Consider the following 57,671-nt stretch of genomic DNA (forward strand, 5'->3'; position numbering starts at 1 on the left):
AGTATATATACTTGATTTAAATTAAGACAAGCTCAAATCTATTTTGCAGAAGCCGTAAGGGTTAGAAGCTACTGTGCATCTCTTTGTTCTTGTTCTCCACAAATTATTGCCTAATATATCAACCTCTCTTATATCATGATTTAAATATACTACCTCTTTTATTGAAGCCATATCTAATACATTAGATGAAGTTGTAAACATATAAATTGATGAGCCTGTCCATATATCTGTAAGATTTTCTAATTGATACTTTTGATCAACTTCATGATCGTCAGCAACTCTGAATGCAGTTCCTACAACAGTAATTCCGCTTGTTACTGCATTAAAAATATCCGGTCTGAATGCTTTATATTTTCCGTTGGCATCATTTTCTATCATTGATATATAATTAGAAAATAATCTGAATAAGCCTTGAAGTTTTATATATACATCTATTGGTATAACTATATAAAGTTTCTGTCCATTATCCTGAAGCTCCATTTTATCATTAAATAAATTTCCGCCTACAGCATAATTCAAATATTTTGCTAAATCTATAAATGAAGAAAAGAAATTATCAATATCAGCCTCTGTCCAAGTGCTTATTGGTTTAGCAGTTAAATCCACGGTGTTTGTGCTTCCGTAAAGTTCCGCATCTGTAACTTTTGCCGCTAAATTTCTTTCTCTTAAAAGTCCAAGTCTTGAAACAAGTTTTTGTGCAATATAATTTAAAATTTCTTCTCCTGCTTTTTTCTCATCTCTTGCATAAAGCTCATTGATTTCTTCTATTCTGTTAATATCTATTCCAATATAATATTCTTCAGGCTCCATTTTAAAAACTCTTGCCTCATGTTTAGGATACTCATTGAAAATATTTAAATCTCCTAATGAAGTACCGCCGTACATATTTTTTAAATTGAAAGCCGTATTATCTAAATCGCCTCCAATGGCTCCTTGAGAAACACCGACAAAAATTTCAGGTATATATTTACTAACAAAATTAGTCTGCCCCATATATCTAGGCATTTCTTTATTGATTATTGGAAAAAGTTTATTTTGTATATTTTGTAAATTAGGCATACTCATATTTGAATCCTTTTATAAATAAAATTTTGATTATACACGCCGCAGGCACATCCCACATACAGCAAGAAACAAAAAGACTTATTTTCATATAAAAATAATAATTAGCTATGAATATAAAATACTCAATATAATAAATTCTAATTTTATATTTGCACTTTTTGGTTCTTTTTGCGGCGGGAAAAAGAACAATAAAAAATTAATAAAATATAGTTATTTATATACAGGAGAGTAAAAACTATATTTAATAAATTATAAGAAATTAATATTACAAACTTTTTAAAAGTATCTCTGCATAGTTGCTTCCGCCTCTTATAACTACTCCTACTCCATGTCCGTCTAATGATTTTTTGAATCCTTTATCTGATGCCGTTACAATATCGCCAGCTATAACACTTTCAGCTACAACTGCATTTACTATTCCTTCATAGCATACTGATATTGTATTTGGCTTTAATCCAAATTCTTTATAAGAGAATGCATCTTCCAAAGCAACTCCTATAAATACTGAACCTTCACTATAAAGTGAAAAAACTCCTTTCCCATTATCATCTTTTATTGATACAGGAAATCCTCTTTTTGGTAAATTAGCTTCATCGCTATGAATACCAGCTTTTATTATAGAACCTTGTGCCACTATAGACTCCTATTATTGTTATACTCGCCTACGCTATTAAAAGCCAGCAAATAAATTTGCTGGCTGCTTCGGCTCGTTTATTATTGTTATGCCACCTGTAATGGTGACTATTTGGTCGGCTCACCATTTTTAATTAATGTGAACACTTGCTATATACAATGTTCGCCAACCTTTTTTAATAATAACTCTCTGATTACTTTTTATTACATCAAATGTGTAAAGCAATGTATAATGTATGTCACACTTTAATATTTATAATTATCATTTAAAAAGTTTTGCTATCTCGCTGTATTTGTTTTCTTCGCTTAATGCTGATAAGTTTATCTTCTCTCCGCATCCTACTCCGATAGGCACTAAATCATTTCTTACTATTGACATTATTTCTTCTTTGCTTAATCCTGCTTTAAAAAGTTTTCTTGCCTTTATAAATGTAGAGCTTTCTGATTTTGAAGAACATCTCACAGCATTTTGACTTTCTGCATACTCATTGCACCAATCTCCGTAAGTTATAGCTGATAGATTTAATTCTTTATTGCTGTTATCTGAATTATTTAAATTTTGTTTATATGCATTACTTGATTTATCTTTTGAATTATCTTCTTTTAATTTCTTCACTATCATATCAATAATAATATTTTGAATCTCTTCATCATTTTTAAACAAATAAACAAATTCATTTCTAGCCTCTTTTTGAATTTCTTTTTCTTCGCTAATTAATTTTTCTAATATTGTTTTTAATTTTTGCATATACTCTCCATTAATATTTTCTTCATTACTGATAATTGCACTAGCACAAAGCAAATCAACATTACGGCTTGCAGGATATTCTACAGCAGCAACAGCTTTGATTTCACAATTCTCCCAATAAATAAAATCATTATCTTCATAAGATTTTTTTCCAACCATCTCAATAGAAGGATAAAAAGATTTTTTCTCTGTTATGCTGTCATCAAACCATTCTATAACAGCATAAAGCCCTATTGCCTCATTGTATTTTTCTAAACTTATAACTTTTCCAATAGCCTCTCTTTCCTCATCTTCTTTATGCCCCTTATAGACAAATATTTCTATGCTCTTTTTTTCAAATGATTTTATCAGCTCATCAATATTTTTCTCTGTGATTTTATTAGTTTTAGTTTCAGCAAAAGTATTTTTTGAAAGCGGTATATATTGCTTGAAACTATCTCCTAAAATTTTATATTTTTTCTTTAGCATACTAGCTCCTATATAAATATTTTATCAACTTTTTTGACGCATAAAAAAGTTGCAAAAAACGCAAGTTATATAAAATATATATAAATCTACTCAGCGTATCAGATTTTTGCACGGTAATACTTGTCAATAACAAAACTAAAAATATGTGCTGTTTAGTACCTAACATTATTTAATTTAATGTTCTAATCAAGAAGAGATTATTTATTATCTCTATATCTATAGCAAAAAATATAAGTGATTATAAGTTATTACAAAATAAAAAAGGCTCAGTAAATTAATACCAAGCCTTTTATTAATATTTCTATTATTTACTAAAAATTATAACTTTTCTATTTCTTCTAAACTTAATCCTGTAGATTCACTTATGAATGTATTATCAAGTCCTGATTTTTTTAATTTTTCAGCTATCAATATTGCTTTGTTTCTTTCACCTTGTTCTATACCTTTTTTTATACCTGCTTCTTCTGCCTTACTTAATTCTATATTCATCATTTCTTGGTGAAAATATTCATCTATTTCTTTTTTTCTATAAGTGTCTATTAATGGATCATTATGAATAAATGATTCTGATTTCTCTTTCACTTCTTCAAATATAGTATTTTCTTTTAATAATACAGACATATCCTCTCCTTTAAAAAATTTTAACCAAGATGAAAATTCTTTTTGCAAATCACTATAATTATTTGATTGAAATTTTGGAAGCTCTATAAAATGAATCTGACAATCTTCTGTAAGAATTTTATTATATTTAATTTCTTTCAAAACATAGCAAGTATGAATATAATCAATGTCTTTAACTAATTTGAAATTTAAAATATTAATACTTATAACAGGTGTTAATTTATTATATCTATCATTTTTATTTAATCTTACACTATAACTGCTAGCCCAATAATACAAAACTCTTTTTATAAAAGATTCATTTCCTTGTAATTGTATTTCTATAATTACAGCTTCACCATTCTCTGTTATACACTTTATATCCATTATGGATTCTTTTGAATTTATATACTTACTTAAATTAAAAGGATTTAATATTTCAACTTTAGAAAAAGTTTTCATATTCATATTTTTCATAACTGAATTAATAAAATTTAAAACTATTTTCTCACTTCCAATATCTGAAAATAGATAACGAATATAACAGTCATTAATTCTATTTATATTATCTATGGTGATAATTTTATTCTTTATATTTTCAATTATATCATCTTTATTCATGTTTTTATTATACTTACATTCAATCAAATTGTCAAAATTTTTTATTTATGATTTTTATTCTGATTTATTAATTATAGAATGCGTAATCCTGAAATAATCGCATTGTCCTGACAGCCTTAAACTTTTAAAATTCAAATCAAAATATCTTTTAATAAAACTATTATTTATATAATTGATTATACCTGATACTATATCGCTTGCCATAAGAAGTGCATTGTCTTGAGTAAGTTCCGCTAATGATTTAGTAGCTCCTTTGTTTAGACCAAGTGCTTTAATATCTACACCTTTATTTTTGAATAAGGCTGAAAGCATGCTGTCTCTAAAATTATACCATTCATTAGCATCAATACTTTCTATTTTTTCTATTTTGCCGTACTTGGAAATAAAAATTCCGCCGCCGTTATTTATAAAATTTCTTATCTCACGTTCTGCCTCCTTACGCTTCGAATCATTAAGCTCGGTGTTTGCTATAAAATTAAAACTATGCTCACCTATATTTTTTAAATTGCGGTTGAAACTATTATCCATAGATTCTAAAATCTGCCAAAGTGAATATGCACTGTATAAAAAAGGCTTTCCTATAATGTCGCCTTCAATGCTTCCATAACTAGCATAACCTGCTAAAGCTAAATCAAAATCTATATCTATAATACTTGCTTCATCATAATTGAATGAGCCATTAAAAATTTCTTTATGTCTTTTTATGATGCTTATACTTTTTATTTCATCGCTGTCATGTTCATCAAAATTGAATCTGTATATTGAAGAAGGATCATAATATTTAAATCCTTTTAAACCGTCAAGTCTTCCTTTAAATCCATAAGCCCTAGCAGGCAAGACTTCTAATTTAGGAGTAAAAAAACAAAAGCCGTAAACTAAGGCATTATAAGTAACATTAACTATTAAGTTTTTAAGTCCGCCCGCTCTTTCAAATTGGCTCATAAAAAAATCGTATGCATTATTTACTTTTTCATTATCTTCACATTCTTTTTGCTTCTCTACAAAATAATTAAAAGAATTAAAAACGCCTCTATAAAATTGTAATATAGGCTCAAGATAAATAGAGTTCTCCATTCTTTTACAAGTTAATGCCCATTTATGTGGAAATGAAAAATCATCGCTTTCATCTCCCCTATTCGATATAACATTTGGAATGCCTGAATTATAATTGTTAGTTGATATTCTGTTTAATTCATCATTTAATTTTTCTATCTCTCTATTTTTATCTTTCAATTTATTATCATATTCTTCAATAATTTTTTCTATTTGTGACTGTTTATTTTCTATATTTTCCATAATCATAAACCTTTTTAATTTATATTAATTAATTGATTAAAATAAATCCTACACTATTAACAAAAAATATTAGAGATTATAAGTTTATATATAAGCAAAATAATATATTTTTTATAAAAAAGCATAAATAAAAACTGATTATTATATTTTCATAAATGCTTTACTATTAATGATTTTTTTGTTATTATTATAATATAAAGAAAATAAAAACAATGATAAACTATGCTAAGAAAATTTACTATTTCAAACTATAGGTCATTCTATAATGAAATGACTTTGGATTTAACTGCCTCAAGTGAGAGCATTTATACTAAAAAAATAAATGATAAAGAATATATATCTAAATTATGTATTTTGTATGGCTATAATGGATGCGGTAAGAGTAATTTGCTTAATGCCTTAAAATATATTTTCTATTCTAATAATGGATATATTGTATCTAGTGATGACAGTATAAAAAGACTTTTAGATCCTAATATGATTTACGGTAAAAATGAAAATACCAGATTCTTTTTGGAATTCTATTCTTATGATGAATATGTAATTTATACTTATGAATTAATATTAGACAATAATAATCAATCTATATATTTAGAGAAACTATGCAAAGATAATACTGTAATATTTGAAAGAAATAAAAATATTGTAACAAATGGAATATTTGATTATGATATTGATGTACCTGATACAAATACTTTTTTAAGCTTCTTTAATAATAGTACTGAAAGCAATGCAGATAAGTACAGAGAAGAAATTAATTATTATATATCATTATTTAAAAATTTATGTTTTTTATTTCCTTTCACAAATGAAGCCGACTTTTCATCTTATGCTATAGTTGACGCATTTGAATATTTCAGTAAATATAATCTTTGGGATATGTATAAAAGACTTCTTTCTATGATTGATATTGATGATTTAAATATTGTAGATGGTATTGGAGTAAATGAATTTTCTTTTATATTGGATAATAAGAGATTAGTTTCAAGGCATGATTCTTATAGCAATGATTTTGATGAAATTGAATCTGAAGGAAGTAAAGTTTATGCTATTAATCTTATTTATATATTAACTTCTATTATAAACGGAACCTTATCAATAGTAGATGAATTTAACGGCATACAATCTGAACTTTTAGAGTTTACAGTAAAACTATTTAGAAACAATGCCTTTAATGATATAGAAAGAGAAACATCTCAATTAATACTATCAACTCATGATGTAACACTTATGAGTATTGATGATGCCAATCTTTATAATTATTTTATAATAAATAAAAAAGATAATATAAGCCAAATATACAGAGCAGATCAATTTAAAAATATAAATATGTACAACTTAGAAAAAGAGTACAGAAAAAATCATTTGGGATTAAAAAAATAGAAATTAGAATTTATAAATATATAAAGAGCCTCTATTATCATATAAAGCTTCAGAAGAATTTATTTTGAAAGCAGTATTACAATCTTCTATAGATTTGTCGAAATATTTTTTATCTCCGGAATTTTTATATTTATTGAAGTAAATAGCACTTCTATTGTTTAAAGCATAGATATTATTGAAATCCATTTTTATAAGTTCATCATAATCATTCAATGCTCTTTCAAATAGATTTTCATCACCGCTTATTTTATATTTTACAGAATATAAAGTAGCTCTATTGTTAAGCAGTTCAGTATCTAAATGATTAGCAGATAAAGCATCATTAAATATTATTAAAGCAGTTTCATAATCATCTTCTAACTTTTTAAACTCATACTTGATAGAATATAATATAGCTTTATTATTTGATACATTTTCATTATGATTGTATAAAGATAATGCATATTCAAAATATTTATCAGCTTTTTTGAAATGATCTTCTTTATTATCTCTGCTGTATATTTTAGTATGAAGTATCCCCGCACCATTCAAAGCTAAATAATTTCTGTCATCTAATTGGAACATTTTCTCCAATATTTCCAATGCCTGATCGTCCCGGGAATTTTTTATTTCTTTTACAAGTTCCTTATACATAGCCTCTATTTCAGCTTTTATACTTTCAGCTTTTATACTTTCAGCTGAAGATGTATTCAAAACGTTATTTATAGGTTTAGGTTTTTCTGCGGGGACCTTTTCAGCCACAGGCTCAGCAACAATAGTTTTTCCATTATTAGCTGATGAAAAATTATTATTTGTAAAATTGAGTATTAAAGTTAATATAAACATTAATATAGATATAAACAATAAAGCATAAGTTGTATTTCTTATATTAGTTTTCATTGTATAATCTATAGAAAATTTCAAAGAGTTAAAATGCGGAGTAACACCTAATCTTACTTGTTCTTTAACTAGGTTAGTAAATTCATTAGCTATGGCATAGTTATTTAATTCATCTTTAAAATAAAGAGTCATCATATCCATATACTTACTTTCCATTCTTAAAGAAAGTGAATTTGTAAAATTCTCCAATTCTTTTTTAATACGATTACTTGTACCAACACTATAAATGTTATAAGTAACTGAAAAAATTAAGAGTATTATAGGAAATAATATCAATATAATGAAATTAAATTTTCTTAAATTTTTTTCCTTCATTCCCTTTTTAAAGCCCTTATTTTATAAAAATTAATATGATAATTCTAACATATTTAACTAAATAATCAAATTTTATAACGCGTCTGAGAGGAATCGAACCCCCAACCGACGGAACCGAAATCCGCTGCTCTATCCAATTGAGCCACAGACGCTGATATTATATATTATTTTCTATTCTCGGCAATTATGTAAAAGAGTTTACAATTAGATTTAAATCTTTATAAAACTGTAAATTTTATATATTTGCCTTTATTTCAAAGTAAAATAATTGTTTTTATTATTAACATTTTCATAATTAATATTTATTGTTATAAATATAGTAAATGTATACAATAAAATCAAGTTAATTTACAAAATATTTTTTATAATTTAGGAGCAAATCTAAATCCTAACTGCAAACCTATATCAAAGCTATTCACACCAATATATTTATCATTTGCAGGATTTTTATTTGCCAATCCAAAATCTCCGCCTAAATATGCCCCTATATTAAAAGCCATTTTATTATTAAAGAAGAATGAATAATCAAATGTAACTTTAAGATAAGGTATAACATTTCTATCATAATTTTCTATATCATCTCTATTTAATTTCACTTCTCCAGAGTTAATAGTTCCATCACCAATTATTGGTATAGAATAATCTATTTTTGATGTAGAGTATGCTGATACAGGTATTTTTACTCCGGTACCTACACCTATAGCAAACGAACCTATATTTATTTTAGGAAGCAAACCTATTTGGAAACTATGAGTATGTAATCCTGTTGTCATCTTACCTTCAAAGCCATTATATACTTTTCCTGTATAATAAACTCTATAACTGTCATAACTATATCCAAGTTCGCCTAAAATACTTATTCCTATTTTTCCAAGCCCTATCATATAGCCAAGCTGTGCTGTTACTCCTGAATCAAAACCTACTGCACTTTTAGGAGTCAATGATTCATAAAGTCCCTCAGGAACACCAAAAGATAATCCTAAAGGAACATTAACTATAGCTTCAAAACCACTTGCTGCAAATACACTAATATTAGTTACAGCTAATGCACAAATAACTATAAATATTCTTTTTATTTTTTTCATATATTCTCCTTTAATAAATTTTATTCTATATTTATATAACAATATAGAACAGATATTGTCATATAAAAAAGAATCTACCAATATTTATTGATAGATTCTTTCACTTTTAAATTTATTTAAGTTTATAGTTTAGGAGCAAATCTTAAACCTAACTGTAATCCTATATCAAAACTATCAACACCTGTATATTCATTGTCTATAGTACTTTTTTCAGCAAGTCCAAAATCGTATCCCAAATATGCACCTACATTAAGAGCCATTTTATTTCCAAAGAAGAATGAATAATCAAAAGTAACCTTCATATATGGTATAACATTTCTATCCATTTTTTCTATATCTTTTCTTTTAAATTCTATTTTTTCAGAAGAAGAACTTCCCTCAACTCCTGCTACTGAACCTTCTAGTTTATAAGTAGTATATCCTGACACTGGTATTTTTACTCCGGCACCTACACCTATAGCAAATTGACCTATATTTATTTTAGGAAGCAACCCTATTTGAAAACTATGAGTATATAAACTTGTTGTAGTTTTTACTTTAGCAAAGTTTACTAATTCTTCACTATAATAATATCTATAACTATCATAACTATATCCGAGTTCGCCTAAAATACTTATGCCTATTTTACCAATACCTATCATATAGCCAAGCTGTGCTGTTACTCCAGAATCAAATCCTGGTGAACTTTTAGGCTCAATAGCTTCATAAGTTCTAGTAGGTATTCCAACAGATAAACCTAAAGGCACATTAACAATAGCTTCAAAACCGCTTGCTGCAAATACACTAATATTAGTTATTAATAATGCTGCAGCTATCAATAATAATCTTTTCATTTTTCTCATACCAATGCCCTCCATATTATATACTAATATAATATGGTATACTAATATAAGGAAATATCAAGATAGTATCTAGTATATGTAATTGGAATAAAAAGAAGAAGGGCGAAAGACGGGACTTGAACCCGCGACATCCAGATCCACAATCTGGCGCTCTAACCAACTGAGCTACATTCGCCGTTTTTAATAATAAAAAAGAGCTTAATTAAGCCCTTATACGCGCCAGACAGGAATCGAACCTGTAACCTACTGCTTAGAAGGCAGTTGCTCTATCCAATTGAGCTACTAGCGCATTCGGGATGACGAGACTCGAACTCATAGCCCCCTGCTCCCAAAGCAGGTGCGCTAACCAATTGCGCTACATCCCGGAAAGTTTTATGTTATTATATAATAATATAATTTTTTGTCAATAATTTTATTTAATTTATTTTAATTAATTTAATAGATTTTGAATAGATTTTGAATATATTTTTTATATACTACTTATTATATAGTATTTTAGGAGTTGTTTATGAGAGATAGAGATTATTTAGAATTATTGTCAAAAAAATACCCTACAATAGATGATGCTTCTGTAGAAATAATCAATTTAAAAGCCATTTCCAAACTTCCAAAAGGTACTGAATACTTCTTAAGCGATATACATGGAGAATCTGATGGTTTTGAATATTTACTTGGCACTTCTTCTGGGGTTATTAGAGAAAAAATAGAATTGCTGTTTAAAAACACTTTGCCTGAACATGAAAGAGTTGAACTTCAAATATTAATAGTAGATACAAAAAACTTAATAAATAAAAAAAAATCAAATGAAAATGATTTTGCTGATTGGTGCCGTATCAGCATATACAGACTTATAAGAATATGCAAACTCGTTACAAGCAAATATACAAGGTCAAAAATTAGAAAGAAAATGCCTGCCAATTTTGCATATATATTAGATGAGCTTCTTCAAACTGATTCTGAAGAAAATAAAGAGAATTACTATTTTTCTATAATAAACTCAATTATAGAAATATCTGCCGCAGATAAATTTATAATAGCATTATGTCAGCTAATACGTCAATGCAGTGTTGATAGGCTTCATATAGTAGGAGATATTTACGACAGAGGCCCTCACCCTGATAAAGTTATGGAAAGCATAATGACTTTTAATGAGGTTGATATTGCTTGGGGTAATCATGATATACATTGGCTTGGTGCTGCTAAAGGAAGTTTAATATGCGTGGCTAATGCTGTGCGTTTGGCTATAAGGTATAATAATTTTGACTTACTTGAATATAGCTACGGAATAAATTTAAGGTCATTATCTTCATTTGCTAATGATGTTTATAAAGATGATCCTTGTGAAGTATTCAAACCTAATACATTAGACAAAAACATTTATGATGAAGTTGATAAAGATTTGGCTGCTAAAATGCATAAGGCTATATCAATAATACAATTCAAATTAGAATGCCAGCTTATAAAAAGACACCCTAATTATAGCATGGACGATAGAATATTACTTGATAAAATAAATTATGATAATGGAACAATCACTATAAATGGAAAAACTTATGAGCTTAAAGATAAAAATTTCCCTACAATAGATAAAAACAATCCTTTTGAATTAAGTGATGGAGAAAATACATTAATACAAACTTTGGCATTTTCATTCGTAAATAGTCCAACACTTCAAAAGCATGTAAATTATATATATGCCAAAGGAGGAATATATAAAATATTTAACGGCAATCTTCTATATCATGGATGCATACCTACAAAAGATGACGGAACCTTCGATGATGTTTATATAGACGGTCAATATTTATCAGGAAAAAAATATTTAAATCAAGTAGAAGATAAAGTAAGAAAAGCGTTCTATTGTGAAGCAGGAAGCGAAGAACAATTAAATGCTCTTGACTATTGCTGGTATTTATGGTGCGGCCCTAAATCTCCGCTATTTGGTAAAAATAAGATGACTACTTTTGAAAGGTACTTTATAGAGGATAAAGAAACTCATAAAGAAAATTATAATCCATACTACTATCATATAGACAATAAAGAATACTGTCAGAATATATTAAAAGAATTTGATTTAGATATTGATAAATCTCATATTGTTAATGGACATGTTCCAGTAAAAACTCATAAAGGAGAAAGTCCTATAAAAGGAGGAGGAATACTTTTAGTTATAGACGGAGGTCTTTCAAAGGCTTATCATAAAAGCACTGGAATTGGAGGATATACTTTAATATCAAATTCAAATATGATGCTTATAGCAGAACATAGACCATTTGCTGAAGTTGTAGAATCCGGTTTTAGACTAAGTCCTAAATCTATAATAGTAGAACGTTTCATAACTAGAATTACTGTAGGAGAAACTGATATAGGAAAAGATATTTCAAAACGTATAAATGATTTGCTTGAACTTTTAGATGCATACAGAAGCGGTATTGTAAAAGAAAAAATAAAATAAGTTTTGTTTTGATATCTGGGGCTTTGCCCCATACCCCAGTTCTTTTGTTGGCACAAAGAACCAAAAAGCCTGCATTTATGGTCTAAATTATGTTATATCCTATATTTAATATAAAGTTCTAGCAATTGCGTTTTTGCAACTTTTTTGCTGCACACGCTCTGAGGACTTCATCAAAGAACCAAAAAGTGCAAGTGTAAAATCAGCATTAAATCATACTAATTTTATTTTATACGTAATATGAATTATTGATTTAAGCTAAAATATAGCCATTCGCGAAGTGTATCCGAGTTTATCGAGAATATGGTTATTTTGGTTACAAAAAGAACTAAGGTGCGTGGCTAGTCACAACAAATAATAAAAATAAAAAACAATTTTTGACACAAATATAATTGTTTATGTATATAAAAAAATAAGCAGCTCTATTTTCAAAAAAATAAAGCTGCTTTTTTAAAAAGATATTATTTAAGGAGACTTAAAATATATAACACAAGATATTTAAATTCCATTTTGATATGCTTTGCCATTTCTGGTATATCTGAAGTATCTGTCATACCGCCTTGTGTATTAACTTCCATCAAATATACTTCATTATCCTCACCTATTATGGCATCTATTCTTGAAAGTCCTGCACAGCCTAAAACTGTATATGCTTTCTTACAAGTTTCTATTACTTTATTTTCTACCTCTTTTGAAAGTTTAGCAGGCATTTCCATTTCAGTTTTTCCCGGTGTATACTTAGCATCATAATCATATATTTCATTTTTAGGATTAATTCCCAATATAGGAAATACATAAATGCCGTTTTCTTCTTTTACTAAACCAACTGTAATTTCTTTACCCTTTATATAAGGCTCTAAGAAATAATTTTTTATATCTTCTAATTTGCTGTATACATTGTCAAATTCATTTTTATTTTTTATTAATGATACTCCAACACTTGAACCGCTTGATATAGGCTTTAATATAACTGGGAAATTAAAAGATGTATTTGAATCTTTTACACCGCTTTCGCTAATTTCTTTAATGTCTTCAAGAAGTATAAAGTCACAAGTAGATACATTTGAAGATTTCCAAATTCTTTTTGTATAAACTTTATTCATACAAACTGCACTAACCAATATATTTTCGCCTGTATATTTAATATTAAGGCTTTCTAAAAGTCCTTGAATAGTTCCGTCTTCTCCTGAAGTACCATGTAATATATTATAACAATATTCAACTTTTTCTTCTTTCAAAGTTTTTACTAATTCATAAGAATCCTGAACATCAATTAAAATACAATTATCTTTAAGTTCATCAAAACTGCTTAATGCTTTGAAAACATTCTGTCCGCTTCTTAATGAAACTTCTCTTTCTTCATTTTGTCCGCCATATAAAACCGCAATCTTTTTATTTTTAAATCTGTTTAATATTTGTTGCTTTAATTCTTCATTTATTATCATTTTGTTTTATCCATTAATTGTACTTGCATTTATCATAAATACTCTTAATAATTATTTATCGTATTATTTTTTTATTTGATAATTCAAATTTATTATAAAATTTACACACTATATGTCTTATATTGGGCGGTAAATAAACTGTAAATTTAAAAAAAATCTTGGGTGGGCAGCTAAAATAACAGTAAAAAATTATAAAGAAAAAATGATTAAAAATTGTAGTATGATATTAAAAAGATATAGGGTGGGATAATGCAATTAAGTTAAAAAAATTATTCACATACCCCGCCCTTTATACTATATTATTTTACTTTGAATTTAAAATTTAAATTAACTTTATTACTTAATTAGAAAAAGCACACCCGCCCAAGTTTTTATTAAGTATAAAAATATATTCAGCACCCTAAAAACTTAGCTTATAAAATTATCTATCTCTTTTAAAATATTTTTCTTTAAAGCTTCTCTTTTTTTCTTAATCGATTTTAATATATCCGAAGCTAATTTTGCATCTTTTAAAGATTTTCTTATCTGCCAAAATCCGCTGTCCCATAAAGATATTTTAAATTTTTCTATATTGACCTTATCTATATTAGAATAAAAAAACTTATAAAGTTCTTTAGTAACTTCAATTAATTCTAAAGCCTCTTTTGAAAGATATTTTTTATTTTCTTCTAAATATAAAAATGCAAATCTTTTTTCATTATCATATTTAAATAAACTGCATCCTGAATATACTTCTTTATAATCAAAAGGATAAAAATGATTTATTATTCTGTAATAATTATCTTTATATAAAATATTATCCATAGCCGAACTTTGATTGGAAGTAGAAAAAGAAGACCAAACAACACAATCAAGTATAAAAGTTTTATCCAATTCTTTTTTAGGCATATAAAATTGGTCGCTTCCATTAAGCCAATCAACCTTTGTGCATCTTCTTACAGCATGTATAATCATAGCCTTTTCAAAATTATCTCTAGTTATAGATAAAGAACCAGCTGATGCTTGAGGAGCGGAAAATATAGCAGTTAGATTTTGTTTCTGTAAATCGCTTCCGCAGCTCATAAGTGAACCTATAAAACCTTCGCATACTTTATCCCTTATATCTTTTCCAGATGTTCTCACTTTAATTGCTGATGATAAAGGCACAAATGTTTGAGAAGTTTTTACTCTCTTTATCCATTTATTAAGAAGCTTATTACTATCAACTACATTATAATCTTTTTTGTATAAGAAATTAGCCTCATCATCTAATACATCTAATATTATATTTTGTGTTTTTATATTTGATTTTTTATCTATTTTCCAAACAATAAAACTAACTGGGAAAGGAGTTGTTTTTGAAGTATTATCAAAATTGGAAGATGAAAATATAAATCCTTTTTTAAATTTATAATTGCAAATCTTATCCCTAAACTTTTCATTGTTATTGTATTTAATATAATTAGTTTTAGAAAATATTGCCAAATAAACATTTTTATTTTCAAACTCTTTATGTATTCTAAACATAAACTGGGCATATAATTCTCTTGAAGCATCTCCCAATTTTTCACTATGCATTATATCTCTTATCTTGCTTATGCTTACACTCTTTTTGCTTTTTGAGTTTGCTCCTGCAACTTGACTTGTAGCATAAGGCGGATTTATAAAAACTAACCACTTTATATTTTTATTATTTAAATCTTCTATAAGCTGTGATGGTAATTTTGTATAGCATAAAGAATTATTTTCTATATCATCATTTAAATAGTCATACTGAAATAAACATGCATTTTTAAAATGTTCTTTGCAATATTCTATATCTTCATCATCTATTGTGGACATATATATATACTTGTGAATTTCTTCATCAAAATAATATTCCAAATTTCCTTTACCGCATGACATATCCCATATTCTATATTTTCCGCTTTCTAAATCTTTTTTGGAAATAACATTATATATATACGATAAAGACTTTTTTGAAAAACTAAGAGGTGTATAGAATTCACCTAAATATCTTTGCTTTGAGTTATGTTCATTCATATTTATTTTTATTTTTTATTAATAGTTTTTCTATATTTTATAATTAATATATTTTTATTGCAAAATTATTTTTGTACTAAAAAAGATAAATATAGTTGCTTTTTTATAATTTTATTTATATCATAAGTGAATGGATAAAAAAGATATAGATTACAACAATTTAAATAGATGGCGCCTTATATTAGGAAATTTCGCTGAAAATAATATACAATTAAATAATGAATATTCTGAAATAGATGAAGCTCTAGGATTCTTATATGATAGAGAATACAGCGAAGAATCAGGATACGCTAATTTCGACAAAGAAGATAAAACCAGAGGCGGAAGAGGAAAAAGTACATTAACTGTTCCTACTTGGGTTGCAAAAGTAAAAAAATTATTCCCTAAAAAAACTGTAGAGATAATGCAGAATCAGGCATTAGAAAAATACAATCTAACAGAAATGATTACGAATGAGGATATTTTAAAAGAGATGGAGCCTAATATGGATCTATTAAAAAATATTCTCACATTCAAAGATATGATGGACGGTAACGTTAAAAAGTTAGCCTATGATATTGTAAGAAAAGTTGTTAATGATTTAAAAAAGAAATTAGAAAGCGATGTTAAAAAAGTATTTTATGGGAAAAAACTTCCTAACTCTACCACACAAAATAAAATATTTAAAAATCTTGATATTAAAAAAACTATTAGAAACAATTTAAAAAATTACAATGTAGAAGACAGAACTATATTTGTAGATAAATTATATTTCAATCAGAACATAAAGAAATATAATCCTTGGCATATAATAATACTTATAGATGAAAGCGGATCTATGTTTGATTCTATAATATACTCATCAGTAATGGCATCTATATTTTCAAATCTTCCATATTTGTCTATTAAGCTTATAATATTCGATACAGCAATAGTTGATTTATCAGATTATGTCAAAGACCCTATTGATATTTTATTTAAAGTACAATTGGGAGGCGGTACTGATATATATAAAGCTTTAGAATATGCTAAAAAAATCACAACTGTTCCTGATAAAACTATTGTGCTTCTTATAAGCGATTTGTATGACGGTAATGATTATAAATATATGTATGGTTCAGCAAATGATATAATAGAATCAAGATCCAAACTTTTTATATTACCGGCACTGGATTATAATGCTGATGCCAGTTATGATAAAACAGCAGCAGCTAAATTTGCTAAAATGGGTGCTAAGGTAGCAGCAATAACACCTGATGAACTTTCAAAGTGGATAAGCTCTGTAATATCATAATATTCATTTAATAAAAATATGTATTATATGTAAAACAGTAAACATAATTTAATTTGTATTATAAATCAAACAACTAAATTCATATTTATAATATTATTTTTTTATGTTATAATAAACTATGCAAATAATGCTGAGGATATTATATGGAATCTATAAACTATTTTTTTAAAAAATATATTGAAAAATGCCAAAAAAGATTAAAAGATATTTCAGAATCTATAAAAGATTTAAAAAGTAAACAATTTCTTGACAATGCCAATAAATATTTAGAAAATACTAAAATTGAAAATTTTAAAGATTTGAATGATTTTTATGAATTCAATAAATATATAGAAAATTTAAATAAAGAATTAGAAAATATCATCAGCAGTATATCAGATGCTTCAATAATTAAAGAAAAAGAAATAAGAAAATTGAAAAAATTTGATTATAGAAAATTAATCAATAATATCTCAAAACATTCTATAAAGTATTATCAAATATTAGAAAAAATATTAGATATGTCAAATGAAGAATTTGAAAAATATAAAATAGAATTATATAAAGATAGAGGAGATTTAAAATTAGATTTATATCTTTATGAAGATGCTGCCAAAGATTATAAAAAAGCTATAGAATTAAATCCTAAGTTTGAAGAAGCTAAAATAAATTTAGAAATAGTTAATAAAAAAATAAGTGAAAGTAATTCAATAAAATCATTTGATGAATATTATGATGAAGGTGTTAATGCCTATAATGAAAAGAAATATGAAGATGCTATAGAAATATTTAGTAAAGCTATAGAAATAAATTCAACTCATGTTAAATCATATTTATATAGAGGTGTATGCGAATTAGTATCAGGAAAAGTAGAAGAAGCGGTAAAGGATTTTAATAGAGGCATAGAATTAGATCCTAATCAGGCAAAATTTTATTTTTACAGAGGACATGCTAAATTAGTATCTAATCAAATAGAGGATTCAATAAAAGATTTTGATAAAGCTATAGAATTAGATCCTAATTATATAAAACCATATCTATATAGAGGACATGCTAAATTAGTACTAAATAGAAATGAAGAAGCCATTCAGGATTTTGATAAGGCCATAGAATTAGATCCTAATTATGCTCAAGCATATTATCATAGAGGACTTTCAAAAATGGCATTAAAAAATAGCAATGGTGAAGAAGTAATTGAAGATTTTGATAAAATTATAGAATTACATCCTAATGATCCTTATATATATTTTGTAAGAGGAAATATTAATAAAAGTTTAAATCGTATAGAAGAAGCTCAAAAAGATTTTGATAAATATAGAGAAATAGAACAGAAAAAAAGAATAATATTTTAATGATTATAAATCTATTATAAAAAATTTTGACAATTTGAAATAGTCTTGTATAATAATAAAAAAATATTATAGGATTATTTTATGACAAGTTTATCTATAAAAAAAACAAATATTAATGCTATAGTGCTTGTACTTCTTTCATTAATAAGTTTAGTTTCCCCTATAGCAGTTCATTACTTCGGATTAAAAGGAACAGAATTCCTCCCAATATTTTTTGCCTTATCCTTGGGAGCATATATATTAAATCCTATATTTTTAATAACACTTGCTGTAGTTTCACCTATCATAAATTATTTTCTTACAAATATGCCTATGCCTCCTACATTATATTTCTTAATATTTGAAGGTGTGGTATTTGCTTCTATAATAAGTTTATTAAAAAATAAAAATATACCATTCGTACTTCTTACTTTATTTGCATTTGTTTTAGCAAGGCTTTCATCTGTTATATTAATATTCTTCTTTGATGTAAGTATAAATACTTGGTTTTCCGGATTTATAGGAAGTTATAAAGGAATTATAGTAAACTTTATATTTTCTATGTCTATGTATTTTATATTCAGAGAAAAACAATACTAATGCCGTATAAAGTTTTTTTTGAAGATAATATTAAAATTACAGCTCTTGGCGATTTGGATAAAGAACTTGGAGATGAAATAAGAGCTTTAAAGAAAAAAGAAATTGATAATCCTATTAATATTCTTAATAATATATCAAACTTTATAAAAACAAATGATAAAAAATTTGATATACTGCTTTATATACCTTCAAATAAAAATAACGGCCTTATGGATTACTTCGCCGACTTTATATCAAATGAATTTAATATACCAAATTATAATTATATAAAAATTGTAAAAGATATAAAAGAGCAAAAATTATTAGAAAGCCTAAAAGAGAGAAAAGAAAATATAAATAATGCTTTTGAATTGATAGAGCATGAAAAATTAAAAAATAAAAATATACTTTTGATAGATGATGTTTATGCTTCCGGAGAAACTATCAAAGAAGTTATTAAACTATTCAAAAAACTTAATTTTAATTATTATTTGGAATGTTTAGTTTTTTGTTATAGGAATCATATTTTTAAATAAGAATATTGAATTATCAAAATAAAAATAATATAATAAAGTTAAATTGCATAAGGATTTTTTTATTATGATTGAATCTCAAATTAAAGAATTGACTAGAAAAATAGAAATGGAATCAAAAAAATTGGACAGAAAAATAAAAGATATAGAGAAAATAAAATCAAGCATAACAAAAGATTTGAAAAAAAATGTAAAAGAATTAAAAAGCAAACAATTAAAAAAATTACAGGAAGAAAAGAAAAATATTACAGATAAAGTAAAACAAATGAAAAGTAATTTAATAGATGCTAAAAAAGAAAGCACAACAAGTAAGGTAGACAAACAAATAGAAAATACTAAAAAAACAGATGAAAAATCAAAAGAGATTGTAAAAAAACCAGTAGATAAAACAGCAAAAAAAATTATGAATATGATGGCATTATACAATAAAAATGCTAATAGAGAACTTATTGATATTTTAGAAACCGTAAAAGAATCAGATTTAAAAAAAGAAACTGGTGCTCATTTCAAATCAATATACGGAATATTAAAACATATACTTCAATGCGATATATATTTCTTTGGAGCATACAGAAAATATTCAAACAAAAAAAATATACCTAATGAAGAAATATTAACTTATCTTAATAATGATTTCAGTTTAAAAATAGATATAGATAAAGATTTAAAAACTTTTATAGATATAAGAGAAAAATTAGATGATGTAATAATAGCTATTGTTAATTCAATAGATGATTTCAGTATATCAGGCAAAATAACAATACCAAACAGAGAAATAAAAAAATCGAGATATCATTTGATAATGCATGAACTAAATCATGATACACATCATAGAGGAGAAATCTCTGTACTCCTTGATCAAATGGGATATAAAAACGATTATTCTAATTTGCTTACAATAATTTAATATATACTAAGAATTTTTAAGTTTGTAATTTGTTTTAATGCAAAAAAAGTGGCAGTACATAGGGAATATGCACTGCCGTTGGGGTAAAAATTTAATTTGATTTATTATTATGAGATTTTTTCAAAATTGCTTTTAGGTTCTCCGCATATAGGACATACCCAATCACTAGGTAAATCTTCAAATGGTACAGTTCCTTTATATTCAAATCCGCAAGTCTTACATTTATATACTGCTTTAACTTCTTCTTTCTTTTCTTCTTGTTTTTCGTAAGCATTAGCTGTTGAAGCTTTAGGAGGAGTTTTTCCTTTAATTACATTATGATAGTAAGCATAAGTCATAGAATTAGCATCATTGTCTAATATTTCTGCATCTAAAAGCTCACCAATAAATATAGTATGTGTATGAACTTCTAAACTATCAACTACTTTACAGATTAAATATGCATTAGCTGCTTTTATTACAGGCAAACCTTCTTTCATTTCATAATCAACATTTTCAAATTTATTATTATCTCTTGAACTTCTAAAACCAAAACCGCCTATTAAAGTAGGATCGCTTTTCTCTGAAAGAATAGAAAGAGCGAATTTACCATGTTTCTTTATACATTCATTTGTATAATTACTTTTATTAACACTAATCATGATGGTAGTAGGTGTTGAAGTTATTTGAGTAGAAGTGTTAATAGTACAGCCTACTGGTTTATCACCATCAAGAGTTGTTAAAATATACATTCCATAAGAAAGTTTAGTTAAAGCAAAAGTGTTCATATTGCAGTCCTTATTAATAATAATTACTAATTATATACCAGTTCTATAAAAAATCAATACTAAATAGTAAGATAAAAGTAAAAAATAATAAAAAAGCCCTGTTAAAAAACAGGACTTTAAATATTCATTAAAAATTATAGGCATCTGCAAAACTTATTTTACAGACACCAAAATAATTATTAACCTTTTAATCTTTCATCAATGTAGAAGTAGGATCTTTCATATAATCTCTAGTAAGCTGAGCTACTTTAGGAGAAAGTATCAAAAGACCTACCAAGTTTGGTATAGCCATAAGACCATTCAAAGTATCAGCTATAGCCCATATTAAATCTAATTGGCTGATAGCACCTACTATACCAATAACTAAGAATATTATTCTATAAGAATATGAAGCTATTTTATTTCTTTTAGTTAGATAACCTAAAGCTACAACTCCATAATGTGACCAACCTACAAAAGTAGAGAAAGCAAATAATATCAAAGATATTGTAAGAACTATAGAACCAAAATGTCCTAAATTAGAACCGAATGATGCAGATATAAGTTCAGCACCATTTAATTTAGTACCTTGATTTGCTTCTAAGAATATTATAGCCATAAGACCAGTTAATGTACATATAAAGAAAGTATCTATTAATACTTCAAATATTCCCCATAAACCTTGTTCTATAGGGTTTTTTGAGTTACTAGCACCATGAGCCATAGGAGCAGTACCTAAACCAGCTTCATTAGAAAATACTCCGCGGGCAAAACCGAATTTCATACCCATCATTATAGTATATCCCATAAAACCAGCACCAACTTGTTTCAAAGAAAATGCTTCTTCAAATATGCGTTGGAAAGCATGAGGTATTTTATCCATATTCATTACTAATATTATTATTCCAGCAAGTATGTAAATAACACACATTACAGGAACTAACTTCTCTGTAACTGTAGCAATTCTTTTAATACCTCCTATAATAATAACAGCAGTCAAAGCTACAACAACTATACCTGTAACTAAATGAGGTACTCCGAAGTTTTGATAAACAACTGCAGCCATAGCATTAGTTTGTGTCATATTACCAGCACCAAAACAAGCTAAAGCAGCAAAAGCAGCAAATATACTGCCAAGCCAAGGCAAATTAGCTCCTTTTGAAATATAGTACATAGGGCCGCCGTGATGATGTCCTTGATCATCTTTTACCCTATAATGTACTGCTAGAAGAACCTCCGAATATTTAGTAACCATACCAAAGAATGCAGCAAACCACATCCAAAATAACGCCCCAGGTCCGCCTGCAACTATAGCTGTAGTAACTCCTGCAATATTACCAGTTCCAACTGTACTAGCTAATGCTGTACTAACAGCTTGGAAAGGTGTTATATTATCATCAGCATCCTGTTTTTTTGCTAATGCTCCAAAAGTGTGTTTAGTCCACAAAGGAATCTTTGTTATTTGCAAAAAACCTGTTCTAATGCTTAGGAATATACCTGTTCCTACCAATAGGGTTAACATAACCGGTCCCCATACAAAACTGTTAATGACGCCATTGATTTTTGCTATCATCTCTACCATAATACGCTCCTTTTTTTGTTTATTTTATATTAGATTTTGGTATAACTCCTTAAAAATTGAATTTTCATTTATAGTAATTACAAATCTTAATATACTTAAATTATTTACTCTTTATAAACTCTTGTAACTCTCTCCCCTATGTTTACCAATATTTCATGACTTATTCCATTAATTCTCTTTGCCAAAGTATTAGCATTTATCCTTTCATCATTGCCAAATATCAAAACTTCATCTTCAACATTCACATTACCATTGCCTATATCTACAACGATTGTGTCCATACAAACTCTGCCTCTTATAGGATAATAATTGCCGTTAATTTTTACTTCCCAATTATTTGATAAACCTCTAGGTACTCCGTCAGCATAACCTATTGGAATTACAGCTACTCTAGTATCACTATTTGACTTCCAAGTCATACCATAAGAAATACTTTCGCCTTTCTTTATATTTCTTAATAAAGCAACTCTTGACTTCAAATTCAAAATAGGTCTTATACCTAGATCATAATCATCATAAATATAGCCGTATAATATTATCCCTGCCCTAACCATATCGAAATATGTATTTCTATAAGATACCAAAGCAGCTGAATTGGCAGTATGGGCATTATTTATTTCTATGCCGTTAGATTTCAATTCATTTAATACTTCATTAAAAATTCTTATTTGATTATTAGTAAAGTCTTTAGAATATTCATCTTGCATATCAGCAGCAGCATAATGAGTATTTATACCCTCTATGCTAAGAGTATCATAAGATAAAACTTTTTTAGCTAAAGGAACAACTTCTTCCGGTCTTGCTCCCATTCTGTTTAAACCGGTATCAACCTTTATATATAGTTTTAACTTTCCTCCATATTTCTTCAAATATCTATCATAATACTCCAAACAATCAGCATTACTTATAATAGGAATCAAATTATATTTACAAACCAAATCTGACTCATCTTTGAAATGCTGAAATAACACTATTATTGGTAATGAAACTCCGCTCTCTCTTATTCTTATGCCTTCCTCAACTGTAGCAACTCCTAAAACATCTGCACCGAATCTTTCTGAAGCTTTAGAAATTTCTATTATGCCATGTCCATAAGCATTAGCTTTTACTATATTGAGTAATTTTACATTATCAGTTATAGAGCGTATTATTTTTATATTATTATGCAAAAGAGATAAATCAACTTCTGCTATAGTATAATTTGACATACATTACTCCAAATAGATTTATTTTGTAGTATAACCATTTTTTTATAGTTTGTCAATAAAATAATACTATTAATAGATAATTATTGTGAAAAAAATATCTATTAAGACATAAAAAAAGTGAGATATTATATATAATATAACATCTCACTTAATAGTATATAATATATAATATTATCTTACATAGTAAACATCTCTGGATTCTTGAAGTCTTCTTTTAGCATTTCCAAAACATCTTCATCTTTTTGGAAATCTTCATTATCCTTTTTGAATTCTTCTTCAAGACTCTTAAGTTCCATATCCATTCTCTTATCAACTGAATAAGAATCAGTATCTGAAAGAATATCATCTTTCTTAGTTTCATCTACATTATCAACATTAGTAATGAATCTGCTCATAAGTTCATTAAACTTAGAGAATATTTCGTTCAATTTACTTGTAGCATTATAGAATTCTTTATTTCCTTCAACTGTTTTTACAGATAATTCATTTAAGAAACTCATAGCATGCATTACTTCCTTAGCACCGGCACTGTTTGCTTCTATGATATCAGAAACCTCTCTAGTTATTTGGTCAAGCAAAGTAATTTGGCTATCTACAACATCACCGCTGTTCATCTGTTCTTTTACACTATCTTTAACACCGGTTGTAATGTTATTTAAGTGTCTAATTGTTTCAAGAATATCTCTACCTCCAACCTCTAATTCACTATTTGCAGTATTAATTTCTGAAACAACTCTTGCGGTATTTTCTGACATATCAAGTATATTATCAAGAGACTTACCACTGTTACTAGCAAGTTCCACTGTTTCTTCAATTCTCTTAGTAATAGCTTTAATAATATTAGTAATAGATTTAGTGTTATCAGCTGTGTGTTCAGCCAAAGATCTAATCTCGTCAGCAACTACAGAGAAACCTCTACCTTGTTCACCAGCGTGAGCAGCCTCAATAGCAGCGTTCATAGCTAAAAGGTTTGTTTGTTCAGCAATACCTTGAATAACATTAACAATCTCTTTAATTTGGTCAGAACTTTCCTCAATACCTCTAACCGCCTCAATAACTTCATCTACTGTATCACCACCATCATGAGCGTCTACAAGAAGTTTTTTAGAGAAACTGTCTGCTTTATTAACACTTTTTGCTACTGATGTAATATTGGATATCATCTCCTCAATAGAAGCTGAAGTTTGTTCTACTGCTGATGACTGACGCTCCATATTATCATTAATTTTATAAATAGTTTGCAGCAATTCTTCTACTGCAATAGATGCAGATGAAAATGCATGTCTTTGCTGATCTGTAGAACTTGTAACATTTTGTATAGAAGTAATAATATTATTAACACTAGCTACACTTTCTGTTATGCTTGAACTTTGGTCATTGATTCTATTTGTATTTTCATCTATAACTTTTTCTATTACTTTTATCTCATCAAATACTTTATAACTTTCTAATTTTAATTCACCTATAAGATTATCCAATCTTGATAAGAATAAATTGAAATTATATATTAAAAGACCTATTTCATCATTATTTTTAGAAGGAATTCTTTTTCTTAAATCCCCATTCTTTCCTATTAAAGATTCTGCTGATATATTTGCCTTTTTTATAGAAGATAATAAGAATTTCAAGATTGACAAATATATAAGGAATAAAATTACAAATACAGCTATATGAAGGAATATATATTGGAATATACCTTTATCTATATCAGAATCTTTTATAATAGAATTAATATCTTTATAATATAATCCAACAAGTTTAAGCTCTGGTATATAATAAGCAATAGCTAAAGATTCATTACCTGCTATATCTATAGTAGGAAGTATTCTAAATTGAGTATTAGATTTTTCAAACTCGTCCATATATATAGCTAAATTTTTTGAAGAAGATAAAACCTCTGCTGAATTTTCTGCTATATATCTGCTGTCTGAACAAAGTATTATATCTCTTGTTTCTCTCCTATATGCTACATAAGACCATTTTGAAAGTAAATCATTATCTTTAATTAATTTATTTAAAGTTGATATATTAGCCTCAGCAATAATATATCCTAAATTGTTTCCAAATAGTTTTAATGTAGAATAAGCTGAAACAAATATATTATTTCTATCATAAATATTTACATTTAAAACTATATCACTATTTTCTATATCACTTTCTGAGAAACTATGCATATATAAAGCATCTGATGTTCTAGTAGTAAATCTTTCTGTACCAGAATCTTTAGTCAAAGTTAGAGAATAAGGTAAATCTGTATCAAGATATTTTTGTTCAAGATTCAAAGATAGAGTATCATAAGAATTTTTTAAAGTACTATTAAAATAAGGAAGTCTATTAACAAATTCTGTTTGTATTATATCTTTATTTATAGTAGCTCTATTAGAATACATACTATATACAAAATCCTTATAAGATATCATATCTTCTCTTATATCATTATTAAATTGACCTATATTATTAGCTATATCTAATATTTCATTCAATGCTATATTGCTCATATTATTCAAATAAGTTTCTTCTTCTATAGAAATATGGTTTAATAAGAAAACCAATACCAATACAGAAAAGAACATATATACAATGAAAGCAAGTTTTACTATTAATGGTATATAGAATGTAACAATATTATCTTCCAATTCAAAATTACGTGAGAAAAGTTTAAATAATGTCATAAATGTGCATACTAAAAAAGCTGAATTAATAGTGGCAGCAAATACAATCATCATTATCATATATGAGAACACTTTATTAACTATAGCATAAATAGCAATCTCAATAATACTTCCTGATAATGACATAAGGAAGAAAATAAGTATTACTTTAATAGACAATTTTACTTCTATATTAGATTTCCATCTTTTTAAATATTTAAAGAAGAAAATAAAGGAAATTACAGCAAATATTATTTTCACACCATAAATATGTGGAACTTCTTTTAATATAAAAAATAGACCAGCATTCCAAAGACATATATCTATCAATATATAGATTGGAATAACTATAATTTTAAGTCTATTAATAACATGTTGTTTGATTTTATCTGCAACCATAATATCCTCTAACTCTAATATATCTCAACAAATTTAAGATATAATACTGTTTTATAATTTGCACTATTATATATTATCGTTTATTTTTTATCAAAATTTATTCAGCAAAAAAGATGCATATATTGTAAATTTTTATACTCTGCCAACCTCATTTATTACTCTGCCAACTAATGTATCATGAGTAGAGATAGTTTTAGAGTTTAATTCATAGGCACGCTGAACTTCTATCATTCTTACCATCTCATTTACAGGGTTAACATTGCTCATTTCTAAAAATCTTGATAATACTTTAGGTCTGTCAACACCTTTTTGAGCTATGAAAGCCGGGCCGCTGATATCTGTATCAACCCAGAAAGATTCGCCTTCTTTCTTTAAATATCTTTCATTGTCAAATCTTACTATTTTTAATGTATCAAGAATTTCTTCATCTTCCCATTCATTATCATTGAACTGTACAAATGTATTGCCGTCTTGATATCTTCTATTAATACTTACTCTGCCTTCTTCATCTATATTGAAGTTATTAGTTTTGATTTGTATATAACCATTTTCGCCCATTACTTTATAACCATGTTTAGTTACAAGGTAATGATCTTTATCTATTAAAAAACTACCATTTCTAGTGTATCTTTCACCATGAGGAGTTTCTATTGCAAAAAATCCTTTATCTGCCAAAGCTATATCAAGCTGATTGCCAGTTTCTCTTAAAGAACCTTGTTCCCATTCTGTGAAAACTTCATTAACTTCAACACCTGTTCCCATTCTTCCTACATAAGGTCTTACATCTGTAGAACCAAGAGGGAATATTACTACTCCGTCATCTTCTGTTCTTGCTGCCATCATTTCTGGGAAAGCCTTGAAACTTACTGTATCTCTTTTAAATCCAGGTTTATCAACATTAGCCAAATTGTTAGCTACAACATCTAATCTAGCTTGTTCAGCCATCATTCCGCTTGCACCTGTATAAACGCCTCTTACCATTATATAATCCCCCTAAATTTATTATAAAATATCGTCTTTTTCTCTTTTTGTATTTATATTAATAGTTTTTAATTTATTTTCCAAATCTTCATATCCGCGTTCAATATGATATATTCTATGAACATTTGTAACACCTTCAGCTATAGCACCGGCAGCAACCAAAGCAGCACCAGCACGTAAATCACTAGCCTGTACATCAGCACCAGAAAGTTTTTTTCCTCCATTTACTACTATATCAGAAGTATTTAATTCTATATCAGCACCCATACGTACAAGTTCCGGTACATGACTGAATCTATCTGGATATATACCTTCTATAAGCTCACTTTTACCATTGATTGTACAAGCCAATGTAGTATAAATAGCCTGTAAATCTGTAGGAAAACCAGGATAAGGAAGTGTTTCTACTTTAAATGGTTTCAACTCTTTATCTCTAGCATCTATTTCTATAGTATTTTCTGTAGTTTTTATATCACAGCCTATATCTGAAAGCAAATCTAATACATAAGTTAAATGTTTAGGTTCAGCATTCTCTAATCTCAACTTACCTCTGCCTGCTGCAGCTATAGCCAAGAAAGTACCTGTTTCTATTCTATCTGGTATAACAGTAAATTCTGCTCCATGAAGACTTTCAACACCTTCTATAGTTAAAGTATTAGTATCGCCGCCTGTAATTTTTGCTCCCATAACATTAAGCAAATCTACTAAATTAGTACATTCCGGCTCCATAGCAGCATTTCTTATAATAGTAGTTCCTTTTGCCAAAGTTGCTGCCATCATAACATTATCTGTACCAAGTACTGTAGGGCCAAATTTTCCTGATAAATCCATATCAGCACCTACAAGATGATCTTCAACTACAGCATCTATATATCCTGCTGTTATATCTATTTTAGCACCTAATGCTTCCATTCCTTTTAAATGCAAATCTATAGGTCTTGGGCCGAAAGCACAACCGCCCGGATAAGACACTCTGCAATGTTTGCGTTTAGCTAAAAGCGGCCCTAATACTATGATAGAACCTCTCATCTTTTTAACCAATTTATATGGTGCTTCTTCGCTTCTTCCATTATGAGATATAATTATAGTAGTATTATTTTTAAAATCTACTTTCTTTCCTAAAGGCTCCAATATATCTATAAGAACCTTTACATCTACCAAATCAGGCACATTATGAAGTATAACAGGCTCATCTGTTAAAATAGACGCAACAAGCAATGGCAATGATGCATTTTTAGAACCAGATACTTTTAATACGCCTCCAATATTGTTTGAACCTTCTATCACATATTTATACATAAATATAAACCGCCTTTGGCAATACACTTGCAAAAAAATCTACTTCCAATATTTTCGGTATAATACAAATTTGCTTGATAAATTTTATCCATATATTATGTAAATTAAATACTTTTTTTAATACATAAATACGGAACTATATATTGTTTATAATTTAATTTCATATTATATAATTACAATTTAGCTAATCGATAAATATTTATACTATATTTTTTATAAATTATCACTGATTTTTCATTGACAATACTATTTATTTTTACTATATTATATTTACATAACATTTATATAATAATCTTAATTATATAAATATACATAAGGATACATATATGAGAATAAATCTTAACTTTGAATTAGAAAGTAATATCATTATTAAAGAATACAGACTTGCAATCATAAGTTTCATTAAACATGCATTAGAAAATAAATATCCTAATACATATAATGCTCTATATAAAGACAATACAAAAATGAAGGCTTTTACTTTCGGGGTATTCCTTCCAAATGCTAAAATAAATGACAGCAGCATAGAAATTTCTAAAACAGATAATAATCAAACATACATTAATATAACTTTCTCTATATTCGACAATGAGCTTTTTATAGAACTTTATAATTCATTCAACAGCATGATAAATAAAAAATACACATATAATAACAATTCTATGATTATGACATTAAGAAAAATAACTATGCTGAATGAAAAAGCTATAAACAAAAATAAAGTACTAATAAAATTTTTAAGCCCTCTAATACTGCGTAATCATAACAGAGAAACGAACAAGGACATTTATTTAACTTTCAAAGATGAAAATTTTAACTACATATTAAATCAGTCAGTAGAAAGGATTTCCAAAGAGTTTAATTTTAAAAGCTCTGAAATAAAATTAATAACTGTAAAGACAACAGATGAAGACGGAAATACAATAAAAGAAGAATCAAAAACAACAGTAGTACCATTCAAAGAAAATTTAATAAATGCCTCTTTTGGAAAATTCTGTTTGGAAGGGGACACTACCCTATTAAACAATCTATACAAAACTGGAATAGGAAGCAGACGAAGCGAGGGTTTCGGATTATTTGAAGTTTTATGATATTTTTATTTAAGGATTTTTTATGCCAAGAACAAAAAAAGATACTAAACAAGAATTAACTTTAGAAGATAAAGAAAACAATAAACTTGAAAGCGAATATTTTGAAATTAATCTTGATACTTTCCTTTTCAATGCTGGAGTTATTGGATTCATTGAAGTTCTGGAAGAAGCAAAAGAAAACCATAAAGCTAAAAAAGGAGATAGTTTAGAAGACAAAAAAGATTTTTATCTTGATGGTCAAACTCTATTTGTAAAAAAAGAATTTTTACTCAATGCAGATTTATCCCAAATGTATATTGATAGAATAGTTAAAAAATTTGGAGATAAAACTAATATATCAGAAAGCATTAAAAAAATTGATATTATCTTAAATGACAAAGAAAATAAAGATTATAAAGATGATATAAAAAATATAATAGATTATTTTTCTGCCGCAAGTATAAAAACAGGATTAGAAACTTTAACAACTAAAGGCATTTCAGTAAATATACAAGATAATATAGAAAAAATAAAAGAAATTATAAAAGCAAAAAATTTTGATATAGAACAGATAAAACCTCATTTAAAAGAAATAAAATCAGATTTTGAAAATAATAAAGAAGTAAGAGATACCCTCTTAATGAAAAATATAATGTATACTAAAATAAATCAGTTCTGGGAAAATAAAGCATTCTTACTTCCTGCCAATTCAAAAAAAGATATAAAAGAAATGTTTTATCAATCATTTGAAAAGCCATTAAAAGAACTTATCAATAATAAAAAGAAATATAATTATAATTGTGTAGTTTGTAATGAAAGCATAAATAAAGATATTGATACTACTTTTTTATTTGAAGTGGGCGTTGATACAAATAGAAAAAAATCCGCTTTTTGGAATTATAATCCTGACAGTTTTATATGTGCTTTATGCAATTATATATATGCATGTACTCCTTTGGGATTTATAGATATATCAAATAGTATGATATTCGTTAATCAAAATGACAGTATAGATGCATTAATAAAAATGAATGGCAGAATAGATTTTTCAAATAACGATGAAGAAAATAAAACTTATACTGCATACAATGAAATAATAAGAAGGCTATTAGCTGAAAAAACTAAAGAATTAAAATCTATTCAAGTAATTATAAGAGATAAAAATCATTATTTATTTAACACTATAGGAAAAGACTCGCTTCAAATTATTGAGTCAATGAAAAAAGAACTTAATTATATAGCAAAAATAAAATCAATAAAAATAACTGATGATTATTGGATTGATATTTATAAGGATTGTTTGGAAAATATTTTAAACTTTATAAATCAATGGAATTTAATATTTACATTATTAAAAATTGAAAATAATAATTTTTTAATAAGAACAATATTTAATATATTAAAAATACAAATAGCAAAAGACACTATGTTTTTGGATACTAAAATTTTGAAGGAGGATAATAATATGCAAAAACAATTTGATTTAGCATATATAGCCTATAAAAACGGCAATGAAATGAGATGCAAATTAATAGGTGCTAAAGAAAATGCTCATTTAACAAATGAACAGAATAAAGAAGCTGATAACAAATTAAGAGGCTTAGTTTATCAATTAATAAATTATGTTCATACTTCAAACAGAGATTTATTTTTGAGTAATATTACAAGGCTTTATGCGGGAATGAATTTAAGCATACCAAACATATTTCTAAATATTTTTAAAAGCGATGAAGAGTTTAAAACTATTGGTAATGCTTATATACTAGGACTTAAAGGCTCATCAAATGATAATAAAGATGATAAAGATAAAAATGATGAATCAAAAGAAAATGACATGTAATAAATAATAATTATTTTAATTAAAGGAGAATAACAACATGGAAAATAAAGGATTAACTTTAAGTATAATATTTGAAGCAGAAAGTGCAAACTATGGAGAGAGTTTCGGAAATATAAGCTCTTTAAAAAAGCTAAGCAGAGGAGATGGAAACAGCTACAGTTATATATCAAGACAAGCATTAAGATATAATATTATAAATCAATTAGGCTGGGATAATACAAAAGTTTCTAATGCTGATAAAGTTGTACAATTTGAAAAAGATGCTTCTATTAAAGATTATCCGGAGATAGATTTTTTCGGATACATGAAAACAGGAAAAAACAGCGTGAATGGTTCTTCAAATACTAGGAATGCAGTTGTAAGATTAAGTAATGCTATTGCTTTAGAAAGTTATAATTCTGATTTAGATTTTCTTACAAATATGGCACTTGCTAAAAGAGGCGGTATGGATAATGCTATTGCTCAAAGTGAAATACATAAATCATACTATGCATACACTGTAACTATAGATTTAGATAAAGTAGGAATAGATGAAATCATAAAAGATAAAGAAAATAATAAAGATAAATATGAAATTGATAATAAAGAAAAAGCAAAAAGAGTTAAAGAACTTTTAAAAGTATTAAAAACTTTATATAGAGATATAAGAGGAAGGAGAGAAAATTTAAGTCCTATATTCATAATAGGCGGAGTTTATAATATAAAAAATCCTTTCTTTGAAAACAGATTAAAAGTTAATAAAAATAATTTGGAAATAAAAACTATAACAGATGTTCTTGACTTGGATACAGAAATAAAAAATAACACTATATGCGGATTAGTAGATTCAATGTTTTCAAATACTGAAGAAATAAAAGAAAAATTAAAAGCACAAAGTGTATCTTATGTTATAGATGAATTATCTAAAAAGGTTGATGAATATTATGCATGATAAAAATATAACAAAAGCTATTAAACTAGAATGTTATCAAAACATGCCAAATTATAAAAGGCCTTCTAGCATACAATTTCAGGAAAGCTTTAAACTTCCTCCCTACTCTACTGTTATAGGAATGATTCATAAAGTCTGCAATTTTTTAGACGGATACAGAGAAATGAAGATAAGTATTCAAGGAGAAACAAAAAGTTCATTAACTGATTTGTATACTAGATATTTCTTCGGAATTAAATACGATCCTTCAAGGCATCAATTAAAAGTGAAAAATGATGACGGAGGTTTTGACGGCATTACTAAAGGACTGGGATATGCTGAAGTAATAGTTGATGTTAATTTAATTATTCATATTGTTCCTGAAGATGAAAGTTTATTTGAAGTTATTGAGAATGGTTTAAAAAGACCTTCTGTATATCCTGCTTTAGGACGTCATGAAGATATATTAAGAATAGACAAAGTAAGTATAGTTGAAACAGAAGAAACTGATGAAATAGAAATGCTTTATGATGCTTATATGCCTTACAGTATGCTTGATAATATAAGAAACAAAGAAGAATTAATAGGCACCGTTTATAATTTGAATAAAGTTTTTGATATTAATAAAAAAACTAATATACGCTATTGGAAAGAAAAAGTTAAAGCAAAATATATCAATAAAGGAAGTGTATTAACTTTTAAAAAAGATGTGATCAAAGAAAAAAATAGTAAGTTAGGATTATTTTTAGCATAATGGAAAAAGAAAATTTTTTAGCGAAAAGCAATAAATATAATGATTCATACCATACAGAAAGTATTGAAAAACATACTGAAAATCTTATAAAATTATTTGAAGATTTTAAAAGTATGTATGAAAAATATTTTAATGAAAAAGAATTAGAGCTTATAAAAATAGCATGCGAAACTCATGACTTGGGAAAGATGAATTATAAATTTCAAAAGAAAATTTATAAAAGTATAAATCAAAATTTTGAAATTAATAATTATTTAGAGAAATTATATAAAGAGTTAAACATTGAAGAAATTCCGCATGGTATTTTAAGCTGTGCTTTTTTGAATATTAATGAATTAGAAGAAAAATTTTCAGAAGATGAAATAAAAGCATTATCAAGTGCTATTTATAATCATCATACAAGAAAAGCTTTAAATAATAATGGTTTAGAAATAAGTTCTACTGATATAAAAACAATCGTTGATAATGATATTGCATTTTATAAAAAAATTTATAATGATAAACTTAAATGCAGATATTTAGGCGTATCAATGAATGTTATAAAAGAAAATTATAATCCTTCTTATGATATTTGGAAAAATTATATCATTATAAAAGGAATGCTCAACAAATTGGATTATGCGGCTAGTGCTTATGATGATAAAATAGAAATACAAAGTGATGACGCTTCAAAAAAAGTTTTAGGAAAGTTTAAGCCCAATGAATGCCAAGAGTATATGCTTCAAAATCAAAATAATAATATAGTTGTGATTGCTTCTACTGGTATAGGTAAAACTGAAGGGGCTTTACTTTGGGCTGGAAACTCAAAAACCTTTTATACGCTTCCTTTGAAAGTGTCTATCAATGCTATTTATGATAGGATAAAAGAAAATTATTATGACAGTGAAAAAATAACTTTCTTACATTCTGACAGCGTTAACGATATGCTTGATAATGATATAAGTATTGATGATGTGCTTGATAAATATAATAAAAGTAAAAAACTTTCTTTTCCTTTTACTGTTTGTACTATAGATCAGCTTTTCTATTTTGTGTTTAAATCTTTAGGAACAGAAATTTTTCCAGCTACTTTGAAATATAGTAAATTGATAATCGATGAAATACAATCATATACTCCGGAAATAACTGCTTTTATTATCTACGGACTTAAAGTGATAAATGATATAGGAGGCAAGTTCTGCATTATGACTGCCACACTTCCTCCTATAATAAAAAAATTGATGGAAGAAAATAATATTAAATTTGAAATGCCTCATAATGCTTTTTTTAAACTTGATAATGATAACAAAAGTATTAAAAGGCATTTTATAAAATTCATAGATGAAAAAGAATTTGATTATAATAAAATACTTAAAAGTGCTGAAAATAAAAAAGTACTTATAATTTGTAATACAGTTAATCAAGCTCAGGAGATTTATAAGTATTTGAAAGATTTAATCAAAGAAAAAAATAATGATATAACTATTAATCTTCTTCATTCAATATTCATAATGAAAGACAGAAAAGCAAAAGAAGAGCAAATAAAAAACTTCGCTCCTAATAATGAAAATAAAAGAGAGGAAACTTTCGGTATATGGATATCAACTCAAATAGTAGAGGCTAGTTTGGATATAGATTTTGATGAACTTCATACTGATATGTCTGCTGCCGACAGTTTGCTTCAGAGAATGGGTAGAGTTTACAGAAACAGAGATTATAAAAAAGATGAACCTAATATATTTATTTATAATAGTGAAAATGGTGTTCCTTATGTATATGATAAAGAAATATATAAACGCTCTATTGATTATATAAAAAGCTATGATAATAAAATATTTACTGAAGAAGATAAACAGGATTTTATAAATAAAGTTTATGATTATGATGAATTAGAAAATAGTGAATATTTATCAAAAATAAAAGAGGCGTTAAAAGATATTACAAATCTTACTCCTGCTGCTATTGATAAAGGAGAATGCGATGAGCTTTTTAGAAAAATAGATAATGTAACAGTAATGCCTTTAAATATTTACGAAGATTTAATTAGTAAAGAAAATAATATAATAAAAGAATATGATGAATTATTAAACTTAAAAAAATTAACTAAAGAAGATTATGAGAAATTAATAAGAAAGAAAAAAGAATTATTAGGCTTTACAACTTCAATAAAAACTTATAAAAGATTTAAAAGCAATACGAATATAGAAATAAATCTGAACAGAAATAAAACTAATAAAATATTTATTGTTGATTTGAAATATGATGATGAATTTGGACTTCTTGATAAAAAAGATGATTCTCTTATGTGGGATTAATTTATGAATGATGAAAATATAAATTATGTAACAGGAACAATTTATTCTTATAGTTTTCTATGTATGAGAAAGGTATGGCTTTCTTATCATAATTTATCTTTTGAAGGAGAAAATGAATTTGTACAGATTGGAAAGTTTATTGATGAAAATACTTATACAAATCAAAAACATAACTTTATGATAGATAATAAAGTAAATATTGATTTTTTAAAAGATAATATTGTACATGAAGTAAAAAAATCTGATAAAGAAAAACAAATGGCTATTAATCAAATAAAATATTATTTATTTATATTAAAACAGCATGGATTTGATAATATAAAAGGCGAATTAAATATACCTTCAAAAAGATATAAAGAAGAAGTGCTGCTTGAAGAAGGAGATGATAAAAAAATTTTTGAAAGACTAGAAATTATAAATAAAACTCTATCTGAAAAAAATATACCAGAGACTATTAATAAAAGTTCCTGTAAAAAATGCGCTTATTATGAGTTTTGTTATATATAGGAGGAATTATTTTTATGAGTAAATCTTATTATTTATTTTCAAGCGGCGAACTTAAAAGAAAAGATAATACCTTACAGTTTATAAAATCAAACGGAGAAAAAAGAGATTTACCTATAGAAGTAATTTATGACATATATATTTTTTCTGAAGTAACAATTAATACTAAACTGCTTAATTTTTTATCACAAATGGGAATATGTGTACATTTTTTTAATTATTATGAATTTTATGCTGGAAGTTTTTATCCTAGAGAAAAATTAGTTTCTGGTGATTTACTTGTTCATCAGGTTATGCATTACAGTGATTATGATAAACGAAGTCTGCTTGCCAAAAAATTTGTTTATGGAGCAGCAGAGAATATATTAAGAAATTTAAAATATTATGCTAATAGAGGAAAAGATTTGCAGGAAGAAATTGAATCAATAGAAAAATTAAAATCTAGTTTAAATAGCTATTATAATATAAATGAAATAATGGGAATTGAAGGAAACATTCATAAAGTTTATTATAGTTCTTGGAAAAAAATTATTAATCAGGAAATAGACTTTGAAAAAAGAGTAAAACGTCCGCCGGATAATATGGTTAATTCACTTATAAGTTTTTTAAACTCACTGCTTTATACAAAAGTATTATCAGAGATTTATAAAACACAATTAAATCCTACTATAAGTTATTTACATGAACCATCAACTAAAAGATTTTCATTATCTCTTGATGCTGCAGAAATTTTTAAACCACTAATAGTAGATAGATTAATATTCACACTGCTAAATAAAAATATGATAAATGAAAATGATTTTGATAAAGAAAGTAATTTTTTGAGGATTAAAGATAAAGCATTAAAAACTATAATGGAAGAATTGGAAAAAAGATTATTAACAACAATAAAACATAGAAGTTTAAATAAAGATGTTTCATATAAACATTTGATTAGATTGGAATTATATAAAATATCCAAACATTTGCTTAATGAAAAGGAATACAAACCTTTTATAATATGGTGGTAAAATAAATGTATTTAATATTAGTTTATGATATACAAACAGATGACGAAGATGGTGCCAGAGTTTCAAGAATAGTTTTTAAAACTTGCAAGGCGTATCTTAATCATATACAAAAATCTGTATTTGAAGGAGAACTTTCAAAAGTACAGTATTTGGAATTAAAAAATAAGCTCTTTGACATTTTAAGAAAAGGAAAAGATTCTTGTATAGTTTTTAAAAGCCGTAATGAAAAATGGCTTGATAAAGAATTTTTGGTAGAAGAAAGTATTGACAATACTTCTAATTTTATATAGAATATTGTTATCGTCGATATATAATTATTAAAAAATGACACTTTATCGACAGATATTTTTTATCAAAAATATGTTTATTAACTGTTTTATCATTATGTATTGTTGTATATTGATTATTTAACAGTATAAATTATGAAAAAGTCGCAAATTTACGGGTTTCTAATCTATCCATACTGGAATATAAATAAAATATTTATCTCTGCTTAAATTATATAAAGTTATGTTTCTAATCTATCCATACTGGAATATAAATTTCACTTCCTCAACTTTACAAGGCTGCGATTTAGGGTTTCTAATCTATCCATACTGGAATATAAATAATTTTAAGCTAGTTATGGAAATAGACGGCTCCAAGTTTCTAATCTATCCATACTGGAATATAAATAAATTAGAAAATCAAATGTTGCTTCTTACTATTCAAGTTTCTAATCTATCCATACTGGAATATAAATTTACTATTTAAAGCATTTACTAAAGAATTAGAAAGCGTTTCTAATCTATCCATACTGGAATATAAATGTTTATCCTTCAGCAGTTGCGGGAGAGAGTGCTAAGTTTCTAATCTATCCATACTGGAATATAAATTCTAATTCTCTTTAATTATTCTTTCTCTTTATTCTCGTTTCTAATCTATCCATACTGGAATATAAATACCGTGTGGCTCTCGTCATACGAGGTCGGGTGTCGGTTTCTAATCTATCCATACTGGAATATAAATCTTTACTCTCTCTTACTCTAATTATTTCTAATTCTTTGTTTCTAATCTATCCATACTGGAATATAAATGAAAATAAAGCCAAACCAATATCAAAAGTAGTTTATGGTTTCTAATCTATCCATACTGGAATATAAATAAAGCAGGATCTACTAAACAATAGTTCACATAACAAGTTTCTAATCTATCCATACTGGAATATAAATGTTTGCGATGACTGTAAATTATATGTTCTAAGTTTAGTTTCTAATCTATCCATACTGGAATATAAATCTTAATATGCCTTATCATTTTTTAAGAAATAAAATAGTTTCTAATCTATCCATACTGGAATATAAATATAATTATAAATAAAAACACTATTTTTTAATATAAGTTTCTAATCTATCCATACTGGAATATAAATCCTAAACAATCTTTGTCAGGAAGTTCAATATATTCTGTTTCTAATCTATCCATACTGGAATATAAATGATTCTGTGATAAAAAGAATAGTTCAAGAATCACAAGTTTCTAATCTATCCATACTGGAATATAAATAATGATGAAGTTGTTGGTAATAATGTTAAATATAGTGTTTCTAATCTATCCATACTGGAATATAAATATAATAACAAATACTTAAATTTTTAATTTCTTCAATGTTTCTAATCTATCCATACTGGAATATAAATTTTTTATTTAATTCCTCCCAATTATTACAATCTATGTTTCTAATCTATCCATACTGGAATATAAATCTGTACTCTTTGAGTATACCATAATTAAGAAATACAGTTTCTAATCTATCCATACTGGAATATAAATTTCAGAAATATATTCATTTCTTTCAGAAGGTTTCATGTTTCTAATCTATCCATACTGGAATATAAATTGTACAGTTATTGTATAAGCTTTGTGATAGCATATAGTTTCTAATCTATCCATACTGGAATATAAATGTTCTTTCAAAATCAGTATCTAGTACGAATACTAATGTTTCTAATCTATCCATACTGGAATATAAATTCCTTTTTCTTATATTTATATTCGTTTATTTTAATTGTTTCTAATCTATCCATACTGGAATATAAATTATGCTAACACCACCAGAAGATCTGTCATCAGCATTGTTTCTAATCTATCCATACTGGAATATAAATGCGGGTAGTCTATTTTTTAATAGGCTTTGTATTTTAGTTTCTAATCTATCCATACTGGAATATAAATGCTGTTTATTCTCAGAGAATGCCTCGCGAGATGATGGTTTCTAATCTATCCATACTGGAATATAAATTTATTTTCTAAACTAAATATGTATAAAAATCAGATAAGTTTCTAATCTATCCATACTGGAATATAAATAGATGCATATCCTATTTTAGGACTCCAAGTATTAGAGTTTCTAATCTATCCATACTGGAATATAAATATTAAATTATTATCCACATCATTTATAATACTTAACGTTTCTAATCTATCCATACTGGAATATAAATACTTCTAATGTTACATCATTTGAACGACTATCTAAAGTTTCTAATCTATCCATACTGGAATATAAATAAACATATATATCTTAATAATAGATGGAATACTTTAGTTTCTAATCTATCCATACTGGAATATAAATATATTAAAGAGATTTCTAATAAGATAAATTTAGAAAGTTTCTAATCTATCCATACTGGAATATAAATGGATTTATTATAATCTTCATCTGAATAATCTAGATATGTTTCTAATCTATCCATACTGGAATATAAATACTTCTAATGTTACATCATTTGAACGACTATCTAAAGTTTCTAATCTATCCATACTGGAATATAAATTTATAAAGGTTTATATATTTAGCATAATAAATATATGTTTCTAATCTATCCATACTGGAATATAAATATACGCTTGTCTCTTGAAGTCTGCTGGCATTTTATGGTTTCTAATCTATCCATACTGGAATATAAATATTTTAGGACTCCAAGTATTAGAAAGTATTTTATATGTTTCTAATCTATCCATACTGGAATATAAATGAATCTGTATGGATTCCTCCCATGCATAATTTATATGTTTCTAATCTATCCATACTGGAATATAAATCCTTCTCTTCTGTAACGATGATGATCTATTACTATGTTTCTAATCTATCCATACTGGAATATAAATGTGGATTTAGAAGAATAATTCTTAGAAAACCCAATATGTTTCTAATCTATCCATACTGGAATATAAATGCAGTATTTGCTGGCGGTTCAAACTTTAACAATGATGTTTCTAATCTATCCATACTGGAATATAAATTTGTACAATACATCACTTAAAATATTATGATAATTAAGTTTCTAATCTATCCATACTGGAATATAAATATTTATGGTTGTGCCTCTTTTATTGCTAATGGTTGTGTTTCTAATCTATCCATACTGGAATATAAATTCATATGTATTAGATTATTTAAATGAGACAGATATAAGTTTCTAATCTATCCATACTGGAATATAAATAAACACATATATCTTAATAATAGATGGAATACTTTAGTTTCTAATCTATCCATACTGGAATATAAATTTTTCATAAACACAAACATTATTTAACATGTATTTAGTTTCTAATCTATCCATACTGGAATATAAATACAAGCTTAATTGATTTAGAATCATCAGAAGCATATGTTTCTAATCTATCCATACTGGAATATAAATTATAATTTTTCTCCTTTTTATTTTTATTATACATATGTTTCTAATCTATCCATACTGGAATATAAATTTGGTTCTTCTAGCTTATTTAAAGCTTCGTATATAGGTTTCTAATCTATCCATACTGGAATATAAATTTATTTTCTAAACTAAATATGTATAAAAATCAAATAGTTTCTAATCTATCCATACTGGAATATAAATTTCTAAACAAGAATTTAAGAATGATAATACTATTTTGTTTCTAATCTATCCATACTGGAATATAAATATAAATTATATTTTTATTATCTAAATTTAATTCATTAGTTTCTAATCTATCCATACTGGAATATAAATCTTTCTTGGAAATTATTTAAGAAGATTGAAATAGTTGTTTCTAATCTATCCATACTGGAATATAAATAATCTTTAATATAATTTATAACCATAGTACCTATTCGTTTCTAATCTATCCATACTGGAATATAAATCTGTACAGTTATTGTATAAGCTTTGTGATAGCATATGTTTCTAATCTATCCATACTGGAATATAAATATTAAATTTTCAGCTTCTTTTATTTCATTTTCATAAGTTTCTAATCTATCCATACTGGAATATAAATACTATTAAATAATTAAAATATTTATCTATATGTTTGTTTCTAATCTATCCATACTGGAATATAAATTTTTTTTTAACAATTAAATAATTAAAATATTTGTCTGTTTCTAATCTATCCATACTGGAATATAAATAAAGATATTTATAAGGAATTCGTATTCGAATCAAAAGTTTCTAATCTATCCATACTGGAATATAAATCAAGATAAAATTGAAGAAATAACATATTCGTTTAAGTTTCTAATCTATCCATACTGGAATATAAATATACGTAATCCTCAAACTCATTTGCATTTACCGAAGTGTTTCTAATCTATCCATACTGGAATATAAATGATATAGATTTAGATGATATTTGTTATATCAAATTAGTTTCTAATCTATCCATACTGGAATATAAATAGAAAATACTAAGAATAACGTTTTATTCTATAAATGTTTCTAATCTATCCATACTGGAATATAAATAAGTCAATATAACCATATTTCCAACAACGTTTGATAAGTTTCTAATCTATCCATACTGGAATATAAATAAATGAATATCACCTAATGTTAATATTTTCATTCCAGTTTCTAATCTATCCATACTGGAATATAAATTATATAACCTCATAAATCAAAATTACAACGTCTTTCAGTTTCTAATCTATCCATACTGGAATATAAATATAGTCAATGATGAGTATGTTGAAGTTGACGGCAAGGTTTCTAATCTATCCATACTGGAATATAAATGATGATATAATAAATAATACTAAAAAATATAATTTAGTTTCTAATCTATCCATACTGGAATATAAATAAAGATATAATATCATCTCTAGTATAAACATGTTCTGTTTCTAATCTATCCATACTGGAATATAAATAATTTAATAGTACTACTTGGGGATTTAACTGATACTAGTTTCTAATCTATCCATACTGGAATATAAATGAGTGCTTTTTCCAATGTGTTTAGATTAGAAATTAAGTTTCTAATCTATCCATACTGGAATATAAATTTTCTTTGTTACTTTCTTTTCTAAAAAGAAAGTATAGTTTCTAATCTATCCATACTGGAATATAAATCAGACTTGAGGTTGTCTAATTCTCATTTCGTCATAAGTTTCTAATCTATCCATACTGGAATATAAATCAGACTTGAGGTTGTCTAATTCTCATTTCGTCATAAGTTTCTAATCTATCCATACTGGAATATAAATCCTTTTTCTAATAATTTCTCACCATTGTCATTAAAAGTTTCTAATCTATCCATACTGGAATATAAATGCAACAGATGTGACAGATGCAATCGGTATAACATTAGTTTCTAATCTATCCATACTGGAATATAAATTTGAGGCTTTATTCAAGTATATAGATGATGTTGTGAGTTTCTAATCTATCCATACTGGAATATAAATTTTTTTCATGCAATTTTTCTAACATTTCGCGATTTTGTTTCTAATCTATCCATACTGGAATATAAATTGTATTTTATTACCTTGTAATATTTGCTCTAGTACAGTTTCTAATCTATCCATACTGGAATATAAATACAAAAGAACGATAATATTTATTCATTTCTTCATAAGTTTCTAATCTATCCATACTGGAATATAAATTCTAGTGATAAGTATGTATACAAAACAGTACAAGGGTTTCTAATCTATCCATACTGGAATATAAATTTTTGTTTACAATACATTGGAGATCTTAATTTAACGTTTCTAATCTATCCATACTGGAATATAAATGAATTTACTTTATTGAGTTATAAAAACGATATTTTAGTTTCTAATCTATCCATACTGGAATATAAATCAATTCAGACAACGTATGTATATCTGCAAAAAATAAGTTTCTAATCTATCCATACTGGAATATAAATAAATATTCAATAGAAACTATTATTTATAAAGATGAGTTTCTAATCTATCCATACTGGAATATAAATTTGGCAGTTCATAAAATGCCAAGTGGCGACTGGTATGTTTCTAATCTATCCATACTGGAATATAAATATGAGTGAATACAGTAATGACTGGCAAGGTCGCGGAGTTTCTAATCTATCCATACTGGAATATAAATTGAATCAATGGATAATAGCTTTTATAAGAACTTAGAGTTTCTAATCTATCCATACTGGAATATAAATGAAAAACTTTTTGGAGGTACTTGGCAATTAAAATATAAGTTTCTAATCTATCCATACTGGAATATAAATTCATTTTCAAACTGTATAGGAATAACACCTTCCCTTGTTTCTAATCTATCCATACTGGAATATAAATTAAGCAAACATCTATTACTTGACTTCCAAAAGTTCCGTTTCTAATCTATCCATACTGGAATATAAATAATTTTCATATAGACTATATGGGTATTCCTCATTCAGTTTCTAATCTATCCATACTGGAATATAAATTTTATTGCTTGTATATCTACAAGTTTTAAAAAACATTTGTTTCTAATCTATCCATACTGGAATATAAATGCATCTAAGTTTGATAAAAAACAGTATATAGACAATGTTTCTAATCTATCCATACTGGAATATAAATTTTTATAGCTGTGGTGTTATTCCTACAGGTTGTAATGTTTCTAATCTATCCATACTGGAATATAAATATCATTTATAGAACTGTTGACGGCGATAATAATATTGTTTCTAATCTATCCATACTGGAATATAAATTGCAATATACTTTTTTGAGTATTAGCAAAATCTAAAGTTTCTAATCTATCCATACTGGAATATAAATTAAAATGTATTATAAGCTATATTAAACTTTTGCATTGTTTCTAATCTATCCATACTGGAATATAAATATTGGTTCGCGTTCCTCTGACATATCACTTTTATGCGTTTCTAATCTATCCATACTGGAATATAAATTAATAAATTATATTATGTTTTTTCTCTATCATTTTTGTTTCTAATCTATCCATACTGGAATATAAATCACTGTAAAAGATTAGAAAATAAAATAAAGCAGTTAGTTTCTAATCTATCCATACTGGAATATAAATTTAGGCTTTGTTAAAAGTAAAAGACCAGCACTAGAGTTTCTAATCTATCCATACTGGAATATAAATTGTATCAAATTATAATTTAATTTGTCTTGTATAGTAAGTTTCTAATCTATCCATACTGGAATATAAATATGCTGTAGGTTCTAATGATTTGTTTAACGAAACATGTTTCTAATCTATCCATACTGGAATATAAATAGATGGACACCATCAAATGCAGAAGTTACAAGACCTGTTTCTAATCTATCCATACTGGAATATAAATTTGATATTATCTATAAGCATTTCCATAAATTTAATCGTTTCTAATCTATCCATACTGGAATATAAATAAGTCTATATAGCCATATTTCCAGCATTTTTTTATGTTTCTAATCTATCCATACTGGAATATAAATTCGTATCAGCAAGGCATTAACAGAGTTTGGTTACGTGTTTCTAATCTATCCATACTGGAATATAAATATATATTATCGAGTAGCCGAGACGGCAACTTTTAAAGTTTCTAATCTATCCATACTGGAATATAAATTCATTATATTATCTGCTTTGTTCATATAGGCTACTATGTTTCTAATCTATCCATACTGGAATGTAAATACGGGAAAACCGAAATAATCCCAAAGCGAAAACTTTGTTTCTAATCTATCCATACTGGAATGTAAATGAACAACGATCAAAAGAACCAACGCAAACTAATTCGGTTTCTAATCTATCCATACTGGAATGTAAATGTTTGGATGCAAGATGATGACGGAGTTACTTTTAAGTTTCTAATCTATCCATACTGGAATGTAAATTTGGACTATCCTCGCAGAGCTTACAATTTAATTTACGTTTCTAATCTATCCATACTGGAATGTAAATTTCAGACTTTTGTGGGACAAATGGGAAGAATATATAGTTTCTAATCTATCCATACTGGAATGTAAATACATAAGAATCTGCACCATCATCAGGGATACCTAAATGTTTCTAATCTATCCATACTGGAATGTAAATTCTCTCTACTCGATAATATATAGGCAACTGACAGGAGTTTCTAATCTATCCATACTGGAATGTAAATCAGTTAAGCTTTATGGATTCTATAAAAGCTGATGTAAGTTTCTAATCTATCCATACTGGAATGTAAATGCTCAAGCTACTAAAAGTTTCAATTACTGGTTAAGTGTTTCTAATCTATCCATACTGGAATGTAAATTGCTGATATGAAGGGCGAGGGTATACAGTAGTTAAAGTTTCTAATCTATCCATACTGGAATGTAAATATAAAACAAAAAGCATATTTAATTTATCCGATTATGTTTCTAATCTATCCATACTGGAATGTAAATGTTGCAGGCGTTGCGGTTGGCTTTACAGCAGTTGCAGTTTCTAATCTATCCATACTGGAATGTAAATCAAATAGCTGGACACGAAAATATGATAAATAATATAGTTTCTAATCTATCCATACTGGAATGTAAATGTAAAGAAACAATGATTGACAGAACAGGAATAACAGGTTTCTAATCTATCCATACTGGAATGTAAATCAGATAAATATGGACGCACAAGGAGCAGTTGATAGTGTTTCTAATCTATCCATACTGGAATGTAAATTAATGATGATCTATTAAACCCGGTTCGGAGATGAAAGTTTCTAATCTATCCATACTGGAATGTAAATGTTGTAGTAATTTAGTCTTTCTAGGTATTCTCCTCCGTTTCTAATCTATCCATACTGGAATGTAAATTATTAAGTTCCCTCACGGTTTAGAAGTAAAATGTGGGTTTCTAATCTATCCATACTGGAATGTAAATTATATAATGCGTACAAATAGTCTTTTGATTGTTTCTGTTTCTAATCTATCCATACTGGAATGTAAATTAGTTATCTCGAAAGAGCTGAAGCTGGAGACGTATTGTTTCTAATCTATCCATACTGGAATGTAAATGCAACTTCTGCTGGTAATACTCTGAATAACAAAAAAGTTTCTAATCTATCCATACTGGAATGTAAATTGCTGATAACTAGGGCGAGGATATACGCAAGTAAGAGTTTCTAATCTATCCATACTGGAATGTAAATCCGTATGCTATTTTGAAACGTCGGTTTAATGTCAACGTTTCTAATCTATCCATACTGGAATGTAAATCTGTTACTTACTTGCTTTTTAGTGTTAGCATTAGAGTTTCTAATCTATCCATACTGGAATGTAAATTGTATAATGAGTATAAATAGTCTTTATTTTGTTTTTTGTTTCTAATCTATCCATACTGGAATGTAAATGTACTATATCCTGCATATTCTGTTACTCTAGCTGTGTTTCTAATCTATCCATACTGGAATGTAAATTTTTTACAGCTCCTTTCTTTTTAGCCATTTAAGTCCGTTTCTAATCTATCCATACTGGAATGTAAATTTTTTTAAGCTCCTCGAATCATTCACATTTTTCTAAGTTTCTAATCTATCCATACTGGAATGTAAATTTCCAGAAAAACAGCAAAAGAAGATGGAGCTTTCGGGTTTCTAATCTATCCATACTGGAATGTAAATTATTGAAGGTTTTAATATTTTAAAGCTATGTTCAGAGTTTCTAATCTATCCATACTGGAATGTAAATAACTTAATTTATCAGCTAGTCAGTATATAGCTATGAGTTTCTAATCTATCCATACTGGAATGTAAATTAACTAAAATATTGAGTAATAAATCCTTTCACGTCTGTTTCTAATCTATCCATACTGGAATGTAAATGTTCTAGATAACTTATATATAAGTACAGAGTATTTTGTTTCTAATCTATCCATACTGGAATGTAAATAAGAACTCTGGTCTATCTAGGCGGGCATCGGTAGGGTTTCTAATCTATCCATACTGGAATGTAAATTTTTCTTTTTCTTATTTTACTTCTCCTCCTTCTGGGTTTCTAATCTATCCATACTGGAATGTAAATCAAGTATGCGGAGACTTACGTGATACTCTCGACTATGTTTCTAATCTATCCATACTGGAATATAAATTAATTTTAATTTCGCAAATAAAGGACTTACAGAAATGTTTCTAATCTATCCATACTGGAATATAAATGTTTTTGATGTTTTAGAAAATATCGGCGATGGTATAGGTTTCTAATCTATCCATACTGGAATATAAATTTCAAGTTTGTAATCACGTGCAACAATTCTTTTATCGTTTCTAATCTATCCATACTGGAATATAAATAACTCTTTACGCTGTTTCTGAATAGCTTCAATTTGGTTTCTAATCTATCCATACTGGAATATAAATAGAGACATATATAACAAAGTTGATGTATTAAGTGAGTTTCTAATCTATCCATACTGGAATATAAATTGACCTGCAAGTATGTTATTATCATCATCAATCACAGTTTCTAATCTATCCATACTGGAATATAAATTATTACGAAGGTTGCTGACTCTTCTTTTTTCTTCTTCGTTTCTAATCTAGCCATATTGGAATATAAATCTTGATTATTAAGGCGATTTATTTATAATTATTAACAGGATTAAAATATGAATATAAAATTAACCGCTTTAGTAATCTTTATTGTTGGGGCTATACTTACTATTTTGGGAGTTATAAATATTACTTCTACTGTTATCGCATCAAAAAATTATAAAAAAACTATAGGCATTGTTGAAAAATACGAAACAAAAAGAGTTTACAAACATGGAAAAAATAAATATGAAAGCACTATGTTAATAAGCTATGAAACTGAAAGGTTCGGAAAACTATATACTACTATGGAAAGCTATTATCCTTTTAGAAAAGTAAAAGATGAATTAACATTATGGTATGATCCAAACAAACCAAGAAATATAAAACTTCCTTTTTCTGAAATTGCTTGGGCTTTAATATTTATACCGCTTGGAATAGGATCAATATTATTATCTTTAATGGCTGTAACAATAAAAAAGAAAAACAAATAAATCAATAAACGAATAGCTGATAACCTATAAATATAAGTTGTCAGCTATTTTTTTATTATTATTTCTATGTCACCTGTAATGGTGCATACTTGGTCGTCTGCGACTCACTTTTTATTTTTTTGAGAAACTATTCTCCTCGCCTTTTAGCATTCTTTTATAATTAGGTATATGTTTTATTATAATGAATATTGCTAAAAGTATAGCTATAGGAAGAAGAACTATATAATTAATATTAAAGAATAATTTATATAAAAAATTAGCCTTGAAATATAATAAGCTTAAAACTATAGGAAAAGCCAAAGCTCCAACTGTAGAACCTATTGCAACAGTTTTTCTTGAAGCAAATAAACCTATAAAGAAAAATACCATAGTAAGAAGCAAACTTATAGGGGCAAGCATAAACATAGAACCTGCACTTGTTGCTACTCCCTTACCGCCTTTAAATCCTAAGAATATAGAAAATACATGTCCAAGTATTGATGCCACTGCACAAGCTACTAATATATAACTATGTGTTGATATTATACTAGATAAAATAAATGATGGAATTAGTACAGCAACCATACCCTTTCCTATATCAAGTATATAAGCTGCTATTCCTGCTTTCTTTCCGCATACACGCAAAACATTACTTGCACCCGGATTACAGCTACCCTCTTTTCTAACATCATGACCATTTATTTTTCCTATTATAAATGAAAATGGTATTGCTCCGATTATATATGATACAAGAATACTTATTATAATTTTTAATATCATATCTTTAACCTCCATATTTTTTACCTCTCTTTCTGAAATTAAGAATTACAGGTGTTCCTCTAAAGTCAAACATCTCTCTAAATCTATTTTCTAAATATCTTTTATAATGCGAATTTAATTTATGAGGGTGATTACAGAATATAGCAAATGCAGGAGGATTAACTCCTGTTTGTGTAACATAGAAAATTTTAAATAGATTTCCGCCGGCTGATATTGAATATTCTCTTGTGGCTCTAACCATAGTTTCTGTAAGGGCATGAGTTTCAAATCTTTGAAGTCTTGTTTTAGCTACTCTTACAGCCAATGATAAAAGTTTTTCTGCATCATTTTTTCTTGTAGCACAAACTTTGGCATAAAAAGCATAATTCAAAACTGGGAAAGTATCTTTCATATATGCTTCATAATCATTCCAAGTGGTTTCTTTATCTCTTATATCCCATTTATTTGCTGCTATTACAATTCCTTTTCTTCTTTCTATTATTAAGTTGGCAATAGTTTTATCCTGATCTGTTAAGCCTTCAAAAACATCTAGCATTAATATACAAACATCTGAAGCTTCTATAGCTTTTATTGCTCTGTTTACGCTGTAATATTCTACATCGGTATTAACATTTTTTTTCTTTCTTATTCCTGCTGTATCAACAAGACAAATATCATCGCCTTTAAAATTGAATGTTTCATCTATAGCATCTCTGGTGGTTCCTGCTATATTAGAAACAATACTTCTGTCTTTACCTATTAATGTATTTAATAAAGTGGACTTTCCTGCATTAGGCTTTCCAACTATAGCTATATTAATGATTTTCTTTTGTGCTATATATTCATCAAGTCTGTATTGTTTTGATTTTTCTTTCTTATTATCATAATTTTCATCATCTTCTGATTCGTCCATGTAATCATCATCTTCATAATATTCTTCTTCAAAATCTTCAATTTCTGCTGCCTCATCATCATCATTTTCATCACTATTTTCATTAATTTTTGAGGCTTCTCTTTCTGCATCTAAATCAACACCTATTCTTTCAAGCACTTCAAGAATTTTGTCTCTCAAATCATCAATACCGTTATTATGTTCGGCACTGATAGCAACTATATCATTTATACCTAGAGAATAAAATTCATTTATTAAATTATTATGAGAATCAGCATCTACTTTATTTATAACCAATACAATAGGTTTTCCAGATTTTCTCACCATATTAATAAAATGTCTGTCATCTGGGTGGCTTTGATGAGCGTCTACTAAGAACAACAAAATATCTGCATCTTCTGCCGCAGTTTTCAATGCTTTTTCTCTTACTTTTTCATTTAAAGTATCATCACTTACATCAAGAAGTCCGCCTGTATCAAAAACATTAAAAGCTATATCATCTATATAAGTTTTTGCCATGCTTATATCTCTTGTAACTCCAGCCATAGGGTCAACTATAGATTTTCTTCTTCCTGCGAATCTGTTAAATAGAGTAGATTTGCCTACATTAGGTCTTCCAAGTATAGCGATATTTTTCATTTATTTAAACCCTTCAAAATTATGTGTAATTAAAATAATATCATAGTTTTTAATATATTGCTATTATATTTTAGCATTTAATTTAATAAACACTTGGGCGGGTGCTTTAATTTCTTATTCAGCAATTAAGTTAATTTAAATTATAACTTCAGAATTAATCAATAAAAATAAAGGGCGGGGTATGTAAATAAAGTTTTAAAATTTAATTACACTTGCCCACCCTTTAGGTATGTAAATTTATTTTGTTATTTTTATTTTATTTTTCTTGATAGTTTTCCATTGTAATTATAACACCCACCCAAGCGTTTTTTAAATTTAAAATTCGCACACCGCACGCAGAATAACATTTAAAATATAGATAGATTTATAATTTTAATCTTCATTATATATAGAGCTTAGTTAACCGTGCGTAATATTTTATGTTAATTATTATAGTATTAAATTTTTTTTATATTATAATGATTTCAATAAATTTATATTAGGAAATTTTTATGTCAGTTGTTAATGATAATGATTCTAGTATGGATTCAAAATATTATTTTGATAATGCAAATATTTTTTGTCTTGAAGGAAAATATGAAGAAGCCATAGTATATTATAATAAAGCTATAGAGTTAGACCCAAATTATACTGATGCTTATAACGGCAGAGGAAAAGCTAAAAATTATTTAGGTAAATATGAAGACTCTATTAAAGACTATGATAAAGCGATAGAGTTAAACCCTAATAATATTGATGCTTATAATGACAGAGGATTTACTAAATATTATTTAGGTAAATATGAAGGAGCTATTAAAGATTTTAATAAAGTAATAGAATTAACCCCTAATTATACTAATGCTTATTATGACAGAGGAAATGCTAAAAAAATTTAGGTAAATATGAAGAAGCTATTAAAGACTATGATAAGGCTATAGAGTTGTACCCTAATTATAGTGCTGCTTATTATAACAGAGGAAGTGTTAAAGCTGATTTAGGTGAATATGAAGAAGCTATTAAAGATTATGATATGGCTATAGAGTTAGACCATAATTATACTTATGCTTATAATAACAGAGGGCTTGCTAAAGCTGATTTAGGTAAATATGAAGAAGCTATTAAAGACTATGATAAGGCTATAGAGTTGTACCCTAATTATAGTGCTGCTTATTATAACAGAGGAAGTGTTAAAGCTGATTTAGGTAAATATGAAGAAGCTATTAAAGATTATGATATGGCTATAGAGTTAGACCATAATTATACTTATGCTTATAATAACAGGGGGCTTGCTAAAGCTGATTTAGGTGAATATGAAGAAGCTATTAAAGACTATGATAAAGCTATAGAGTTGGACTCTGATTACAGTGATGTTTATAATAACAGAGGAATTGTTAAAAATGTTTTAGGTAAATATGAAGAAGCTATTAAAGACTATGATAAGGCTATAGAGTTAAACCCTAATAATAGAGCTTTTTATAATAACAGAGGAGTATCTAAAGAAAATTTAGAGGAGTACAATGAAGCTTTAAAAGATTATAAAAAGGCTTTGGAATTAGACCCTAACTATGATATTGCTAGAGAAAATATAAAAGAGATTCAAGATAAATATGGCTTGAAATAAACTTTACGCACGGTGAATAAAACCCAAAAAAATAACTGCATTATCAATGGAAATTTATTAAATAATTAAAATTCGTTAATCGTGCGTTAAATGGATTTCAAATTTAAGCATCACTTGGGTGGGTATGCTTTTTCTTATCAAGTTATTAATATAATTAAAGTTAAAATTTGAAAATACACTATAAAGAATAAAGGGTGGGTATGTAAATAAAGTTTTAAAATTTAATTTACATTTGCCCACCCTTTATACTTTCAATTATTTCTGACATTTTTAAATCATTTTTCTTTACAATCATTACTGTTATTTTAGTTGCCCACCCAAGTTTTTTTAAATTTAAAGCTTTTATACCGCACGCAGAATAAAACAAAAAAATAGAGATTTGTTTGTAATTCAAATTTTGATTATATTCTTAATTTTGTTCACCGTGCGGGAAATATATTTTTAAATCTAATTAACATTTGGGCTGGCACTTTTTAATTTCTTAATTAGGCAATTAAGTTAATTTAAATTATAACTGTAGAATTAATCAATAAAAGATAAAGGGAGGGATTGTGAATAAGCTTTATGTAAGGAACTCACAAGTTTTTTATTTCTTTAATTTATTTATAAAAAACTTGTTCGTTAATAAGCTCCTGCCATTCTAACGAATGTCAGAAACTCACAAGTTTTTTATTTCTTTAATTTATTTATAAAAAACTTGTTCGTTAATAAACTCCTGCCATTCTAACGAATGTCAGAAACTCACAAGTTTTTTATTTCTTCTATACTTAATCCGGTTAATTCACTAATAAGTTCAATATCCATATTTTTATTCTTCATATTTATAGCCATAGATATTTGATTTTCTTTAATACCTTCTTCTCTGCCTAATCTTCTTTCTTCCTCTAACATTATTTGATTACCATATAAATATGCTTGTCTTTTATCATATTCATTCATCATCAATCTATTTTTAATAAAGTTATTATATCTTCTTTGTACTTCTTCCATTATAGGCTTTTCCTTTACTATATCAGACATAATCTCCTCCTTATTATCTTTCATAGTGAAAAATTTTAACCAACAGTTTAAATCTGGTTTTAATAAATCATATTTAAACTTTTTCAACTCTAATATATGTATCTGTAAATGATCTGTTAATAATCTTTTGTTATTTGTATCATAAATCATATAGCAGGAATGTATAGAGTTATTATCATCTAAATTGAAATTAAGTAAGTTTATACTTATAACAGGAGTTAAAGCATCGTATTTTTCACCATGTTTTAACAATTTACTATAATTAGACGCCCAATAATATAGTATGCGTTCTGGAAATCTTGAATTGCCTTGTAATTGTATTTCAATAATAACTACACTTCCATTTTGAGTAATACATTTTACATCTGCTATTGTTTCTTTATCTTCATAATTTTCTTTATAATTAAATGGTGTTAAAATCTCTACCGATCTAAAAGTTTTCATATTAGAATCAAGCATTATTGAATTGATAAAGTCAAGAAGTATGGGATTACTGTCTGGTGATGAGAATAAATATCTCACAAAATAATCATTCAGTACATTAATATCTCTATTAGTCATAATATAATTATACAAAAAATATTATGTTTGTAAATAGTTTTAGAAAAATCAATTATTTATATATTATAAGAAGAATGTATAGAAATATACTCTTGAGTTAAATCTGTGAAATAATAATAATCTTCATATTTGGTATTATAACCTAAATCTATAGTTATATAATTTTCTTTCCTGTCATTATCTAAACTATTTATATAACCTTTATTAATTTCACCATTTTTATAAATTTCAATGTCATTAATATATAATGATACATTATTGATATTAATATTCATATTACCCAAAGGAGATAAAATCTTTTCAAAATATGGATTTTTAGAAAGAAATAATATTTTCACTAAATTTGAAGTAGCTATTTTCTTAGCTATATTGAAAGCATCATTTTGTGTCTTTGCTCTTTTTACTGACACTATAATAGTTTTTGTTATGCCCTCACCATCTAATATCACCATCTTGGCAAGATAAGCACATATCTCATCTAATTTATGTTTTAAATCTTTGAATAGTTTTTTATTTTTTTCTGTGATAGGCTTATTATCTATTGCCCCATTTGCCATAATAACTGCCATATCATTTGTGGAAGTCTCTCCATCTATTGATATTCTATTTAATGTTTTATCAACAGCTTCTTTAAATGCCTTATTTAAAGTTTCTTTTTCTACACTTAAATCAGTAAATATAAAAAGCAAAACTGTAGCCATATTTGGGTGAACTATGGAACTTCCTTTAGCAACAGCATAGAACTTGGCTATTTTTCCTGAAACCTCTAATTCTGTAGTATATATTTTATTAAATTTATCCCTAGTTTGAATAGCCCTTGAAATATTATCAAAATTATCATTAATAGACTCACTTGCTATTTTTATACCATTCTTTATTTTTTGGGTATCTAATTCCACACCTACAATTCCAGTAGAAGCCATTAATATATTCTCTTTTTTTACATTGAAAATTTCTGAAGCATATTTAGCTATTTGAACAACATCATCATAACCTTTTTTTCCTGTTAAAGCATTGGCTATTTTACTATTAACTATTAATAAATCTATATTATTTTTATCATTCTTTTTTGAAAAGACTATAGGAGCAGCCTGAAAATTATTTGTAGTATAAAGAGCGGATACTACACTTGGCGGATCGCTTTTTACGATAGCTAAATCATAATCATTATTTTTAAGACCAGATTTGACAGCAGCAGATGAAAACCCTTGAGGTATATCATACATTAAATAACTCCTCCTCTTCAGGATCTGCATCATCTTCTATTCTTTTTACTTTCTTATTCTCGTAATTGATTCTTTTTCTTACAAAGAATCTTGAATTTTTACCGCTTTGCCTTTCTTGTATAATACCAAATGTACCGGAACCAAGATAAACTATTTTGTCTTCTTCTTCCATCTCTGATAAATTATTCTCTTTTATCTCTTTTAATATACATTCAAAATGAGCTAATTCACCAGTACCATTATGTCTTATAGCTTCTTCTATGATATATATTGGTTCATTACATATAGGACATAAAGGTCTTTCAACGTCCTCTTTCATACGTTTTTTTAGATAATTCCTTTCATATTCCTCTATGCTTTTTTCTTGAAATTTATACTGATTATTGTGATTGTACTTTTTTTTATTATAGAAATTATTTTTATTTTTTTTATTATTGCTATAGAATTTCTTGTTGTTATTATTTTCTTTATTATATTTTTTGAATTTCTTTTCTGACATCAGCTAACCTTTTTACAACAGAGCAATACCAATAAAAAATATCAGCATTGCTCTATATAATAAAAACTAATTACTCATCATAGTCATCATCGTAATCGTCATCATCATAGTCATCGTCATAATCATCATCATCGTCATAATCATCATCATCGAAATCGTCATCAAAATCATCTTCGAAATCTATAGAATCATCGTCATCATCATCGTCGTAGTCGTCATCATCATCATCGTCATCATCATAGTCATCGTAGTCGTCTTCATCGTCATAGTCGTCATCATCATAATCATCATCAAAATCGTCATCATCGAAATCATCATCGTAGTCGTCATCATCATAATCATCGTCGTCATCGTAATTATCGTTATCACCATAATCATCATCATCAAATTCATCATCAGCAAACTTTTTAGCAAAATATCCATTATCTAATAAGTCTGATTCATTTAATAAATATATAGATTCTAACTCTTCCATTTATTACTCCATAATTCGTATAATTTTTTAGTTATAATAATACAATAGTTTTTTTTGTCAAGTATAAATATATTTAATTTTTAAAAAATATATTAAATATGACCTATTAATTTTTCTATAATTTAACATTTTTATAACAAAAGTCAATAAAATATAACATAGTAAATTTATCTTGTAAATTGCCTAATATAAAAATGTAAATATAAAAAATCAATACTATTATAATATTATTACTCATCAAAAAGTAAAAAACTTTTAAAGGCTAAGTTCCTACAAGTTCAATATTTTTATTTAAATACAAATTAAATTACTTATCTTGTATTTTATCATACAATCAAAATAGTTCGCTAAAAAACCCGTAGCAACTAAAGTTACTACAGGCTCAATATTTTGATTTATTTAAATCTAATTAATTACAATTATTTATCTTGTATTTTATCATACAATCAAAATAATTCGCTAAAAAATCTCTGACAGCTGAAGCTATCAGAGGCTCATTATTTTGATTTATTTTAATCAAGAAAAACAATTCAATAAAAACCCGTAGCAACTAAAGTTACTACGGGCTCACTATTTTGATTTATTTAATCTAATTAATTACAATTATTTATCTTGTAATACTGCGATACCTGGAAGTTCTATTCCTTCAAGGAACTCTAAAGAAGCTCCGCCGCCTGTAGATACGTGAGTCATCTTATCAGCAACGCCAGATTTATTAACAGCAGATACACTGTCACCGCCGCCTATGATACTTACAGCACCAGAATTAGCAATGAATTTAGCTACTTCAAAAGTACCTTTAGCAAAATTAGCCATTTCAAATACACCTAATGGGCCATTCCAAACAACTGTTTTAGCATTTTTAAGTATGTCTTCAAGTTCTTTTAAAGTTTTAGGTCCAACGTCCATACCCATCCAACCAGCAGGTATAGCAGTAGAATCTACTACTTGAATATTAGCATCATTGTCAAATTTATCAGCTATAACATTATCAACTGGTAAATATAAAGTTTTATTTAATTCTTTAGCTTTATCCATAATTTCTTTAGCTGTAGCTAT

General features: G+C 26.8%; 41 protein-coding genes, 4 tRNA genes and 1 CRISPR repeat array (1 of these 46 running past the window's edge). Of the genes, 18 read left to right on the forward strand and 27 right to left on the reverse strand.

Translation table 11 applies throughout. The features are described 5' to 3' along the window. Positions 1-21 precede the first annotated feature (21 nt). From R4K56_RS01800 to R4K56_RS01820, 5 genes are all read right to left on the reverse strand, one after another. Complete coding sequence (locus R4K56_RS01800; protein WP_335771582.1) at positions 22-1,065, reverse strand: phage capsid protein; 1,044 nt, start codon at positions 1,063-1,065, stop codon at positions 22-24. A gap of 265 nt (positions 1,066-1,330) precedes the next feature. Further along, entirely contained in the window at positions 1,331-1,699 is a 369-nt protein-coding gene (locus R4K56_RS01805; RefSeq protein WP_335758316.1) for a phage capsid protein, read from the reverse strand. A gap of 261 nt (positions 1,700-1,960) precedes the next feature. Continuing rightward, positions 1,961-2,914: a phage capsid protein gene (locus R4K56_RS01810; protein WP_335771583.1), complete on the reverse strand. Its 954-nt coding sequence runs from the start codon at positions 2,912-2,914 to the stop codon at positions 1,961-1,963. 318 nt (positions 2,915-3,232) lie between these two features. Next, complete coding sequence (locus tag R4K56_RS01815; protein WP_335771584.1) at positions 3,233-4,135, reverse strand: Rpn family recombination-promoting nuclease/putative transposase; 903 nt, start codon at positions 4,133-4,135, stop codon at positions 3,233-3,235. Between the two features lie 54 nt (positions 4,136-4,189). Then, positions 4,190-5,431 carry a phage capsid protein gene (locus R4K56_RS01820; protein WP_335771585.1) on the reverse strand — a complete coding sequence of 414 codons (1,242 nt, stop codon included), beginning with the start codon at positions 5,429-5,431 and terminating at the stop codon, positions 4,190-4,192. 222 nt (positions 5,432-5,653) lie between these two features. On the opposite strand from R4K56_RS01820, the gene R4K56_RS01825 reads away from it, so the two are divergent. Beyond that, on the forward strand, positions 5,654-6,814 hold the full coding sequence (locus R4K56_RS01825; RefSeq protein ID WP_335771586.1) for an AAA family ATPase: 1,161 nt from the start codon (positions 5,654-5,656) through the stop codon (positions 6,812-6,814). Positions 6,815-6,817: 3 nt separating this feature from the next. Here R4K56_RS01825 and R4K56_RS01830 read toward each other — a convergent pair whose 3' ends face one another. The 7 genes from R4K56_RS01830 to R4K56_RS01860 form a co-directional block, all read right to left on the reverse strand. Beyond that, positions 6,818-8,008: a tetratricopeptide repeat protein gene (locus R4K56_RS01830; RefSeq protein WP_335758322.1), complete on the reverse strand. Its 1,191-nt coding sequence runs from the start codon at positions 8,006-8,008 to the stop codon at positions 6,818-6,820. 78 nt (positions 8,009-8,086) lie between these two features. After that, a tRNA-Arg gene (locus R4K56_RS01835) sits at positions 8,087-8,160 on the reverse strand. A 210-nt stretch (positions 8,161-8,370) separates the two neighbouring features. Next, positions 8,371-9,093, reverse strand: a complete 723-nt coding sequence (locus R4K56_RS01840) for a hypothetical protein (RefSeq protein WP_335771587.1) — start codon at positions 9,091-9,093, stop codon at positions 8,371-8,373. A 122-nt stretch (positions 9,094-9,215) separates the two neighbouring features. Further along, positions 9,216-9,926: a hypothetical protein gene (locus R4K56_RS01845; protein ID WP_418233749.1), complete on the reverse strand. Its 711-nt coding sequence runs from the start codon at positions 9,924-9,926 to the stop codon at positions 9,216-9,218. A 109-nt stretch (positions 9,927-10,035) separates the two neighbouring features. Next, positions 10,036-10,111: transfer RNA gene (locus R4K56_RS01850), tRNA-His, on the reverse strand. A 39-nt stretch (positions 10,112-10,150) separates the two neighbouring features. Continuing rightward, positions 10,151-10,224, reverse strand: a tRNA-Arg gene (locus R4K56_RS01855). 2 nt (positions 10,225-10,226) lie between these two features. Further along, positions 10,227-10,300, reverse strand: a tRNA-Pro gene (locus R4K56_RS01860). Between the two features lie 143 nt (positions 10,301-10,443). Between R4K56_RS01860 and R4K56_RS01865 the strand changes: the two genes are divergently transcribed. Beyond that, positions 10,444-12,390, forward strand: coding sequence for a fructose-1,6-bisphosphatase (locus R4K56_RS01865; RefSeq protein ID WP_335771589.1), 1,947 nt, complete (start codon positions 10,444-10,446; stop codon positions 12,388-12,390). Positions 12,391-12,848: 458 nt separating this feature from the next. On the opposite strand, the gene R4K56_RS01870 is transcribed toward R4K56_RS01865, so the two are convergent. Both R4K56_RS01870 and R4K56_RS01875 read right to left on the reverse strand, forming a co-directional pair. Then, a complete protein-coding gene (locus tag R4K56_RS01870) occupies positions 12,849-13,832 on the reverse strand; it encodes a D-alanine--D-alanine ligase family protein (RefSeq protein ID WP_335771590.1) in 984 nt (327 codons plus the stop codon). Between the two features lie 408 nt (positions 13,833-14,240). Beyond that, on the reverse strand, positions 14,241-15,854 hold the full coding sequence (locus R4K56_RS01875) for a hypothetical protein (protein ID WP_335771591.1): 1,614 nt from the start codon (positions 15,852-15,854) through the stop codon (positions 14,241-14,243). Between the two features lie 130 nt (positions 15,855-15,984). Between R4K56_RS01875 and R4K56_RS01880 the strand changes: the two genes are divergently transcribed. From R4K56_RS01880 to R4K56_RS01900, 5 genes are all read left to right on the forward strand, one after another. Continuing rightward, positions 15,985-17,127, forward strand: a complete 1,143-nt coding sequence (locus R4K56_RS01880; protein ID WP_335759752.1) for a VWA domain-containing protein — start codon at positions 15,985-15,987, stop codon at positions 17,125-17,127. A gap of 143 nt (positions 17,128-17,270) precedes the next feature. After that, a complete protein-coding gene (locus R4K56_RS01885; protein ID WP_335771592.1) occupies positions 17,271-18,458 on the forward strand; it encodes a tetratricopeptide repeat protein in 1,188 nt (395 codons plus the stop codon). 81 nt (positions 18,459-18,539) lie between these two features. After that, positions 18,540-19,037, forward strand: a complete 498-nt coding sequence (locus R4K56_RS01890) for a hypothetical protein (protein ID WP_335771593.1) — start codon at positions 18,540-18,542, stop codon at positions 19,035-19,037. After that, a complete protein-coding gene (locus R4K56_RS01895; protein WP_335771594.1) occupies positions 19,037-19,552 on the forward strand; it encodes a ComF family protein in 516 nt (171 codons plus the stop codon). Before R4K56_RS01890 ends, R4K56_RS01895 begins: the two co-directional genes overlap by 1 nt. Before the next feature lie 64 nt (positions 19,553-19,616). After that, the gene (locus R4K56_RS01900; protein ID WP_335759754.1) at positions 19,617-20,456 is read left to right on the forward strand and encodes a DinB family protein; all 840 of its coding nucleotides are present in this window, start codon (positions 19,617-19,619) and stop codon (positions 20,454-20,456) included. 107 nt (positions 20,457-20,563) lie between these two features. On the opposite strand, the gene R4K56_RS01905 is transcribed toward R4K56_RS01900, so the two are convergent. The 6 genes from R4K56_RS01905 to murA form a co-directional block, all read right to left on the reverse strand. Then, positions 20,564-21,223, reverse strand: a complete 660-nt coding sequence (locus R4K56_RS01905) for a flavin reductase (RefSeq protein ID WP_297295529.1) — start codon at positions 21,221-21,223, stop codon at positions 20,564-20,566. 187 nt (positions 21,224-21,410) lie between these two features. Next, the gene (locus R4K56_RS01910; protein WP_335771595.1) at positions 21,411-22,784 is read right to left on the reverse strand and encodes an alanine/glycine:cation symporter family protein; all 1,374 of its coding nucleotides are present in this window, start codon (positions 22,782-22,784) and stop codon (positions 21,411-21,413) included. Positions 22,785-22,888: 104 nt separating this feature from the next. After that, a complete protein-coding gene (alr, locus tag R4K56_RS01915) occupies positions 22,889-23,992 on the reverse strand; it encodes an alanine racemase (RefSeq protein WP_335771596.1) in 1,104 nt (367 codons plus the stop codon). Positions 23,993-24,168: 176 nt separating this feature from the next. After that, a complete protein-coding gene (locus tag R4K56_RS01920; RefSeq protein ID WP_335771597.1) occupies positions 24,169-27,042 on the reverse strand; it encodes a methyl-accepting chemotaxis protein in 2,874 nt (957 codons plus the stop codon). Positions 27,043-27,174: 132 nt separating this feature from the next. After that, positions 27,175-28,023 carry a flagellar basal-body rod protein FlgF gene (gene flgF, locus R4K56_RS01925; RefSeq protein ID WP_297295521.1) on the reverse strand — a complete coding sequence of 283 codons (849 nt, stop codon included), beginning with the start codon at positions 28,021-28,023 and terminating at the stop codon, positions 27,175-27,177. Between the two features lie 21 nt (positions 28,024-28,044). Beyond that, positions 28,045-29,322 (reverse strand): UDP-N-acetylglucosamine 1-carboxyvinyltransferase, encoded by a 1,278-nt coding sequence (gene murA / locus R4K56_RS01930; protein WP_335771598.1) that lies wholly within the window; start codon positions 29,320-29,322, stop codon positions 28,045-28,047. Between the two features lie 326 nt (positions 29,323-29,648). On the opposite strand from murA, the gene cas6 reads away from it, so the two are divergent. The 9 genes from cas6 (at position 29,649) to R4K56_RS01975 (ending at position 48,962) form a co-directional block, all read left to right on the forward strand. After that, the gene (gene cas6 / locus R4K56_RS01935) at positions 29,649-30,413 is read left to right on the forward strand and encodes a CRISPR-associated endoribonuclease Cas6 (protein ID WP_335771599.1); all 765 of its coding nucleotides are present in this window, start codon (positions 29,649-29,651) and stop codon (positions 30,411-30,413) included. Positions 30,414-30,435: 22 nt separating this feature from the next. Continuing rightward, positions 30,436-32,232 (forward strand): Cas8a1 family CRISPR/Cas system-associated protein, encoded by a 1,797-nt coding sequence (locus R4K56_RS01940; RefSeq protein ID WP_335771600.1) that lies wholly within the window; start codon positions 30,436-30,438, stop codon positions 32,230-32,232. Positions 32,233-32,269: 37 nt separating this feature from the next. Then, complete coding sequence (cas7i, locus tag R4K56_RS01945) at positions 32,270-33,163, forward strand: type I-B CRISPR-associated protein Cas7/Cst2/DevR (RefSeq protein WP_335771601.1); 894 nt, start codon at positions 32,270-32,272, stop codon at positions 33,161-33,163. After that, entirely contained in the window at positions 33,156-33,896 is a 741-nt protein-coding gene (gene cas5 / locus R4K56_RS01950; protein ID WP_335769163.1) for a CRISPR-associated protein Cas5, read from the forward strand. The genes cas7i and cas5 overlap by 8 nt, the downstream gene beginning before the upstream one ends. Then, on the forward strand, positions 33,896-36,190 hold the full coding sequence (gene cas3 / locus R4K56_RS01955; RefSeq protein WP_335771602.1) for a CRISPR-associated helicase Cas3': 2,295 nt from the start codon (positions 33,896-33,898) through the stop codon (positions 36,188-36,190). The genes cas5 and cas3 overlap by 1 nt, the downstream gene beginning before the upstream one ends. Before the next feature lie 3 nt (positions 36,191-36,193). Further along, the gene (locus tag R4K56_RS01960) at positions 36,194-36,697 is read left to right on the forward strand and encodes a CRISPR-associated protein Cas4 (protein WP_335771603.1); all 504 of its coding nucleotides are present in this window, start codon (positions 36,194-36,196) and stop codon (positions 36,695-36,697) included. Positions 36,698-36,711: 14 nt separating this feature from the next. Further along, complete coding sequence (gene cas1b / locus R4K56_RS01965) at positions 36,712-37,704, forward strand: type I-B CRISPR-associated endonuclease Cas1b (RefSeq protein WP_297295506.1); 993 nt, start codon at positions 36,712-36,714, stop codon at positions 37,702-37,704. Between the two features lie 5 nt (positions 37,705-37,709). Next, positions 37,710-37,994 (forward strand): CRISPR-associated endonuclease Cas2, encoded by a 285-nt coding sequence (gene cas2 / locus R4K56_RS01970; RefSeq protein ID WP_335771604.1) that lies wholly within the window; start codon positions 37,710-37,712, stop codon positions 37,992-37,994. A gap of 155 nt (positions 37,995-38,149) precedes the next feature. Next, positions 38,150-48,498: direct repeats of the CRISPR family, unit length 31 nt; unit sequence GTTTCTAATCTATCCATACTGGAATATAAAT. Between the two features lie 47 nt (positions 48,499-48,545). After that, positions 48,546-48,962, forward strand: a complete 417-nt coding sequence (locus R4K56_RS01975) for a DUF3592 domain-containing protein (RefSeq protein ID WP_335771605.1) — start codon at positions 48,546-48,548, stop codon at positions 48,960-48,962. A gap of 111 nt (positions 48,963-49,073) precedes the next feature. Here the strand turns inward: R4K56_RS01975 and plsY are convergent, their stop codons facing one another. Together plsY and der are read right to left on the reverse strand one after the other, a co-directional pair. After that, positions 49,074-49,721, reverse strand: a complete 648-nt coding sequence (gene plsY, locus R4K56_RS01980) for a glycerol-3-phosphate 1-O-acyltransferase PlsY (protein ID WP_335771606.1) — start codon at positions 49,719-49,721, stop codon at positions 49,074-49,076. A 4-nt stretch (positions 49,722-49,725) separates the two neighbouring features. After that, positions 49,726-51,231, reverse strand: a complete 1,506-nt coding sequence (gene der / locus R4K56_RS01985; RefSeq protein ID WP_335771607.1) for a ribosome biogenesis GTPase Der — start codon at positions 51,229-51,231, stop codon at positions 49,726-49,728. Positions 51,232-51,722: 491 nt separating this feature from the next. Between der and R4K56_RS01990 the strand changes: the two genes are divergently transcribed. Beyond that, the gene (locus tag R4K56_RS01990) at positions 51,723-52,106 is read left to right on the forward strand and encodes a tetratricopeptide repeat protein (protein ID WP_335771608.1); all 384 of its coding nucleotides are present in this window, start codon (positions 51,723-51,725) and stop codon (positions 52,104-52,106) included. Positions 52,107-52,123: 17 nt separating this feature from the next. Beyond that, on the forward strand, positions 52,124-52,831 hold the full coding sequence (locus R4K56_RS01995) for a tetratricopeptide repeat protein (RefSeq protein ID WP_335771633.1): 708 nt from the start codon (positions 52,124-52,126) through the stop codon (positions 52,829-52,831). A gap of 741 nt (positions 52,832-53,572) precedes the next feature. On the opposite strand, the gene R4K56_RS02000 is transcribed toward R4K56_RS01995, so the two are convergent. From R4K56_RS02000 to R4K56_RS02020, 5 genes are all read right to left on the reverse strand, one after another. Beyond that, the gene (locus R4K56_RS02000; RefSeq protein WP_335771609.1) at positions 53,573-54,412 is read right to left on the reverse strand and encodes an Rpn family recombination-promoting nuclease/putative transposase; all 840 of its coding nucleotides are present in this window, start codon (positions 54,410-54,412) and stop codon (positions 53,573-53,575) included. Positions 54,413-54,468: 56 nt separating this feature from the next. After that, complete coding sequence (argJ, locus tag R4K56_RS02005; protein WP_335760166.1) at positions 54,469-55,638, reverse strand: bifunctional ornithine acetyltransferase/N-acetylglutamate synthase; 1,170 nt, start codon at positions 55,636-55,638, stop codon at positions 54,469-54,471. Beyond that, the gene (locus R4K56_RS02010; protein ID WP_335770407.1) at positions 55,631-56,137 is read right to left on the reverse strand and encodes a hypothetical protein; all 507 of its coding nucleotides are present in this window, start codon (positions 56,135-56,137) and stop codon (positions 55,631-55,633) included. Before R4K56_RS02010 ends, argJ begins: the two co-directional genes overlap by 8 nt. 70 nt (positions 56,138-56,207) lie before the next feature. Then, the gene (locus tag R4K56_RS02015) at positions 56,208-56,612 is read right to left on the reverse strand and encodes a DNA primase (RefSeq protein WP_335771610.1); all 405 of its coding nucleotides are present in this window, start codon (positions 56,610-56,612) and stop codon (positions 56,208-56,210) included. A 603-nt stretch (positions 56,613-57,215) separates the two neighbouring features. Then, positions 57,216-57,671, reverse strand: partial view of a phosphoglycerate kinase gene (locus tag R4K56_RS02020; RefSeq protein WP_297299012.1) — the 3' portion only. It continues 744 nt past the right edge of the window; only the last 456 of its 1,200 coding nucleotides appear in the window; its start codon lies beyond the right edge, outside the window — the gene reads right to left on this strand; the stop codon is at positions 57,216-57,218.

It is taken from the genome of Brachyspira pulli, assembly GCF_036997785.1.
GTDB lineage: Bacteria > Spirochaetota > Brachyspiria > Brachyspirales > Brachyspiraceae > Brachyspira > Brachyspira pulli.

Excerpts from the sequence above, each read along its gene's own strand:
- R4K56_RS01800 (WP_335771582.1), bottom strand. The coding sequence starts at position 1,065 with ATGAGTATGCCTAATTTACAAAATATACAAAATAAACTTTTTCCAATA.
- R4K56_RS01810 (WP_335771583.1), bottom strand. The coding sequence starts at position 2,914 with ATGCTAAAGAAAAAATATAAAATTTTAGGAGATAGTTTCAAGCAATAT.
- R4K56_RS01815 (WP_335771584.1), bottom strand. The coding sequence starts at position 4,135 with ATGAATAAAGATGATATAATTGAAAATATAAAGAATAAAATTATCACC.
- R4K56_RS01820 (WP_335771585.1), bottom strand. The coding sequence starts at position 5,431 with ATGGAAAATATAGAAAATAAACAGTCACAAATAGAAAAAATTATTGAA.
- R4K56_RS01825 (WP_335771586.1), top strand. The coding sequence starts at position 5,654 with ATGCTAAGAAAATTTACTATTTCAAACTATAGGTCATTCTATAATGAA.
- R4K56_RS01830 (WP_335758322.1), bottom strand. The coding sequence starts at position 8,008 with ATGAAGGAAAAAAATTTAAGAAAATTTAATTTCATTATATTGATATTA.
- R4K56_RS01840 (WP_335771587.1), bottom strand. The coding sequence starts at position 9,093 with ATGAAAAAAATAAAAAGAATATTTATAGTTATTTGTGCATTAGCTGTA.
- R4K56_RS01845 (WP_418233749.1), bottom strand. The coding sequence starts at position 9,926 with ATGAAAAGATTATTATTGATAGCTGCAGCATTATTAATAACTAATATT.
- R4K56_RS01865 (WP_335771589.1), top strand. The coding sequence starts at position 10,444 with ATGAGAGATAGAGATTATTTAGAATTATTGTCAAAAAAATACCCTACA.
- R4K56_RS01870 (WP_335771590.1), bottom strand. The coding sequence starts at position 13,832 with ATGATAATAAATGAAGAATTAAAGCAACAAATATTAAACAGATTTAAA.
- R4K56_RS01875 (WP_335771591.1), bottom strand. The coding sequence starts at position 15,854 with ATGAATGAACATAACTCAAAGCAAAGATATTTAGGTGAATTCTATACA.
- R4K56_RS01880 (WP_335759752.1), top strand. The coding sequence starts at position 15,985 with ATGGATAAAAAAGATATAGATTACAACAATTTAAATAGATGGCGCCTT.
- R4K56_RS01885 (WP_335771592.1), top strand. The coding sequence starts at position 17,271 with ATGGAATCTATAAACTATTTTTTTAAAAAATATATTGAAAAATGCCAA.
- R4K56_RS01890 (WP_335771593.1), top strand. The coding sequence starts at position 18,540 with ATGACAAGTTTATCTATAAAAAAAACAAATATTAATGCTATAGTGCTT.
- R4K56_RS01895 (WP_335771594.1), top strand. The coding sequence starts at position 19,037 with ATGCCGTATAAAGTTTTTTTTGAAGATAATATTAAAATTACAGCTCTT.
- R4K56_RS01900 (WP_335759754.1), top strand. The coding sequence starts at position 19,617 with ATGATTGAATCTCAAATTAAAGAATTGACTAGAAAAATAGAAATGGAA.
- R4K56_RS01905 (WP_297295529.1), bottom strand. The coding sequence starts at position 21,223 with ATGAACACTTTTGCTTTAACTAAACTTTCTTATGGAATGTATATTTTA.
- R4K56_RS01910 (WP_335771595.1), bottom strand. The coding sequence starts at position 22,784 with ATGGTAGAGATGATAGCAAAAATCAATGGCGTCATTAACAGTTTTGTA.
- alr (WP_335771596.1), bottom strand. The coding sequence starts at position 23,992 with ATGTCAAATTATACTATAGCAGAAGTTGATTTATCTCTTTTGCATAAT.
- R4K56_RS01920 (WP_335771597.1), bottom strand. The coding sequence starts at position 27,042 with ATGGTTGCAGATAAAATCAAACAACATGTTATTAATAGACTTAAAATT.
- flgF (WP_297295521.1), bottom strand. The coding sequence starts at position 28,023 with ATGGTAAGAGGCGTTTATACAGGTGCAAGCGGAATGATGGCTGAACAA.
- murA (WP_335771598.1), bottom strand. The coding sequence starts at position 29,322 with ATGTATAAATATGTGATAGAAGGTTCAAACAATATTGGAGGCGTATTA.
- cas6 (WP_335771599.1), top strand. The coding sequence starts at position 29,649 with ATGAGAATAAATCTTAACTTTGAATTAGAAAGTAATATCATTATTAAA.
- R4K56_RS01940 (WP_335771600.1), top strand. The coding sequence starts at position 30,436 with ATGCCAAGAACAAAAAAAGATACTAAACAAGAATTAACTTTAGAAGAT.
- cas7i (WP_335771601.1), top strand. The coding sequence starts at position 32,270 with ATGGAAAATAAAGGATTAACTTTAAGTATAATATTTGAAGCAGAAAGT.
- cas5 (WP_335769163.1), top strand. The coding sequence starts at position 33,156 with ATGCATGATAAAAATATAACAAAAGCTATTAAACTAGAATGTTATCAA.
- cas3 (WP_335771602.1), top strand. The coding sequence starts at position 33,896 with ATGGAAAAAGAAAATTTTTTAGCGAAAAGCAATAAATATAATGATTCA.
- R4K56_RS01960 (WP_335771603.1), top strand. The coding sequence starts at position 36,194 with ATGAATGATGAAAATATAAATTATGTAACAGGAACAATTTATTCTTAT.
- cas1b (WP_297295506.1), top strand. The coding sequence starts at position 36,712 with ATGAGTAAATCTTATTATTTATTTTCAAGCGGCGAACTTAAAAGAAAA.
- cas2 (WP_335771604.1), top strand. The coding sequence starts at position 37,710 with ATGTATTTAATATTAGTTTATGATATACAAACAGATGACGAAGATGGT.
- R4K56_RS01975 (WP_335771605.1), top strand. The coding sequence starts at position 48,546 with ATGAATATAAAATTAACCGCTTTAGTAATCTTTATTGTTGGGGCTATA.
- plsY (WP_335771606.1), bottom strand. The coding sequence starts at position 49,721 with ATGATATTAAAAATTATAATAAGTATTCTTGTATCATATATAATCGGA.
- der (WP_335771607.1), bottom strand. The coding sequence starts at position 51,231 with ATGAAAAATATCGCTATACTTGGAAGACCTAATGTAGGCAAATCTACT.
- R4K56_RS01990 (WP_335771608.1), top strand. The coding sequence starts at position 51,723 with ATGTCAGTTGTTAATGATAATGATTCTAGTATGGATTCAAAATATTAT.
- R4K56_RS02000 (WP_335771609.1), bottom strand. The coding sequence starts at position 54,412 with ATGACTAATAGAGATATTAATGTACTGAATGATTATTTTGTGAGATAT.
- argJ (WP_335760166.1), bottom strand. The coding sequence starts at position 55,638 with ATGTATGATATACCTCAAGGGTTTTCATCTGCTGCTGTCAAATCTGGT.
- R4K56_RS02010 (WP_335770407.1), bottom strand. The coding sequence starts at position 56,137 with ATGTCAGAAAAGAAATTCAAAAAATATAATAAAGAAAATAATAACAAC.
- R4K56_RS02015 (WP_335771610.1), bottom strand. The coding sequence starts at position 56,612 with ATGGAAGAGTTAGAATCTATATATTTATTAAATGAATCAGACTTATTA.